Origin of the sequence: Lactobacillus sp. UCMA15818 (genome assembly GCF_030400225.1) — a bacterium.
Taxonomy (GTDB): domain Bacteria; phylum Bacillota; class Bacilli; order Lactobacillales; family Lactobacillaceae; genus Liquorilactobacillus.
Window position 1 is genome coordinate 1 of sequence record NZ_VJYB01000010.1, and the last position, 57,671, is coordinate 57,671.

47 protein-coding genes (1 of these 47 running past the window's edge) are annotated in these 57,671 nt (G+C 36.3%); 21 read left to right on the plus strand and 26 right to left on the minus strand.

Annotated elements, in window-relative coordinates; all coding sequences use genetic code 11:
• Positions 1 to 211 precede the first annotated feature (211 nt).
• The 3 genes from FFX44_RS09870 to FFX44_RS09880 all read right to left on the minus strand — a co-directional run bounded on the left by FFX44_RS09870 (position 212) and on the right by FFX44_RS09880 (position 3,652).
• Complete coding sequence (locus tag FFX44_RS09870) at positions 212 to 454, minus strand: GlsB/YeaQ/YmgE family stress response membrane protein (RefSeq protein ID WP_289980512.1); 243 nt, start codon at positions 452 to 454, stop codon at positions 212 to 214.
• Between the two features lie 36 nt (positions 455 to 490).
• Positions 491 to 697, minus strand: coding sequence for a CsbD family protein (locus FFX44_RS09875; protein WP_289980515.1), 207 nt, complete (start codon positions 695 to 697; stop codon positions 491 to 493).
• Positions 698 to 907: 210 nt separating this feature from the next.
• Positions 908 to 3,652 (minus strand): HAD-IC family P-type ATPase, encoded by a 2,745-nt coding sequence (locus tag FFX44_RS09880; protein ID WP_289980518.1) that lies wholly within the window; start codon positions 3,650 to 3,652, stop codon positions 908 to 910.
• Between the two features lie 208 nt (positions 3,653 to 3,860).
• On the opposite strand from FFX44_RS09880, the gene FFX44_RS09885 reads away from it, so the two are divergent.
• Together FFX44_RS09885 and FFX44_RS09890 are read left to right on the plus strand one after the other, a co-directional pair.
• Positions 3,861 to 5,300: an MFS transporter gene (locus FFX44_RS09885; RefSeq protein WP_289980520.1), complete on the plus strand. Its 1,440-nt coding sequence runs from the start codon at positions 3,861 to 3,863 to the stop codon at positions 5,298 to 5,300.
• A gap of 127 nt (positions 5,301 to 5,427) precedes the next feature.
• Entirely contained in the window at positions 5,428 to 6,114 is a 687-nt protein-coding gene (locus tag FFX44_RS09890) for a glycerophosphodiester phosphodiesterase family protein (RefSeq protein WP_289980608.1), read from the plus strand.
• A gap of 167 nt (positions 6,115 to 6,281) precedes the next feature.
• Here the strand turns inward: FFX44_RS09890 and FFX44_RS09895 are convergent, their stop codons facing one another.
• On the minus strand, positions 6,282 to 8,243 hold the full coding sequence (locus FFX44_RS09895) for a sucrose-specific PTS transporter subunit IIBC (RefSeq protein ID WP_289980521.1): 1,962 nt from the start codon (positions 8,241 to 8,243) through the stop codon (positions 6,282 to 6,284).
• 205 nt (positions 8,244 to 8,448) lie between these two features.
• On the opposite strand from FFX44_RS09895, the gene FFX44_RS09900 reads away from it, so the two are divergent.
• The 3 genes from FFX44_RS09900 to scrK are packed head-to-tail and all read left to right on the plus strand — an operon-like array spanning position 8,449 to position 11,851.
• Positions 8,449 to 9,939 carry a sucrose-6-phosphate hydrolase gene (locus FFX44_RS09900; RefSeq protein WP_289980522.1) on the plus strand — a complete coding sequence of 497 codons (1,491 nt, stop codon included), beginning with the start codon at positions 8,449 to 8,451 and terminating at the stop codon, positions 9,937 to 9,939.
• A 14-nt stretch (positions 9,940 to 9,953) separates the two neighbouring features.
• Positions 9,954 to 10,946, plus strand: a complete 993-nt coding sequence (locus FFX44_RS09905) for a LacI family DNA-binding transcriptional regulator (RefSeq protein ID WP_289980523.1) — start codon at positions 9,954 to 9,956, stop codon at positions 10,944 to 10,946.
• Positions 10,947 to 10,978: 32 nt separating this feature from the next.
• A complete protein-coding gene (gene scrK / locus FFX44_RS09910) occupies positions 10,979 to 11,851 on the plus strand; it encodes a fructokinase ScrK (protein ID WP_289980525.1) in 873 nt (290 codons plus the stop codon).
• A gap of 57 nt (positions 11,852 to 11,908) precedes the next feature.
• Here the strand turns inward: scrK and FFX44_RS09915 are convergent, their stop codons facing one another.
• Both FFX44_RS09915 and yidA read right to left on the minus strand, forming a co-directional pair.
• Positions 11,909 to 13,336 (minus strand): MFS transporter, encoded by a 1,428-nt coding sequence (locus tag FFX44_RS09915; protein ID WP_289980528.1) that lies wholly within the window; start codon positions 13,334 to 13,336, stop codon positions 11,909 to 11,911.
• Positions 13,337 to 13,527: 191 nt separating this feature from the next.
• Positions 13,528 to 14,325, minus strand: coding sequence for a sugar-phosphatase (gene yidA, locus FFX44_RS09920; protein ID WP_289980529.1), 798 nt, complete (start codon positions 14,323 to 14,325; stop codon positions 13,528 to 13,530).
• Positions 14,326 to 14,586: 261 nt separating this feature from the next.
• On the opposite strand from yidA, the gene FFX44_RS09925 reads away from it, so the two are divergent.
• From FFX44_RS09925 to FFX44_RS09940, 4 genes are all read left to right on the plus strand, one after another.
• Positions 14,587 to 15,042, plus strand: coding sequence for an Rrf2 family transcriptional regulator (locus FFX44_RS09925; protein WP_289980530.1), 456 nt, complete (start codon positions 14,587 to 14,589; stop codon positions 15,040 to 15,042).
• 326 nt (positions 15,043 to 15,368) lie between these two features.
• Complete coding sequence (gene trpX, locus FFX44_RS09930) at positions 15,369 to 16,376, plus strand: tryptophan ABC transporter substrate-binding protein (RefSeq protein WP_289980532.1); 1,008 nt, start codon at positions 15,369 to 15,371, stop codon at positions 16,374 to 16,376.
• The gene (locus FFX44_RS09935; protein WP_289980535.1) at positions 16,373 to 17,275 is read left to right on the plus strand and encodes an ABC transporter permease; all 903 of its coding nucleotides are present in this window, start codon (positions 16,373 to 16,375) and stop codon (positions 17,273 to 17,275) included. Before trpX ends, FFX44_RS09935 begins: the two co-directional genes overlap by 4 nt.
• A complete protein-coding gene (locus FFX44_RS09940) occupies positions 17,265 to 18,044 on the plus strand; it encodes an ATP-binding cassette domain-containing protein (protein ID WP_289980536.1) in 780 nt (259 codons plus the stop codon). The genes FFX44_RS09935 and FFX44_RS09940 overlap by 11 nt, the downstream gene beginning before the upstream one ends.
• A gap of 135 nt (positions 18,045 to 18,179) precedes the next feature.
• Here FFX44_RS09940 and menC read toward each other — a convergent pair whose 3' ends face one another.
• The 3 genes from menC to FFX44_RS09955 are packed head-to-tail and all read right to left on the minus strand — an operon-like array spanning position 18,180 to position 21,901.
• Positions 18,180 to 19,286: an o-succinylbenzoate synthase gene (gene menC / locus FFX44_RS09945; RefSeq protein WP_289980538.1), complete on the minus strand. Its 1,107-nt coding sequence runs from the start codon at positions 19,284 to 19,286 to the stop codon at positions 18,180 to 18,182.
• Between the two features lie 23 nt (positions 19,287 to 19,309).
• Positions 19,310 to 20,539, minus strand: coding sequence for an MFS transporter (locus FFX44_RS09950; RefSeq protein WP_289980541.1), 1,230 nt, complete (start codon positions 20,537 to 20,539; stop codon positions 19,310 to 19,312).
• 24 nt (positions 20,540 to 20,563) lie between these two features.
• Positions 20,564 to 21,901 carry a M20/M25/M40 family metallo-hydrolase gene (locus FFX44_RS09955; RefSeq protein ID WP_289980543.1) on the minus strand — a complete coding sequence of 446 codons (1,338 nt, stop codon included), beginning with the start codon at positions 21,899 to 21,901 and terminating at the stop codon, positions 20,564 to 20,566.
• Between the two features lie 127 nt (positions 21,902 to 22,028).
• Between FFX44_RS09955 and FFX44_RS09960 the strand changes: the two genes are divergently transcribed.
• Positions 22,029 to 22,898 (plus strand): LysR family transcriptional regulator, encoded by an 870-nt coding sequence (locus tag FFX44_RS09960; RefSeq protein ID WP_289980546.1) that lies wholly within the window; start codon positions 22,029 to 22,031, stop codon positions 22,896 to 22,898.
• Between the two features lie 302 nt (positions 22,899 to 23,200).
• On the opposite strand, the gene FFX44_RS09965 is transcribed toward FFX44_RS09960, so the two are convergent.
• The gene (locus FFX44_RS09965; RefSeq protein ID WP_289980549.1) at positions 23,201 to 23,464 is read right to left on the minus strand and encodes a hypothetical protein; all 264 of its coding nucleotides are present in this window, start codon (positions 23,462 to 23,464) and stop codon (positions 23,201 to 23,203) included.
• A gap of 106 nt (positions 23,465 to 23,570) precedes the next feature.
• The gene (locus FFX44_RS09970) at positions 23,571 to 24,527 is read right to left on the minus strand and encodes a 2-dehydropantoate 2-reductase (protein WP_289980550.1); all 957 of its coding nucleotides are present in this window, start codon (positions 24,525 to 24,527) and stop codon (positions 23,571 to 23,573) included.
• A 751-nt stretch (positions 24,528 to 25,278) separates the two neighbouring features.
• Between FFX44_RS09970 and FFX44_RS09975 the strand changes: the two genes are divergently transcribed.
• Positions 25,279 to 26,223, plus strand: coding sequence for a ketopantoate reductase family protein (locus FFX44_RS09975; protein ID WP_289980552.1), 945 nt, complete (start codon positions 25,279 to 25,281; stop codon positions 26,221 to 26,223).
• 163 nt (positions 26,224 to 26,386) lie between these two features.
• On the opposite strand, the gene FFX44_RS09980 is transcribed toward FFX44_RS09975, so the two are convergent.
• The 6 genes from FFX44_RS09980 to FFX44_RS10005 all read right to left on the minus strand — a co-directional run bounded on the left by FFX44_RS09980 (position 26,387) and on the right by FFX44_RS10005 (position 35,048).
• Positions 26,387 to 28,918 carry a M1 family metallopeptidase gene (locus tag FFX44_RS09980; RefSeq protein WP_289980554.1) on the minus strand — a complete coding sequence of 844 codons (2,532 nt, stop codon included), beginning with the start codon at positions 28,916 to 28,918 and terminating at the stop codon, positions 26,387 to 26,389.
• Between the two features lie 217 nt (positions 28,919 to 29,135).
• Positions 29,136 to 30,614, minus strand: a complete 1,479-nt coding sequence (locus tag FFX44_RS09985) for a family 1 glycosylhydrolase (RefSeq protein WP_289980555.1) — start codon at positions 30,612 to 30,614, stop codon at positions 29,136 to 29,138.
• A 36-nt stretch (positions 30,615 to 30,650) separates the two neighbouring features.
• On the minus strand, positions 30,651 to 30,968 hold the full coding sequence (locus FFX44_RS09990; RefSeq protein ID WP_289980556.1) for a PTS sugar transporter subunit IIB: 318 nt from the start codon (positions 30,966 to 30,968) through the stop codon (positions 30,651 to 30,653).
• Positions 30,969 to 31,128: 160 nt separating this feature from the next.
• On the minus strand, positions 31,129 to 32,520 hold the full coding sequence (locus FFX44_RS09995) for a flavocytochrome c (protein WP_289980558.1): 1,392 nt from the start codon (positions 32,518 to 32,520) through the stop codon (positions 31,129 to 31,131).
• Positions 32,521 to 32,584: 64 nt separating this feature from the next.
• On the minus strand, positions 32,585 to 33,967 hold the full coding sequence (locus FFX44_RS10000; protein ID WP_289980560.1) for a class II fumarate hydratase: 1,383 nt from the start codon (positions 33,965 to 33,967) through the stop codon (positions 32,585 to 32,587).
• Positions 33,968 to 34,208: 241 nt separating this feature from the next.
• Positions 34,209 to 35,048: an aldo/keto reductase gene (locus tag FFX44_RS10005; protein WP_289980562.1), complete on the minus strand. Its 840-nt coding sequence runs from the start codon at positions 35,046 to 35,048 to the stop codon at positions 34,209 to 34,211.
• A 186-nt stretch (positions 35,049 to 35,234) separates the two neighbouring features.
• On the opposite strand from FFX44_RS10005, the gene FFX44_RS10010 reads away from it, so the two are divergent.
• On the plus strand, positions 35,235 to 36,146 hold the full coding sequence (locus FFX44_RS10010) for a cation diffusion facilitator family transporter (RefSeq protein WP_289980563.1): 912 nt from the start codon (positions 35,235 to 35,237) through the stop codon (positions 36,144 to 36,146).
• A gap of 229 nt (positions 36,147 to 36,375) precedes the next feature.
• Here FFX44_RS10010 and FFX44_RS10015 read toward each other — a convergent pair whose 3' ends face one another.
• Complete coding sequence (locus FFX44_RS10015; RefSeq protein WP_289980566.1) at positions 36,376 to 36,870, minus strand: peroxiredoxin; 495 nt, start codon at positions 36,868 to 36,870, stop codon at positions 36,376 to 36,378.
• A gap of 188 nt (positions 36,871 to 37,058) precedes the next feature.
• Here FFX44_RS10015 and FFX44_RS10020 point away from each other — a divergent pair, with 188 nt between their 5' ends.
• Together FFX44_RS10020 and FFX44_RS10025 are read left to right on the plus strand one after the other, a co-directional pair.
• Positions 37,059 to 37,889 (plus strand): YitT family protein, encoded by an 831-nt coding sequence (locus tag FFX44_RS10020; RefSeq protein WP_289980610.1) that lies wholly within the window; start codon positions 37,059 to 37,061, stop codon positions 37,887 to 37,889.
• A gap of 136 nt (positions 37,890 to 38,025) precedes the next feature.
• The gene (locus tag FFX44_RS10025; RefSeq protein WP_289980568.1) at positions 38,026 to 40,254 is read left to right on the plus strand and encodes a LysM peptidoglycan-binding domain-containing protein; all 2,229 of its coding nucleotides are present in this window, start codon (positions 38,026 to 38,028) and stop codon (positions 40,252 to 40,254) included.
• A 115-nt stretch (positions 40,255 to 40,369) separates the two neighbouring features.
• Here FFX44_RS10025 and FFX44_RS10030 read toward each other — a convergent pair whose 3' ends face one another.
• Entirely contained in the window at positions 40,370 to 42,046 is a 1,677-nt protein-coding gene (locus FFX44_RS10030) for an FAD-dependent oxidoreductase (RefSeq protein WP_289980570.1), read from the minus strand.
• Positions 42,047 to 42,061: 15 nt separating this feature from the next.
• On the minus strand, positions 42,062 to 43,570 hold the full coding sequence (gene glpK, locus FFX44_RS10035; protein ID WP_289980571.1) for a glycerol kinase GlpK: 1,509 nt from the start codon (positions 43,568 to 43,570) through the stop codon (positions 42,062 to 42,064).
• Between the two features lie 257 nt (positions 43,571 to 43,827).
• Here glpK and FFX44_RS10040 point away from each other — a divergent pair, with 257 nt between their 5' ends.
• Positions 43,828 to 44,520 carry an amino acid racemase gene (locus FFX44_RS10040; RefSeq protein WP_289980576.1) on the plus strand — a complete coding sequence of 231 codons (693 nt, stop codon included), beginning with the start codon at positions 43,828 to 43,830 and terminating at the stop codon, positions 44,518 to 44,520.
• A 1-nt stretch (position 44,521) separates the two neighbouring features.
• Here FFX44_RS10040 and FFX44_RS10045 read toward each other — a convergent pair whose 3' ends face one another.
• On the minus strand, positions 44,522 to 45,079 hold the full coding sequence (locus FFX44_RS10045) for a TetR/AcrR family transcriptional regulator (protein WP_289980578.1): 558 nt from the start codon (positions 45,077 to 45,079) through the stop codon (positions 44,522 to 44,524).
• Positions 45,080 to 45,264: 185 nt separating this feature from the next.
• Here FFX44_RS10045 and FFX44_RS10050 point away from each other — a divergent pair, with 185 nt between their 5' ends.
• On the plus strand, positions 45,265 to 46,023 hold the full coding sequence (locus tag FFX44_RS10050) for a tyrosine-protein phosphatase (protein WP_289980581.1): 759 nt from the start codon (positions 45,265 to 45,267) through the stop codon (positions 46,021 to 46,023).
• A 235-nt stretch (positions 46,024 to 46,258) separates the two neighbouring features.
• Here the strand turns inward: FFX44_RS10050 and FFX44_RS10055 are convergent, their stop codons facing one another.
• Positions 46,259 to 46,864: a nitroreductase family protein gene (locus FFX44_RS10055; RefSeq protein WP_289980585.1), complete on the minus strand. Its 606-nt coding sequence runs from the start codon at positions 46,862 to 46,864 to the stop codon at positions 46,259 to 46,261.
• Positions 46,865 to 47,039: 175 nt separating this feature from the next.
• On the opposite strand from FFX44_RS10055, the gene FFX44_RS10060 reads away from it, so the two are divergent.
• Both FFX44_RS10060 and FFX44_RS10065 read left to right on the plus strand, forming a co-directional pair.
• Entirely contained in the window at positions 47,040 to 47,531 is a 492-nt protein-coding gene (locus FFX44_RS10060) for a PH domain-containing protein (protein WP_289980589.1), read from the plus strand.
• A complete protein-coding gene (locus FFX44_RS10065; RefSeq protein WP_289980590.1) occupies positions 47,524 to 49,029 on the plus strand; it encodes a PH domain-containing protein in 1,506 nt (501 codons plus the stop codon). Before FFX44_RS10060 ends, FFX44_RS10065 begins: the two co-directional genes overlap by 8 nt.
• A gap of 191 nt (positions 49,030 to 49,220) precedes the next feature.
• On the opposite strand, the gene FFX44_RS10070 is transcribed toward FFX44_RS10065, so the two are convergent.
• On the minus strand, positions 49,221 to 49,922 hold the full coding sequence (locus FFX44_RS10070) for an NAD(P)-binding domain-containing protein (RefSeq protein ID WP_289980592.1): 702 nt from the start codon (positions 49,920 to 49,922) through the stop codon (positions 49,221 to 49,223).
• Between the two features lie 2 nt (positions 49,923 to 49,924).
• On the minus strand, positions 49,925 to 50,968 hold the full coding sequence (locus FFX44_RS10075) for an Atu2307/SP_0267 family LLM class monooxygenase (RefSeq protein ID WP_289980593.1): 1,044 nt from the start codon (positions 50,966 to 50,968) through the stop codon (positions 49,925 to 49,927).
• A 564-nt stretch (positions 50,969 to 51,532) separates the two neighbouring features.
• On the opposite strand from FFX44_RS10075, the gene FFX44_RS10080 reads away from it, so the two are divergent.
• From FFX44_RS10080 to FFX44_RS10090, 3 genes are all read left to right on the plus strand, one after another.
• Positions 51,533 to 52,087, plus strand: a complete 555-nt coding sequence (locus FFX44_RS10080; protein ID WP_289980594.1) for an NAD(P)H-dependent oxidoreductase — start codon at positions 51,533 to 51,535, stop codon at positions 52,085 to 52,087.
• Positions 52,088 to 52,321: 234 nt separating this feature from the next.
• Positions 52,322 to 52,798 (plus strand): DNA starvation/stationary phase protection protein, encoded by a 477-nt coding sequence (locus FFX44_RS10085; protein WP_289980597.1) that lies wholly within the window; start codon positions 52,322 to 52,324, stop codon positions 52,796 to 52,798.
• A gap of 399 nt (positions 52,799 to 53,197) precedes the next feature.
• On the plus strand, positions 53,198 to 54,346 hold the full coding sequence (locus tag FFX44_RS10090; protein ID WP_289980599.1) for a cation:proton antiporter: 1,149 nt from the start codon (positions 53,198 to 53,200) through the stop codon (positions 54,344 to 54,346).
• Positions 54,347 to 54,679: 333 nt separating this feature from the next.
• On the opposite strand, the gene FFX44_RS10095 is transcribed toward FFX44_RS10090, so the two are convergent.
• Together FFX44_RS10095 and FFX44_RS10100 are read right to left on the minus strand one after the other, a co-directional pair.
• Positions 54,680 to 56,695, minus strand: a complete 2,016-nt coding sequence (locus FFX44_RS10095; RefSeq protein ID WP_289980611.1) for an FAD-dependent oxidoreductase — start codon at positions 56,693 to 56,695, stop codon at positions 54,680 to 54,682.
• 610 nt (positions 56,696 to 57,305) lie between these two features.
• Positions 57,306 to 57,671: the 3' portion of an FAD-dependent oxidoreductase gene (locus FFX44_RS10100; RefSeq protein WP_289980603.1), read on the minus strand. It continues 1,344 nt past the right edge of the window; 366 of the gene's 1,710 nt are visible here — the last part of the coding sequence; the start codon falls outside the window, past its right edge; its stop codon occupies positions 57,306 to 57,308.

A 57,671-nucleotide genomic window follows, 5' to 3' on the forward strand; every position in this document is an offset into this window, starting at 1 on the left:
ATGAAGGTTAATTCCCGTGTGGTAAGATGTTTATAGGTCATTTGTGGTTACCTCTCTTTTGATTAGGGATATTCAAAAGTCTACCACAAATGGCTTTTTTATTTCTAACTTAATTTTACAAACGACGAATACAAAAAGAACCTCAATGAAATTATGTGTCTCACTAAGGTTCCTATTATTTTTTATACTTCTCAAATAAAAAGATACTACTTTAATGTCTAAACAAAATAAATGAGACTAACCATACAAGTACTACCGCTCCGATAATTGATGGTATAATCGCCATTCCAGCTACTTGCGGTCCCCAAGAACCAAGTACCGCTTCACCAATTGACGAACCAACTAACCCTGCAACAATATTACTAATCCATCCCATTGATTTACCTTTACTAGTAATTGCGCCTGCAATTGCACCAATAATCGCACCCACAATTAAGACCCATAACCAATGCATAACCTCTCCCCCTTAATACAACACTATTTACCAGAATTACTTATCAATTTTTGATTTCAAATCTGCAGCAGCATCTTTAACTGCATCCTTAGCATCGCCAAATTTTTCTTTGGCTTTACCTAAAAGGCCTTCTGCCTTTCCTTGTGCTTCGCGAGCCTTGTCACCAGTCGCTTTTCCTTCAACTTCTTTAGCCTTACCAGTAACTTTATCCTTTGTTCCTTCAACTTTGTCATTCAAACTCATAAGTTTAGCCCCCTTCAAAGATTTACTCTGTAATTAAGCTACACGGAACACTTAACCCTACTTAGATTCTAACAAAGGTTAATATTGTAATCAATTTTTTTGCTTTCACAAAATTAAAACAAATATCTTTTTAATTTCTCTCCAACAAAAAAATCTCCATCACTCAAAATATGACTTTGTACAACCATCCTAAGATTGTCGAAAGGTTCATTAAATTTTTGATTTGCTTGCTTTTTTTGAATACACGAGTCTTGCAATTTTCAATAATTCTGTGACTATCAGTACAATTAATCCCGTTATGCTTGGGATTACCCAGCCATAAAAGAAATTAATTGATCCAGTGTGGAATATTTCCTGCATAAATGGTAAGTAAATAATTCCCATCTGGAGCAACAACAATATACCTATAATATAAAAGGCGATTTTATTTTGGAAGAAATATTTCGAAAAAACAAGATGATTATTTCGGATATTGAACAAGTAAAATATCTTACCAAAGATAATAATATTCAATGTCATAGTACTCCCCATCACATGTGACATTCCCAGAGCAGTCATGCCATTGTACATAATCATACCTAAACTCGCTATCAGAATCGAGACATAGGCAATTTCGACAATATCAAACTTCGTCAAAATCCCACGGCTGATGTCCCTAGGTCCCCTAGTCATGATTCCATTTTCTGCGGGTTCGAAGATAAAAGCAAATTGAATTGTCAATGCTGAAACCATGTTAATCCACAGTAATTGTGTCGGATATAGCGGCATCGTCTGATCTAACAGGATACTGAAAACAACAATTAAGCCTTCCGCGAAACTCGTAGGCAGTAAGAAACGAATTGTCTTACGAATATTGTCAAAAACTAATCGTCCTTCTTTGACAGCAGAAAGAACAGTTGTAAAGTTATCATCAGCCAATACCATATCGGCTGAACCTTTGGCCACATCCGTGCCTTTAATCCCCATTGCAACACCTATATCAGCTTGTTTAAGTGCAGGCGCATCATTTACGCCATCCCCTGTCATTGAAACAACGTGCTTCCTTTGCTGCTGTGCCTTCACAATTTTTAACTTATCACTTGGAGTTGTTCGCGCAAATACCGTATACTTATCGATTTTGTCAATCAATTCCTGGTCAGACATCTTATCCAGTTCTGGCCCCGTAACGGCTTTTAAATTCTCACCCATATCAAGCTGATTTGCAATAGCCAACGCAGTATTAGGATCATCGCCAGTAATCATCTTAACTTTAACGCCAGCATATCTGAGTTGCCTGATAGCAGCTTTGACTTCTTCTCTTGGAGGATCAATTATTCCAACTATCCCAACAAATTCAAACTGCTCCCCTATTTTTGCCGGATTGACAAGTTCTTCAGTCTCGTTAACTTTCTGTAGTCCCAGTCCAACCACACGTTTTCCTTGTTTAGAAAGTTTTACGACTTTATCTAGCCATTGTTGTTCTCCTGCAAACTCAGGATTAAACTTCTTGATTTTATTTAATAAAGTCTGTGGAGCTCCTTTGACCATTAAATAACGCTGACGTTCATCTTGTACAAGTCTTGCAGAATACCTAAATTCCGAATCAAAAGGAAGTGAATCAATCTCAGTTACATCTGGTTCTTTCCCAGTGATCTTATGATAGAGTCCCGTTAATGCCCCATCTGTCGGTTCACCTGTCAGCACCCAAGCACCATCTTCCAAATGAAATGAGGCATCAGTCGTCTGTCCAGCAATCTTAATAAGCTTACGCAACTTATCATCATTTTCCCAAGTTGCAACTCTATTATTAGTGTCAAGAATTTGACCAGAAGCATCATAACCAACACCAGACACCGTATATTCACCATTGAGAGTCACTATGTCAGTTACAGTCATTTCTTCATTCTTAGTAAGTGTTCCTGTCTTATCAGTATTGACAATATCAACAGCCCCAAGGGTTTCTACAGCCGGTAAAGTCTTAACAATTGCATTTTTACCAGTTAGTTTTCTAGTACCCATGGCCAACACTACTGAAACACTCGCTGGCATCCCCTCTGGCATTGAACCCACAACCAAGGTAATAATCGCAACTGTCAAGGTAGGCAGACTATAGATTTCAAGATGCATTCCTAAGAAAAAGAGTAATACCGCAATTGCCAAAATAGCTAGTGATAATGTAATTCCCAACCTATTCAAGTTTTTCATCAGTGGTGTTGCTTTACTTTTGACTTTAATTACATCAGACTGAATCTTACCAATTTGTGACTGCATCCCTGTTGCCACTACAATTCCTGTACCAGAGCCACTTGTTACTGCTGTAGCGGCAAATGCCATATTTGCTCTTTCGGCCAATGGGACATTTTCTTTGGCAATTACCTCTTCAATTTTATCAACAGAATTAGTTTCGCCCGTTAGTGTCGACTCTTGTATCTTCAAGTTATCAGCCGTTAACAAACGCATATCAGCTGGAACAGAATCTCCTGCCTCAAGACTAACAATGTCTCCAATCACAATTTCTTTAGCTTCCATCAGCTTACGTTGCCCATCGCGAATAACAAAACTCTCAGCTACCAACAATTCTTGAATCTTGTTCAAAGCATTGTCAGCAGAAACCTCTTGAAAAAAGCCTACAAAAGCATTCGCGATGATTACAGAACCGATAACAATCGAATCTGGATAGTGTCGCATTAGCAGTGTAACAATTGCAGTTATTGCCAAAATATAGACAATACTGTTATTAAATTGCTTGAAAAAAAGAATCCAGTTAGATTTTTTCTTAACTTCAAGTTCATTTTTTCCGAATTTTTTCAATCTTTGTTCTGCCGCTTCAGTGCTTAATCCAGTAATTGCATCCGTCTGATACCTGTTCTCTAACTGTGCAGAACTTTTCTGCCAATTTTGCTTCTGACTGGGGGCGCCATCGTCTCCTGTGTCCTCATCTTGTTCAATTAAATGTGTTTGTTGATCATCTTGCATTAATAAAATCATCCTTTTCTATTCGTATTTTATCGATCTGGTATATGAAGCCCTAGTAATCCCTTTCTGATAGTCATCACCTCCACTTATTATTACTATTCATTATAAAGGATAGTGCCCTAAAAATAAAATTTCAAAGTTTTAAGATTGCAAAAAAACTTGTTATATTCAATAATTAACTGATGCTAATAAAAAGGACGTTTGAATATTGAAAAAAAGTAATCGGATCTTGATTTTATGTGCTATTTTCATAGCAACATTTATGACTTCAGTAGAAGTTACCATTGTTACCACCGCTTTACCTTCCATCATCAGTCAGCTTCATGGTCTCTCATTTCAAAGTTGGATAATGAGTTCTTATCTCTTAACAACTGCCATCACTACTCCTATTTATGGAAAACTAGCAGACATTTGGGGAAGAAAATCATTATTTCAATTTGGCATTGTACTATTTACCCTTGGATCTTTACTGAGCGGTCTAGCTCCCAATATTTTCTTTCTAATTATCGCACGCTGTCTCCAAGGAATTGGTGCTGGTTCTGTAATTCCACTTACATTCACTATTATCGCGGATCTTTATTCGTTCAAGGAACGTGCAAAAGTCATGGCATTCACTAATACCGCGTGGGGGCTGTCTGCACTTATCGGTCCACTCTTAGGGGGATTCCTCGTGGATCAATTAAGCTGGCATTGGGTCTTTTTCGTCAATGTTCCCTTGGGAGTATTAGTATTTGCAGTAATTGCAGCTGGTTACCACGAAACTTATACGAAACAAAAAATTACTGACATTGATAAGGCGGGAGTATTCTTTCTATCACTTACCTTATTGCTATTACTGCTAGGCATTCAGCTGTTAAACACCCAACTTATTTTTGGAATCATCGTCCTTATAATCTCAAGCGCTTGTTTGCTATTCTTTTCCCTAGCAGAAAGAAGGGCAAAAGATCCAATAATTCCAATCTCAATGTTTGCTAATCGTACATTCTCAAATCAAGTTATTACAGCCACTTTGTTAAGTGGGATTTTGATTTGCTACGAAATATATTTTCCTATATGGTTGCAGTCGCTTTACCATGTCCCAGCAACAGTCTCTGGACTTGTTGTAACTTCAAGTTCTGTTATGTGGCTGCTTTCGTCCTTTTTTGTTGGCCCTTTGCTACAAAGGTTCTCCCCTAAAAAAATTATATTAGTTGTCGTTGTCATCCAATGCATAAGTTATTTGCCTCTACTGGGAGCTAGTATGGCTTTCCCCGACTGGGCATTCTATATAATTGCCGCAATTAGTGGTGCTGGTATGGGAGTCGTTATCAGCATGAATATCATGCTATGTCAACACTTGGTCACACCGGAACAAGTTGGGTCAGCAACAGCCATAATCACCTTGGGCAGGTCGCTTGGACCAACTATAATGACTGGGATATATGGAGCTGCCTTAAATATTATTATTAAAAACAATCTTGACGGGATTTCACTTACTCAAGTTAACAACACTATCAGTTCTGCTAGTAAAAAGACGGCTGAAAATCAACTTAGTATTGAAAATATTATTTTACAAGCACTGCATGGTGTCTTTGGAATTGCGATTCTTCTTTTTATTGTTATCCTTATTGCTAACGTACTTGATCCAAATAAGAAAATCATTGACTAATTTGACAGTTGCGGGAGTATTCTTTACACATTAATTACAATATTTATAACAGTTTCTTACCCTACCGGATTATAATAATCGTTAGATAATAATCTTTTTGATTGAACTTCTAAAAGGGTGGTAAAAAATAATGGAACAAACTTTGATTTTTGGTCATCGTGGCTTCCCTGCAAAATACGCTGAGAATTCACTTGAAGGCTTCCGCTACGCAATTGAACATCACATAGATAGATTAGAATTTGATATTCATTTGACCAAAGACAGCATACCTGTCGTGCTTCATGATGAAACTGTTGATCGAACAACCGGTGAAAAGGGAGAAATTCGCTCCTTTTCTCTCTCAGAATTGCGTGAATTCAAATTAGATAATGGTGAACCAATTCCAACTTTAGCTGAAATACTTGAATTAGTTGGTACCTCTCCAGTTCAGTTGAATATTGAGTTAAAAACTGACAAAATAAACTATCCTGGAATTGAAAAAATCGTTCTTGATACCGTTAAGGGTTATAATTTGGACAAACCTGTTATCTATTCATCTTTCAATTTGGATACATTAAAGAGATGCAAAAAAATTGATGCTTCGCAGCTATATTGCTGGTTAACTATGCACAAAGTACCTGAAGCTGCACTATTTATTAAAAAATTGGGTTTATCAGGGCTGCACCTGCACCATTACCAAAAAGGTGATATTCTCCAAAGAATTTGGACAGTGAACGACTCATTTAAAATCAAAAAATTATTTAATCAACAAGTAGCAGGAATCATTACCGATAATTTTGAAAAAGCCTTTAAAATCAGAGAAAAAATGTTGTAAAAAAAGAGGATATGCCAGGAGTCAGATAAATTTGAGGACTAAACCGAAATTATGTGGAAAATTTTGACTTATGAAACGCATTTATTCGTGATCAATAGAGGACTAGATCAAAAGTTAACTTTTGATCTAGTCCTCTATTGATTCCAGAAAACACAAACCTATGCTTCCTAACGTCTCGTAACCGCCACTAACTTATCACCAACAGTCACCCTTTCTGTCTTGATTCTATCCACACTTGCATAATCAACAGTATTTGTCACCACAACCATCACCGTTGTATCATATCCAGCAGATTTGACAGCTACTACATCGAAATTCCCTAACTTCTGGCCTTTTTCTACGTGCTGTCCTTGAACAACTTCAGAAGTGAAATGCTTTCCCTTAAGCTCAACAGTATCAATTCCAAGGTGTAATAGGACTTCTGCACCATTGTCCGACTTTATTCCATATGCATGTTTTGTTTCATATGCAACAGTGATTTCACCAGAAACTGGGGCAAAAACATCTCCATTATTTGGAATAATTGCAGCGCCATCACCCATTAACTTGGCTGAAAATACCTTATCATTCACAGTAGTTAAAGATTCTGCTTCTCCGGCAACTGGAGCGACGATAATCTCATCTTTGAGATTTATTTGTCGTTGTGCAACTTCAGTAGCCTCTTGTTCAACCTCAACTTGTTCAGTACCGCTTGCAACTGGTAATGGATCAATTAATTGCTGATGACTCTTTCCATATAGATAAGTTAACGTAAATGCCATTGCGAAACTAATTAATTCTCCAACTGCATACATTGGAATTGACTTAACATCAACCGACAAGAACCCAATAAAGCCAGCTGAGCCAAGCGAACGTGCCAAAACATGGAAGAAGCCTGCAAAAGCAGATGAAATTCCTGCAGCAATGATCGCACAAAAGAATGGAAACTTGAGTTTCAAATTAACTCCAAACATCGCTGGTTCTGTAATTCCTAAAAGAGCAGATGCACTCGCTGAAGATGCAAGGCCACGTAGTTTTTGGTTTTTTGAAAGTAAGTATACCGCAAGACAGGCCGCACCTTGAGCAACATTAGCCATTGACGCGATTACAAAAATAAAATCACCACCGGTTTTTCCAATGTTTGAAATAAGCTGAGTCTCAATTGCTGGGAAGCTCTGATGCAATCCTGTAAGAACAATTGGGGAATACAATAATCCAAAGACCCCAGTCCCAACAAAACCACCAGTGTTATATAACCAAACAATTCCACTTGTGATACCATCACTGACCGTTCTCATCACTGGACCTACAACTGTAAAGGTCAATAACCCAGTTATAATAATTGCTAATAGTGGTGTAAAAGTAAAATCAAGGGCACTCGGCAATTTTTTGTGAAAGAATTTTTCTAGATTGGCTAAAATATAAACCGCTGCCAAAGTTGGAATTACTGAATTTTGATAACCTGCTTGGGCAACATTCAAGCCGAATATATGCCAATATGTCATCTTCCCCGCCGCCAAAGCTGTAGCAACATCACCAGAAGTTATTAATGATGGCGCACACATTATCATTCCCATTGCGGCTCCGAGATATTGATTCCCACCGAAGCGCTTCGCAGCTGAAACACCCACTAAAATTGGCATAAAAGTAAATGGTGCACCTGCCATCAAATTAATAATTTCATCTAGCCCTGTAAATTGTGGATACATCTGAATAATTGATTTAGCACCAAACAACCCTTGTGCAGTTAAAATATTATTAAGGGCCATCAATAAACCACCGGCAACTAAGGCTGGAATAATTGGAACAAAAATATCAGATAATAACTTTATGAATGCCATTACTGGATTAAATTTTTTGTCTTTTTCTACAACTTTTTTCAATTCTTCTGTGGTCGCTTCTGAAAGACCGGTCTGTTTTATTAATTCTTCATAAACATTGTTTACATCACCTGGGCCGATAATAATTTGAAACTGACCATTGGTTTTAAATGTCCCCTTGACTCCTGGATTATTTTCCAATGCATTTTGATCAATTTTTTCATCATCTTTTAACACTAGTCTTAAACGTGTAGCACAATGAGCTGCTGCCACAATATTATCTTGATTAAGAGCTTTTATAATATCTGTAGCTACTTTTTTGTGATTCATGATAATACACTCCTTTTTGAAAACGTTTTATTTACACTTCTATCATACCTAATAATTTCAATATGTCAATCGTTTATCACAAAACTTTTTTTTATTTATTTGTTGTTGTTATATATAGGATTAAAATGGCATTCGTTTGACATATTAACTTAAACACGATAAAATCAGCTCATATAAGATAACGGTTTCAAGGAGGAATATCTTTATGAAGTGGACACGGAAAAACTTATATTCACAATATGGTGAATGGTCAGCTGATTATTTATTAACGTTGCAGGCACAAGCAGCTAAGTCAAGCTTCCGACCAACATATCACATTGCACCAACCTCTGGATTACTAAACGATCCAAATGGCTTTTCCTTTTTTAATAACCAATGGCATTTGTTTTACCAATCTTTCCCCTTTGGACCCGTTCATGGTTTAAAATCATGGGTCCATTTAGTTTCAGATGACTTAGTTGACTGGCGCAATTTAGGAACTGCCCTAACTGCAGATACAGTTCACGACTCGCATGGTGTTTATTCTGGTTCCGCAACAGTCATTGATGAACAGTTGTTCTTAATGTACACAGGAAATGTCCGCGACAAGAATTGGGTTCGCCACCCATTCCAAAATGGAGCTTATTTGACAACAGATAATCAGCTTACAAAGTTAGCTCACCCATTAATTGAACAACCAAAACATGTAACCGATCATTTTAGGGACCCACAAATTTTAAAGAAAGATGATACTTATTTCACATTACTTGGAGCACAAGACGCAGCTACCAAACGTGGAAAGATTTCTATTTTCAAATCGAAGAATTTAACTACCTGGGAAGATTTAGGTTATCTTAATTTCACGCAACAAGATATGGGATATATGATTGAATGCCCCAATCTTGTTGCCATTGATGGAAAACCAGTTCTTATTTTTTGTCCGCAAGGTCTCAACAAGAATATTATTAATTACAACAATATTTATCCAAATACCTATCTTGTCGGGGATACTTGTCAATTAGAAAAAGGTAAATTCAATAGTAGCCATCGTCTTGAACTGCTTGATCATGGTTTTGATATCTACGCTAGTCAGGCATTCAACACACCCGATGGGAATGCTTATTTAGTTAGTTGGTTGGGATTGCCTGAAATTGATTACCCAACTGATTCTGAAAACTGGGCACATTGTATGAGTGTGGTGAAGAAGCTGACTATCAGAGACGATAAACTTTATCAAGAACCTGTCGCTGCTATCAAAAATTATCGTGAGGAACATGCAGTATTACATGGGTCACTAGACAGTCGGCAAAGAAAAGTAATCGTGGAAAAAGCTACGTTATCGTATGAGTTGGAACTATCTTTTCCCAAAAATCAGCAAGGAACCCTATCCTTATTGAATGGGCCTGATTCAGAGGGGTTAAAATTGCATTTTTCAACTTCTTCAGCTGCATTTTTTGAAATTGATCGTAAAAATTGTGGTCAAACTTTTGCAACAACTTATGGCACTAAACGCCGTGTATCTCTACAAAATAACGCACCTATTAAATTGCATATTCTTGTTGATCACTCTACATGTGAAGTTTTTATAAACGATGGAGAACTTGTTTTTAGTCAGCGCATTTTCCCAAACAACAATGATTTGCAAATCGTACTAGCTAGTGAAAGCGAAGTCATTTATAATGGTGATTGGTGGAAGATTTCAAATACAATCCACTAAAAGGGGGCTTTTGCGTGCGTCCAAAATTAATTGACGTTGCAAAAAAAGCAGGTGTCTCAGTTACAACAGTTTCTAGAGTAATCAATAACTATGGATATCTTAGTCAAGCAACTAAGGATAAGGTCCATGCAGCAATGGACTCTCTTAACTATCAACCAAATTCACTAGCACGTTCACTGCATGGTAAGAAAACACAGCTAGTTGGTGTGATTTTTCCTTCAATCATTAATCCCTTCTTTGCAGAACTAATTGAGCAGATTGAAAATAAATTATTCTCAAATAACTACAAAATAATTCTTTGCAATAGTGCTGATAATAGAGAAAAAGAACGCGACTACCTAAAAATGCTGATTGCTAATCAAGTTGACGGCATAATCGCAGGAACTCATAATTTAGGCATTAATGAATACAATAAAGTCGGGCTTCCAATCGTTTCTTTTGACCGGTTGCTATCCCCGAACATCCCGATTGTCAGTAGTGACAACTTCAAAGGGACTTCAATGGCAACTAGTGAACTTTATCAAGCTGGAGCTAGACATATTTATTTTCTAGGGAATCCACGAAAAGCAGGAAATCCCACTGATTATAGGCTTCAAGGCTATCAATCGACAATCAAAAAATTAAAGCTGACTTCACATGTTCACGCTATCAACTTTGCTGAGTCGCCTACTCTAAAGTTGCTTTCAATTAAGAAATTGCTGATGCAACACAATATAGATGGAATTGTTTGTTCTGATGACCTAACTGCGATTCTTGTTCTAAAGACCGCAAATGAATTGGATATTGCTGTTCCCGAGCAACTAAAAATTGTCGGTTTTGATGGAACATCATTCATTCAAGAGTATCATCCTGAATTATCGACAATTGTTCAGCCGATTTCTGATATTGCTTCTTTATTAGTAAGTATTCTACTTCAAAGAATTGATGAACCAGATTCTAAGCTTGAACAAACACAGTACATTTTACCTGTAAAGTTACTCCGTAGTCATTCAACATTTGGCTACTAAATAAAAACATAAAATTATCGGAGGTTAGTTTAATGCTCGTAGGAAGTATTGAAGCTGGCGGAACAAAATTTGTCTGTGCCGTTGGTGATGAAGAATATAATGTTAAAGAAAGTATTAGTTTCCCGACCGTTAAACCCGGAGAAACACTAAAAAAAGCTGTTGATTTTTTTAAAAAGTTTCCTGAATTAAAATCAATTGGAATTGCCTCTTTTGGGCCAATTGAAATCCGTCCATCCGCAGCGAACTACGGTTATGTGACTTCTACTCCTAAGCCTGGTTGGAAAGATACCGATTTTGTTGGTGTAATCAAGGATGCCCTTGATATCCCAATATTTTGGACAACCGATGTCAATGGTTCTGCTTATGGAGAATACATGGCTTATAAAAATAAAAAAGAAGAGCTTAATTCTCTGGTCTACTATACAGTGGAAACTGGGATAGGTGCCGGTGTTATTATTGATGGGAAGTTCATTGGCAGCCAAGGTCACCCTGAATTGGGCCACGTCTTTGTCAAACGTCATCCAGCGGATTTAGACTTTAAGGGAACTTGCCCTTATCATGGCGATTGCCTTGAGGGATTAGCTTCTGGTCCGACGTTCAAAGCCCGATTGGGAGTCCCCGGTCAAGAGGTTCCTTTGACTGATCCAACGTGGGATATCATTGCCTACTATATTGCACAGGCAGCAGTGCAGACGACACTTACTTTCAGACCACAAAAAATTATAATTGGCGGCGGTGTTTCAAGCGAAGAATTTCTAGTAAAAGTCCGAAAGCAGTTCAAAGAATTATTAAACGACTACATTGACGTAGCAAATCTAAATGACTATATTGTGACACCACTTGTCCCTAAGAATGGATCAGCAACTCAAGGTGATTTTGCATTAGCAATTAAGGCCATGAAGTAAAAAAACTTCCTTTGAGATCTTTTAACTAAAGACTCTCAAAGGAAGTTTTTATATACTTTATTGTTTCCTTGCCCTCATCCAGACACGATACAGTGTCAATAACCAGGTAAATGAAATAATATATGTTGCACTTGTGAAAGCAATATGCATGCCATACACAAAAACACTGGCATCATGAGCTGGGTAACTAGTAATTGTATAGCCTATCTTTTGACTCATAGCAAAATACAAAATTGTGGTCACAAGACTTGTCCCAGAAATCATCCCTAGATTTCTAGCCAGTGCATTCATCGCTCCAGCTACACCTAGCTTTGCTTTAGGTGCATTGGTCATAATCAAAGCATTGTTAGGTGTTTGGAAAAACGACATACCTACCCCGCCAAGTACCAAGAGACCTCCTACAAATAATAAAGAGGACTCACCATTAACGACCCTCCAGCCGAAAAATGAAAGTACCAAGACTGTTAGTCCTAATAGTGTGACATACTCCTGGTCAAATTTATCTGCGATATAGCCCGCGATTGGTGTTCCAATCAGCATCGTTACTGGCCAAATCATCATATAAATCCCCGCAGTTCCTGACGAAATCCCTCTTAAATTTTCAAAATAAAATGGTAATAACACATTGATAAAAAAATTACTTGTAAATATTAGAAAGGCAGCAATCAGGCTAATCGTAAACAACGAAGATTTAAAAATCGTTAAGTCTAACAACGGCTTGGTCGTGTGTAATTCATGAACTATAAAATAAGCTAATAATGCGATTGAAACGACAAATGCTCCCATTGGGATAGCTTCTACAAAGCCTTGCTCTTGCCCAATATTTACTCCTAAAAAGAAGACACTGATTGTCAAGAACAAACTGATAATCCCTAAGTAATCAAAAGTAACCTTTGCAACAGATTTCGTTTCTTGCGGTAATACTTTTATTCCAATAATAATTGCTATAATGCCGACAGGTACATTTACCCAGAAAATATACGACCATTTAAAATGTTCCAATATTAGTCCGCCAAGACCTGGTCCAGTAATTGTACCTAACGACACAAACATTGCATTTAAAGCCATTGCACGCGCACGCATCTTCAAAGGAGCCGCACCTGTAATGATCCCAAAGCTATTACTCATTGTCATCGCAGCTCCCACCGCTTGAATAATCCGTGCAAAGAGCAGAAACCATAAACCTAGATTAATCCCAGCAAGTAGCGAACCAATCGTAAAAACATAAGTTCCAACTTTAAAAACCCTGATTTTCCCTATCTGATCACCCAAGCCTCCAAAAAAAGTTACTAATCCTGAGATAAATATTAAATAAATTGCTACAGTCCACGTTGCTTTATTCATAGGAATTGCTAAATCTTTAGAGATTACGGGTAAGGCAATATTAATAATTGATGAATCTAAAGTTGACATAAAAGTAAATATTCCTACCGCTGCAATCATCAACCAAATATTTTGCCGCGCTTTACTGTCCCCATTCTTCATTTCAAAGCCTCCATCATCCTCTTTTATAATAAAGCAAATTTTCATTTTGAAACTTCATTATACAAATGAGTTATCTTCACTTATGCTAACCAAATAAAAAGAGTTGCTTAAAATTGCTACAACTCTAACACTATTTATATTTATCTCACATAGAAAAAAATAGAATCCACTAAAGATACTCTCAACCGTGACTATAAAACATATTTTTCAATTGCTTCTGCTACTCCATCATGATCGTTATCAGCAGTAGTTACACTCGCTGCCTCTTTAATCTGTGGAATAGCATTCTCCATCGCAACGCCCAACCCTGCAAATTTAATCATACTTAAATCATTTTGCTCGTCGCCAATTGCCATGATTTCATCTGGTTTTATTCCAAGAACTGTTCCTAACTTAGACAAAGCATTCCCCTTGTTAACTCCTTTTGCATTGGCTTCTAGATAAAAAGGTGCACTTTTAGTAAAAACAAGATTAGCTTCCATCTTTGAAAATGGTTCCCAATTACTTAAAGCCTGATCTAAAATAGCTTGATCATCAATAAACATTGCCTTGATTAGGTTGACATGGCTCATCTCATCCGGTGTACGGTATGATATTCCCAGTGAAACTAATGTACTCTCATAAACCGTATAATATCCGATATCTTTATTTGCTGTGTAGATTCTGTCCTCACTAATTGCATGAAAGTGCAAATTCAGCTTTCGGGCCAACTTTTCAAGTTTAAGATAATCTTGGTAGGTGATTGGCTGTGAGCTGATTATCTTGCCTGAAGTAGTCTGAACCACTGCACCACCGAAGCAAACTACATATTGCTCTGCTTGATCATCCAATTCCAATTCTTTCAATAATTCTCTGACCCCTGAGATTGGTCTGCCCGTACATATCACAACCTTGATATTCCTTTTTTTGGCCTGTGTAATTGCCTGCTTGACCCGCTCAGTTAATTTCTTTTGTGAGTTTACTAATGTTCCATCTATGTCAATTGCCACTAATCTAATTGAAATTGTAATTCCCTCATTTCTTATTCACTTTAATTTATATTTTAGACTAACTTTAAATTAATTTTTTGTAAAGCGTTCCCAATTCCAAAAGCCTTTCTAAACCTTATTAACCCATTTCATGTTACTTTTTATATTCTATGTAATTTTAACACATATCAGCTTGAAACTAACAAACTTCTTTATTTATTTTTTTAATATTTTGTGTTATATTACTTTTAAAGTAACAACAGAGGAAAGGAGTGCCTTCTAATGGCTAATAATCGTTTAAGTGACCTGATTCATATTCTAGTGTACATTGAGATGCATGATAAACAAAAACTCACAAGCGAATTGATTGCAAGTAGTCTTAATACTAATCCTAGTTTGACGCGCAGAATGATGGGACAACTGCGAAAAGCAAACTTACTTGAAACAACCCAAGGAGCTGCTTGTCCTAAATTGACAAAAGATCCAAGCAAGATTACTATCTTTGATGTATATATGGCAACTTGTCCTGATTCTCCGCTTTTAAAAGTTGATCAAAATACTTCAAAAGAGTGCCAAGTTGGGCATATTATCCCAACGATTTTAAACAAATACTACTTAGAAATTCAAAGTACTACAGAAGCTAAAATGCGGAAAGTAACCATCGCAGATATTGCTGATGATGTTAGGATGGATATTGAGCATCATCAAGAAAACAAGAGCACTTTTGCAAAAACTTAATAATTATTCTTGACACTTTGGATAATTAACAATATACTAACATCAACAATTATTGAAGGGACGAGTTTGATTATGAGAAAGTCTAATTTATTCAAAATGAATAGTTCATGGCAAAGCCGGCATAGCGGATTGTAATTCGTAATTACACGGATACAATCTGGCAAACAGTTTGTATCTGTGCCGACTAACTTTCTTGTATTCTAGAAGAAGTCTGAAGTCTGCATGGGTCTACACAGCAGGCTTTGGTTCGAGGGCGACCAAGCATGCTGGTTTGCCCTTTTTATTTGCTCTCATTATTTATAATAAAAAATGGGGAGATTTTAATTATGAAAAGACTTTATGGATTTATTGCCGCACTAGTTATATTTTTGGGAGTCGCCTTTTTTATGACACAAAACAACTCGTCAAATACTGCCGCAGCGAAGAAAAAAATACCTACTGTTGGAATCTTACAGTTAATGACTCATCCTGCACTCAATCAGATTCATAAGGGCTTTGTAGCTGGTTTAAAGGAATACGGCTATATCCCTGGCAAAAATATTAAGATTGACTTTCAAAACGCACAAGGTGATCAGAGCAACTTAAAAACCATGAGTACTAAATTTGCAAATGAGAAAGTTTCACTAATGGCAGGTATTGCCACTCCTGCAGCACAAGCTCTGGCTAATGTCGCTGGTAACAAAACGCCTGTCATTCTTGCAGGCATAACTAATCCATCTGGGGCTGGTCTAGTTAAAACTGATAAGCATCCTGGTGCTAACATCACTGGTACTTCAGGCGAATCACCATTAAAGAAGCAACTGGCATTGCTAAAGGCAGTGATGCCCAATGCCAAAACAGTCGGTATTATCTACACATCATCCGATCATGGTGGTACCTATAATGCAAAAAAATTCGCTGCACTTTGTAAAAAAGAAGGTATAAACTATAAGCTCTACACTATTTCAGGCACAAATGACATGCAGCAAGTTGCCGAACAAATGGTTTCACAAGTTGATGCAGTTTATGCTCCGCAAGACAACGAGGTAGCTTCGGCTATGAAAACCTTGGTTGAAGTTGCAAACACATCCAAGATTCCCGTATTTGCAGCTGCTGACACAATGGTTAAAGATGGCGGTATTGCATCATATGCAATCAGTCAATACAAATTAGGCAAAGTCGCTGGCGAAATGGCTGCACAAGTTCTTCGCGGCAGAAAAACTAAAAATTTCCCAGTTGAATATGTAACTAAGGGCGAATATGTAATCAACACAAAAGAAGCTAAGTTATTAGGAATTACGTTACCTGATGATATTGTCAAACAAGCACAAAACAAAGGAGAGGTTTTCAAATGAGTATGGTTGTCTCAAGTATTGGTCAAGGTCTCTTATGGGCTATATTGGGAGTTGCTTTATTTTTAACATTCCGTATCTTGAATTTTCCAGATATGACTGTTGAAGGAACCTTCCCGCTAGGTGCTGCTGTAACAACTGCTGCAATCACTCGTGGGGTTTCTCCTTTCCTCGCGTGCCTTCTTGGTTTTATCGCTGGCGCACTTGCAGGATTACTAACCGGATTGCTATACACAAAAGGCAAGATTCCTATCTTGCTAGCTGGAATTCTTGTAATGACAGCGTGTTTGTCCATCAACCTGCGAATCATGGGTGGCTCAAATATCTCTTTATTAGGGAAGCAGACTATTTTCTCAAATCATTTTCTTGAGTCACTTCCTAAATATTTTGATAGTGTTTTCGTTGGCTTAGTCACAGTAGCGATAATCACCATTTTATTAATGCTCTTTCTCCAGACCGAGTTGGGGCAGGCATTCATCGCAACCGGTGACAACCCAACGATGGCCCGTTCACTGGGGATTAACACAGACTCCATGACCATTATGGGACTAATGCTTTCTAACGGAATTATCGGTCTTGGTGGGGCTTTAATCTCCCAAAGCAATGGTTATGCAGATGTTAACATGGGAATTGGAATCATTGTGATTGCCCTTGCATCAATTATTATTGGGGAAGTTGTCTTTGGTGAGTTAACACTTAATCAAAGACTAATTGCTGTAACCCTAGGAAGTATTATCTACCGTTTTGTCATTTTGATTGTGTTACAGCTTGGCTTCAGTACAAACGATCTCAATTTACTGTCAGCAATAATCTTGGCTCTTTGCCTAATGTCGCCTGTATTAGGTAAAAAACTAAAATTGACTAAGATTCTCACTCAAGGAGGGAGTAGAAATGCAAAATAAACCCATTCTTTCTCTAAAAAACATCGTTACAACTGTAAATTCAGGAACTCCTTCTGAGAATATTATTTTAAGTAATCTAAATCTTGATATCTTTTCTGGAGATTTCATTACAGTTTTAGGTTCAAATGGTGCTGGTAAATCCACACTTTTCAATACAATTGCCGGTAATCTTGCAATAACTAGTGGTCATATTCTATTAAATGGAAAAGAGATTGCAAAGGAAACAGTTGAAAAAAGAGCACAATACTTAGGAAGGGTCTTCCAAGATCCAAAAATGGGTACAGCTCCCCGAATGACTGTTGCTGAAAACTTGAATTTAGCCCTGCGTCGAGGAAACTCGCGCAACTTAACACTTCGTCACTTAACTAGTCACAAATCGCATTTTAAAGAATTGACTAGTTCTATGAGCAATGGATTAAACACCAAGCTAGATGTTGCAACCGAGAGCCTTTCTGGTGGTCAAAGGCAAGCACTTAGTTTTTTGATGGCCATTATCAAGAAACCTGAACTACTATTACTTGATGAACACACGGCTGCATTAGATCCTAAAACAAGCTTTCAATTAATGGAAGAAACAAACAAGACCATCTCCGAGCAGCGCCTGACTTGCTTGATGATTACACATCACTTGGATGATGCGCTAAAATACGGCAATCGCCTAATTGTGTTAGATAAGGGTAAAGTTGTTTTTGATGTTGCTGGCCCTGAAAAAGAACAGTTAACCAAGGAACGACTCTTAAGCTTCTTTAACGACTTAATTGAAGCTTAGTATACAATTTAATTTTAAATAAATAAGGAGATAAGGCCAAAATATTGGCCCTACCTCCTTATTTATATCAGATGATTATATTCTATAAGTCAAAACTTTCCGTTTAATCAATCTACCTTGTAACTTTTTTAGACTTCAGTGTATTTCTTTTTCCGCTACTGTAAATCTAGCTAAATTTTCGAAATCAGGTTGATACCCCAACCCATTTTCTTTAGAGACATTTACAAATGTTCCATCAAGTTCAATTTCTGGCTTGATAATATCCGCATCATAATATCGATGTGAAGCAGCAATATCATTGGGTAATGTATATCCCGGTAGCGTTGCAATCGCAACATTTGCGGCACGAGCAATTCCAGAATCAAGCATTCCACCACACCAACACTCAATTCCGTTTTCAATAGCAAATTTTTGTATCTTTTTTGCCATACCTAGGCCACCAACACGTGCAACTTTAATATTAATAATCCTTCCACTTTTTAGTTTCAACATTTTTTCAGCATCGTCAAGACTCACAATGCTCTCATCCAAACAGATGCTTGTCTTCAATTGCGCTTGAAGGGTTGCATGGTCAATCAAGTCACCAGGTTCTAATGGTTGTTCAATCATTATTAAGTTTAAGTCATCTAATTTTTTCAGTAGCTCAATATCCTTTAGACGATATGCTGAATTTGCATCTGCCATTAACATAGCATTCGGGAACTGCTTTCTTACCGCAGCAATATATTCATAATCTTTACCTGGTTTAATCTTCATCTTAATCCGACGATAGCCATCTGCAATATATCCTGATACTGCTTTGACCAATGCTTCCGGTGACTCTTGTATCCCAATGCTTACACCCGTTTCAACTTTTACTTTGTTTCCGCCAAGTGCTTCTGCCAAAGTTTTATTATTTTGTTTTGCATAGATATCCCATAGTGCACAATTGATTGCAGATTTTGACATATTATTCATTCTTATATATGCAAAAATTTTATAAATATCATCTGGATGATTAATTTGTACATTCATTATTTTGGGAATCATTTGCTTTTCTAATAATTTCCAACTACCCTCCCTAAATTCCTCATTATAAAAAGGTATTTCCAGTGCTGAAGATTCTCCGTAACCCAATGTTCCATCTCGATCCTTTAATTCCAGAATTACACACTTTTTGTACTTCATTGCAGCAAAGCTTGTCTCGAAGGGTTTATTTAAGGGTAAATCAACTTTATACATCTTGACACTTTTAATAAACATTACACAAATCTCCTATCATTTCATTAGTTAATTTCTGCATCTTTTTTTGATTCTGCCATCTTCTTAGTATTGAATGTTAATGCAACAATGAATGATACTGCTGCAGCAGCTACCAAGAACAAAAATGCCACACTATATGAACCACCAAATTGTTCTACCAAAATACCAATTAAAATAGGTGCTAAAAATCCAGCTAATTGTCCACCAAAGTTAACAATGCCCACGGATGAACCATATGATTCCCTTGAAGCTAACTGTGCAAACAATGCAAAGCAACCACTAAACGCCATTGATTTAAAGAAATATGTCAATATTTCAAATGAAATAACCCAAGTTAGTTCTGTGGAATGGTACATACCAAACATGAATACAGTAGTCAACAGACTTGCTAAAGCAATAAACCATTTTTCTCTTCCTACAAAAAAATGAACCATTAAATAGCCGCTCAAAATAGCACCTACACCTGCCGCAACAGATGGTAAAGGAACCATCCAAGCAATCCCAGCTAGATTGATATGTCTTACCTGCAATAAATATGTCGGCATCCATGAGTCTAAGCCTTTTGTGATAACACTTAGACCAAAAACAACAATAACAAATTGCCAAATCATTTTGTCGAAAATAACCGCTCTTAATGGTACCTTCTGTGTAGTTTCAGCTAAGGTCTGATTCTGTTTTCTGATTGGTCTTAAGAGACAGAAGTAGACTACTACAAAAACCAGCCCTAAAATACCCATTAAATGAAAAGCATTCTTCCACCCAAAGGTTGCGATGATTGGTGCGATTAGAACAGGAGCAATCGCCGCACCAGCATAATTTGATGAAACAATTGCTGATGTTGCTTGTGACCGTGACTTATAGGTAAATTCTTCTGCTATTTGCTTCAAACTAGCCGAAGGAAATGCACCCTCACCTATTCCAAACAAAACTCTAATAACTAATAATGATGCAAGTGACCATGCAAAACCTGTTGTGATAGTAAAAATTGACCACATAGTAATTGCAATAATAACTGTCAACTTTGAACCAAATTTATCAGTAAGCCAGCCTCCAGGTATCTGCATAAAAGCATAACTGAAGAAAAATGCACTTGAAACAATACCTAGTTGTGTTGTACTTAAATGAAATTCTGTTCCAATATATGAAAGAGCAATATTTATTGCTGAACGATCAATAAAACAAATTATAAAGGCAATATAAATTAAAATAAAAGTTACTTTTGGTTTCTTTTTCTGATCCATTATTTGATCCATAATCATTTCTCCCCTACGTTTGACTTAAGCCAAATTTTGTATTAATTCATAAACTAAAGTAATACCCTCAATAAATGCCTTTTGGCTAATATTCTCATTCGTTGAATGATTAGCCTGATCAAAATTTGCAAGCGGCAATGTATATGCAGGTACTTTCAATACATCTGTCCAAATATAGTTTGGTACCGTTCCTGGCATAACGGGCTCTACTAAAGCCTTGCCATCTATTTTTTTCAATGCTTTACATATTTTTTTAATATCCGGTGCGTTACTTGCAGTATTACTTGTTGGAACTTCAACTAAATAATCAACTACAAATTCTTCTGAAAGAAGATCTTCCTTTAGTAATTGCTGTAATCCCTTTTTTATCTCAGTAATATTTTGTCTTCCTACCAACCTACAATCTATTTTTAGAATAGCTTGGTGTGGAATAATTGTCTTTATACCTTTTTCGCTATACCCTGCATTTATACCTGAAATATTAAAAGTAGGTTCAAACATTAACTTGTGATAATATTCTTTAGCATTACATGGTAATTTTTTTACACCGGTCTGTTCCTCAATTACTTCTTTTTCATAGGGTAATTCAGCCAACCAATTTTCTTCTTGCTGGTTTGGTTCCTTGACACCTTCATAGAAATTCGGAATCAATACTCTTTCCTGTGAAAAATCATATATCTTATTCAATATGTTAATAAGCTTTGCAGCTGCATTATCCATGACATTTCCCATATTGCCAGAATGATTATCATTTAGAGCGGTCTTAGCTCTGATTTCGAATCCAAATGCACCACGATTACCCAATCTCAAAATATGTTGTCCAAATTGATTAATTGAGCCATCAACCACAAAAGCTGAATCAACATTATTTAACGTCTTACTAGCTAGCTTAACAATTGTATCTTTTAAATGGGGACTGCCCTGTTCCTCTTCACCTTCAATTACCAATTGAATATTAAATGGAAAATTCCCATGAACCTCTTTGTACATATATAATCCAAAAATTACTGCCAATAGCTGCCCTTTGTTATCACCTGTTCCTCTGCCCCAATACCTATCGTTAGCTTTCTTCAAGGTAAAAGGTTCACTATTCCATTCATTAATATTTCCTGGAGGCATCACATCATAATGTCCATAGAATAATTTAGTTGTATCTGACTTACCAGTGACTGTTGCTACAATCAAAGGTGCACCATCCGTATTAATTATTTTTACCTTTGCAGCAAATAATCGGGTCAATAATCTATCTAGGAAAAAAACAGCAGCTTCTTGATCTTCATTGCCACTAGTACTTCTCAATCGTATAAACTTATCCAAAATATCTTCAAAGTATCCGATATGTGTCTCAATGAACTTTCTCATACTAAAACTCACCTCTTTTTAATTTAATTTTAATTTTAATAAAAATTATATTGCTATAGATTAATGTTGTAAAATACAATAAATGCAATAGACTATATCAGAAATGTTATATTAGGGAGGATTCAAAATGCGCCTTTTACAATTACATTACTTTATCGAAGTTGCTGAAACTCAAAATATCTCACAAACGGCTAAAAAGCTTCATATTTCTCAACCTGCCCTTAGCCGTAGTATTAAAGAGCTTGAACAAGATCTTGGTATCGAACTTTTTTCTCGTAATAAGCATTCGTTGGAATTAAACCCACAAGGAAAATCGTTTCACCATAATATCCGACAAGCACTTGAACTAATTGATGATGCTGTTGTAATCGCACAACGACTAAATGATTTGAAAGCACACAGTATTATTTTACGTGTACAGCGAACCTCACCTCTCATTCCAGAAATAATTCATCATATTAAAAAAATAGTTCCCGAGGTGGATATTCAGCTTGCCCAACATGGTTTGGAGAGTGACTGGTTGGACCGCTATGACTTTGAGTTTTCTACTTATCCAATTAAAGGCAATGAAAATATTTTGTTGCTTGATGAAGAAATACTAATTGCCACAAGTACTAATTCTGAACTCGCTTCTTTTAACACAGTTAATTTGAATCAATTGAAAAACAGAAAAATTATTATGACCAATCCCTCTCCATTAAGAGGGATTATTGAAAATTATTTTAGAGAATCCAAGTTTGCAATTAAGCCTGAATTTGTAACGAGTGATCTAAACACCTTGTTTGGTTTGATTTCAGAAAATATTGGAATTGGTTTTATTCCCGAAAAATCTTGGAATATGCCAGTTAAACCTAAAATTCATCTAGCACATTTTGAACCAGATATTTTAAAAAGAAAGCTTTATTTAAGTTATTTACCCTCACTAGAAGAACGAAAATATCATGTTAACGTAAAGAATGCTATTTTGAAATATTTTGAAGAATTGGGAAAATCATAATTCTTTATTTTACACTGAAAAGAGTGTGTCATAAGTTGGGAAAATTTGAGTCCCAACTAGAAATTACGAACATAGCGAGTACTTTGCTATGAGTAATTCGAAGTTAAAGGGAGTTTTGACTTATGAAACATGTTTACTCGTAATAAATAAAGGAACTGAATCAAAAATTAACTTTTGACTCAGTCCCTATCTATTTTAAGAAATATTAAATTTACAATTTACGAAAATTTTTTTAAAAAAAAGATACTTCCAAAATTGGTAGCATCTTTTTTCATCAATTTAATCTGCTCAATCATACTAAATCATTTTGTTTTTTCAATACTAAACACTGGTCGTACCAAAATACCCAACAGTACTACACCTAATGCTGCAACCACTATGCCAGCAAGAAAACTTCCAGCTAAGAAAATTCCTAATGCAGTTGTTGCAACTAACCCAAAGATAGTCAAAAAGATTCCTAGTTTCTGAATCATATTTAGACGATTAAATTCTCGATAAAAACCTACTTCCAAGAGTAAAACACCAATAACTGCGATAGTTCCGAATAACACGTGTCCAAATACCATAATTATTTCCTCCTCTTTTTTAACTCTTTGAGTTTAAAACATTGATATATCCTTGAGTATATCAATCATTTTAGTATCCCGTCAAGTAGATTGTGTAAAATATTTTTTAGTGATATTTTCTCATCAACTCAGCCAGGTGAACTTGTTGTGTAACAAATTCATGAGTACGACAAATATAATCATGTTCACGACCGATTTTTGCAATATAGCCATTGATATAGTCAACTTCTGTTGGCCTTCCTTTAGAAAAGTCTTGATACATAGACGGATAATGATACTTAAGTGCATGGCTTGTAGTTGTAACTGAATCAATCTCCTCTTGTCTAGTTTCAATCAGATAAATTCCAGCCCGTTCGCACGCATCATATGCTTCATCAAATAATTGACGTGCCATCTGAGGAACACCTTCATACTCAATAAACTGACCCATTTGGACTTCAAACATCGTACACAACGTATTTACAACAGCATTAAAAACCACTTTTGACATGCACATTCCAAGATAATCTGCAACAACAATTGGCCCTAAGTATGCTTTTTTCAAATCCGCAACAAAATCTGTAATCTCTCCTGGAACACTCTTGCTTGCATACATGGCAAGATGCATAACTTCTGCACCTTTTGCTCCCATAAAATCAACATCTGCTGGTCCATCTAACCTTGTGGCAATCATTGCAGTCCCGCAAATTATTTTCTCAGGTGAAAAATATTGAGCGATTTTTTCAAAATGACCCATTCCATTCATCGCAGAAAAAACATATTGATCATCATGAAAAAGTCCTGCTTTGGCATCACGTGCGAGTTCTTCTTCCAGCTGCATTTGTTTTTTAAAAACTATCCATACATCGGGATGACCTTGATATTCTTCTGGATAATAAATATTAATTGGAACAACCCTCCGATTTTCATGGTCTCTGGCTACTGAAACTCCACCCAACTCACGAACTTTCTCTACATTTGGTTCCCAAGTATCAATGAAGTCAACCTCAACACCTGCATTCTCCTGTAACATAACACCATAACGATAACCCATTGCGCCTGCACCAATAACTCCATACTTCATACTATCAACATCTCCTTTTTTTTAATACAAAAAACGCCCTTAGATTGATTGTATCATCAATCCAAGGGCGTTCGTAAACGCGGTACCACCTTTTTTGAACTAAAAAGTTCATCTTACAGGAAATAACAAAATTGTTATTCCAACTTTATAATGGAAGTATCCATCTTACCTCTGAAAGCAAGCTCTCAAATACAACTTTCGTAAAATAGTTTTGATATGTTTGCACCACCACATACTCTCTAAGCAAAACTAAGTCATTAATCTTTGTAGTTGAATAAACTAGTCTATTAATATTGGTATTAGTTTATTCCAAGAAGTTTAAGATGTCAATCTTTTTTTAATAAAAAACTAATTTTAAATTCATTTTACATATAATCATCTTTTCTTTCAAAAGCTATTGACTACAGCAAAAAAAAGTATTAGACTTCAAACATATTAAAAAAAGATGAGATAGCGTGTTGATGAGAAGCTTTATTAATTAGATGGATTTAGCGAACCTAATCTTGGTGAAAGTAGGTATCCTAGATTAATAAAAATCATCTCTGAGCGTAGTGGTCGAAATTTGCAGCAAATAAGTAAATCACTTTGGGGGCACCCATTATAGTGCTGACGAATTGATTTTTAGTTCGAATAAAGGCTCACATCGTGAGTGAACAAAAGGTGGTACCACGCGAGGGCGTCCTTTAGACATTTGTCTATTGGACGTCCTTTTTTTCATCTTCATCATAAAATATTACTAGGAGGAGTCTTCATGAAATTTACAGTATTAGGTTCAGGCGCTATGGGTTATCGCTATGGTGTTTTACTTCAAGAAGCGGGCAATGAGGTTGAATTTGTTGATACTTGGAAACCAAATGTTGAAGCAGTCAAAAAACAAAACGGTGTCTTTGTATCACGTGATCATAAGAATAGGCAGCTCACTCCTATCAAGATGTTTTATCCTGAAGAATATACGGGTAATCCTGACGTATGGGTAGTTTTCGCAAAACAAATGCAACTTGAAAGTCTGCTCCAACGAACAGCACCTAAATTCAACGAAAATCAATATGTCTTAACATGTATGAATGGAATGGGACACGTTGAAAAGCTGTTAAATTATTTTAAACCCGAAAAATTAATTGCTGGAACTGCCCTTGTCGCTACAGTCTTGAATGGACCTGGAGATGTCGATTTTATTGGTGCACGTGGAGCCGGAACAATGAATTTGGCAAATTATACTGAAAAGCCGGATGAGCTGACACATAAAATTGTAACAGAACTTGAAAAAGCACAATTCAATCCGACCTTAACCACTAATTTCTTAGGGACCTTAATGGCCAAAGTTGTTTTCAATTCTGTTGTCAACACATTATGCACACTCTTTGAAATCACCATGGGAGAGTTTGCAAGCTATCCCGGTGCCGATGAACTGAGTCGCCAATTGATTAATGAAGCCTACGACATCTGCGAACGTGCAAACATTACCATGATTAACTCACGTCAAGAAGAATTAAATAGTGTTAATTATGTGTCAAAAGTTGCTAATCCGCTACATTACCCTTCAATGTATCAAGACATGTCACACAATCGTCCAACTGAAGTTGATTACATCAATGGCTATCTCGTTGATCTTGGTAGAAAATACCGTTATGAAGCCTCAACACATGCATTCCTGACTCATTTGGTTCACTTAGCAGAACACACACGCCATCATTAAAGAGACTCAAACAAACATAGGAAAAAGATGTATGACACAAACTGATAATTTCGAATTAAACGGAAATTTTTGACTTAGAGTATCCGCTTATCCAGAATCAAAAAAAGCTGAAGCAAAATTCAAAATTTGCCTCAGCTTTTTTCTGCCTTATATTACTATATTTTTATAATGCTTCTTTAATTGCTTTATTTACACTCTCTCCTTGTTCAGCAATTAACTTAACACGGCTTTCAATTACACTTGTATCCATCTTAATTTCACGTGTCAGTCCAGGAACCTCCAGCTTAGGTTCAAAGAAGTCTTTAAACTCAAACAGTCTTTTCTCGGTACGCAAAACGCGGGCAATTACTGTGATAAAAGTCGTAAACTCCATGTCGCCACCAACAGTAGCTTCCAACCATTGCCAATCATTTCTAATCCAGTCCCAGGCTAGCTGCTCACCTTCATCATTTGATAATACCCCTGCAAACCAAGCACGCAAATCTTGTGGCTTAATTGTTTCTGAATCTTCAAATTTGTCAACAAGTTCCCTAAGAATTACTAAATCTTTGGTACTTGTTAATGCTCCACAAATATCTGCTTTATAGCTTCCATCTGCTGATTGACGGTACTCTGCCAATAACTTTTCGAATAATTCATGGCTACCGAAACTTTTGACTTCATTTATTAATACTGCCGCGCGGACATCCGCCTGTAAACCTGATAATTGGGTTTGATTTGCAGTAAACAACTTATGAGCTTGAGCAACGGCTGTCTCATTGTCACCATAGATTGCTGCACCAACAACATAAGGCCTCGTTAATTGATCATCAACCGATTCATTTGTTTTTTGAATCCAACCTAAGCGTTCAACTTGGTGTGCACTTAATTTAACATACAGCATCTTTAAATTTTGTTCTTCTGGAGTATGTGGTGCCGCAAATTTACGCAGATTTCTCGCTACACTGTACAAAGAAGTGTTGACTAATGCATATTTACTATCTGCAAACTTGCCAAGTAATGGCACAATTGTTTCATATGAAACCTGATTACCCTCAGCCAGCAAACGCAAGTCTTGAAGAATTTGCAATTGTGTGATCGAATCAAATTCCGTAACATCCTGTAAGATATCATTCAACAACGTATCATCATATCTGATAATAAAGTGTGAGCTATTACCAACATTGATTCGCAGCGGTTCACCCTTTTGTTCCCGCAAATGCTGGTACCCAGCAATTGTAACTTCATTTTTCGACATAATTGTAGGAACTTCTTCGTAGTTACTGTTCAGTGGAATTTGCCATTGACGTCCCTCATCATGGCCTTCACCAATAAAAAACTGTTTCTGTGACAGGACAATATTGTCATCTACAACTTTTGCAGTTACTACAGGATAACCCGGTTGCTCTAGCCAAGAGTTAATAATCTTTAACACATCTATTCCTGATGCTTTGCCTAGTGCTTTCCATAAATCAGCACCGGTTGCATTGCCGTATTGATGTTCTTCAAAATAGTCTTTCAAACCAGCCCGCAATGCAGTATCGCCGATTAGTGCTCTAACCATCACTAACATTCTGGCTCCCTTAGCATAGACAATTGCACCATCAAATAATGCATCAATCTCAGCAGGATTTTCAACTTGAACATGCACCGATTGAACACCATCAGTTGCATCTCTTTGCAATGCTGCAGGAACTTCCGCCGCTTGGAAAGTCTCCCAGATTCCCCAATCTGGCTCTAATGCATCAATTGCCACATACTCCATCATGTTAGCGAAACTCTCATTCAACCATAAATCATCCCACCACTTCATGGTTACTAAATCGCCAAACCATTGATGAGCTAGCTCATGAGCGATTACAGTAGCAACAAGTTGCTTCATGTCTAGTGAAGTATTATCTGGGTCAAGTGTCAGATAGGCTTCACGATAAGTCACCAAGCCCCAGTTTTCCATTGCTCCTGCCGAAAAGTCAGGTAACGCCAATTGCCATGAATGTGGCAGTGGATATGGTGTTTCATAGAAATCTTCATAAAATTCAATTGAACGTTTTGCAATATCCAAGCCAAAATCTAATTCATTAGCCTTATGTGCTTTTGTTGCAAAAACCCCAATCTTAACCCCACTTTTAGTCTCAGCATACTTGCCTTGCAAGTCCCCAAACGCAAATGCCACCAGATATGTTGACATCCGAACAGTCGTATCAAAATAGTGTACACCAGCTTTAACATGATTTTCAGGCATATTAGCCAGTGTCAATTCTCCTGGATGTTCATCATATTTCAAAGCTAAATCAAATGTTGCTTTCGCCTCAGGTTCGTCAATACAAGGAAATGCTTGGCGCGCAAAATTTGTCTCGAACTGGGTCCCAATAATCTGTTTTTTGACACCATCAACTTCATAGTAAGAAGGATAAATACCCATCATCGAATCAGTTAATTTCGTCTCATAATCAATCTTGATTTCAATTTCACCCGGTTTATCTACAGTCAGACGAAGAGCCTCACTAGCCGTATCAATCTCAAATTTACTTTGTTTCCCATTTACCTCAACAAGACTAACCTTCAGATTTTTTTGATGAATTGCAATATTTGTGCTGGTTGCGATTCCCGTAATCTTGGTTGTCCCATTTATTTTCTTAGTCTTACGATCTATCTCAATGTAGATATCATAATGTGCTGGTTGGAAATCATTGTAGAATTGTGCTATTTCAGTCATATTTTCTCCCCGCTTTATCAGAATATAATTATTATACATCCTTATAGTACTAACTTGAAACAGACAAGTTTCATATCCTTTACTTTTGAAGCCCTAAATTGTCGATAACTTAAATAAGCAACAAATCCACAATGAAATAGTTACTTTCTGCAGTTTTATTGCCAATAAAGTTAAATTTTTGACCTTTATTCAAGGACTGCTACTTTTATCGTATCTTCTAGATTTCTGAACCATTATTCTGTATTACTTCTTTATACCAGTAAAACGAGTCTTTTGGAATTCGTTTCAGAGTCCCGTTTCCTTGATCATCACGATCAACATAGACAAAGCCGTATCGTTTCCTCATTTCGCCGGTTCCCGCCGATACCAAATCAATGCATCCCCACATTGTATACCCTAATAAATCAACACCATCAATCTCAATTGCGTCTTTCATTGATTTAATATTCGCCTTTAAATATTTAATTCGATAATCGTCATGTACTTCTCCATCTTCAAGAACATCAGCCCAACCTATCCCATTCTCGACGATCCAAAGAGGTTTATGGTATCTATCCCACAATGTGTTTAACACTATCCGCAGACATTCTTGATCAGTAGCCCATCCCCAAGCATTAGTCTCCAAATAGGGATTCTTTATTCCATTAATTCCCATGTTTCCACTTGCCTTTGCTTCTTCTTGATGTGTTGTGAACACAGAAGAACCATAACATGAAAAGCTTAAAAAATCGGCAGTGTATTTCGCAAGCAGCTTATAATCTTCGGGACTATCATCAAGTACAATTCCTTCTCGTTCATATTTTTTCCAGCGATACTCAGGGTACTTTCCGCCAGTTTGTACATCCGAGTAAAATAACATTTTCTGATTCATTTCCATAATTTTAACTTGGTCAACTGGGTCACATGTATAGGAATATAGGGGTTGATAAGCCAACATTTGTCCTACTTTAATTTCCCGATCAATTCTATGCGCAAGTTTAACTACTTTTGCACTAGCAACAAATTGATTATGTGCGGCTTGAGCTCGGTTTTGTGGTGTGGGATTAAGCACACCTCCTGCAATATAAGGGGCCAAGTCCATCGCATTAATCTCGTTAAATGTTAACCAGTACTTCACTCGATCATGATAACGTTCAATTACAATAGACGAATATTTTTCAAAATAGTCAATTAATTTACGGTTAATCCAACCACCATATTTGACAGATAAATTAAGCGGTGTCTCATAATGGGACAAAGTTACTAATGGTTCGATTCCATATTTCTCTAATTCATCAAATACCTGATCATAAAACTCTAGACCTAACTCATTAGGCTGCTCATCATCCCCGTTTGGGAAAATTCTTGCCCAATTAATTGATAATCGATATACTTTAAATCCCATTTCGGCCATTAAAGCAATATCTTCTTTGTAGTGATGATAAAAGTCAGTCGCTGTATGACTCGGGTAGTATTCATCTTCAAGTACTGTAGGAGTTGCATCCATCGGTAGCTCGAATTTCTTACCCCACATTACCGGGGTATGCCCTTTTTTATTTGTTTTCTTGTCAATCCATGTAACCTTTCGTGCTTCAGTATGTGAGCCATTAGTTAATACATCTGCGGTATTTAAGCCTTTGCCATCCTCTAAGTACGCTCCCTCATACTGGTTAGCAGCAGTAGCTCCACCCCACAAAAAATTTTCTGGAAAGCCCATTCTTTGTCACCTCTCGCTGATTAAAATTATGGTCCATTAAGCCATTAATTCTTCTGCTTGTTTCAAAACTTTTGCACCATTCATCATCCCATATGCCTGCATATCAATTACATCCAGTGGAATTTTTTTATCAAGTAACTTCTTACTAACATCATTCTTCATGTATCTAATCTGCGGCCCTAATAAAACAACATCAATTTCTTTTTCTATTAACTTTTGACTAATTTCGGACGCCGAGATTGCAAAAATATCATATTCTTTGCCTTGTTCCTTTGCTGCACCTTGCATCTTAGCGACAAGCATACTAGTACTCATACCTGCTGCACAACATAACATAATAGTTTTTTCACTCATAATAAACATATCCTCTCTTCATCATTTTTAAATATCTATTTACACACTTATTTTACATTATTTAGATAGCGCTTTCAACCTTTCTAAGATTTATAAAAAAATAGAGCTGTCTTTTAAACAACTCTAGCAAAGAAGAACTCTTATCTAGTTTTCAACCCAACTATTGCTTCAAATACACATATGCTTGCTGTGCAGCCTGTCTTCCAAAAACAACTGTTTCTGCAATGGAGTTGCCTCCGATTCGATTATTACCATGTAATCCACCTGCAACCTCTCCAGCAGCGAAAATTCCTGGAATCACATATCCATTTCCATCTAATACTCTGGTCTTCTCATCAACATGGACCCCACCCATTGTATAATGGACTGCTGGTGCAACATGAATTGCATAATATGGCCCTGCATCTAATTTGATGTTCATTCCTGTTTTTCTGCCAAATTCGGTATCCACTGTGGTTTCAACTGCCTTATTCCATTCTGATAAAGTTGAAACTAAGTTCTTACTATCAATTTTTAAGATTTCAGCCAATTCAGCAATTGTTGGTGCACTCTTTATCAATCCTATATGATTATAGAATTCAATTGCCTTAACACGTTTTCTGACTTTTTCATCAAAGATTAGGTACGCACTCTTTTCTGGTAAAGCAGTAATTGCATGTGAAACAATTTTTCTTGTATCCAATTCATCAACAAATCGTTTTCCTTTTGCAGATACAAGAATGGCCCCTTCACCACGAACCGTTTCGCCTATCAGATATGCATGCGGTGTGTCTTGTTGCACTGTCGGATGAATTTGAATCATTTCCATCTGAATCAATTCCGCGCCTATTTCTTGTGCCAGCAACAATCCATCCCCCGTTGCACCACTTTGGTTGGTCGTCTTATAATTCATCAATTCTGGACGATATTTCTTGATCCATTCACTGCCAGCCCCAAAGCCACCGGTTGCAATGACAATCGACTTCCCCGTAATCGTCTTTTGCGTCTTATCATCCAGACTGATAACTACTTGCATATCAGCCGTATTCTTCTTTATATGTTCAACCTTAACTTGTGTAAATAGAGGAATTTTCTCTCTCTGAACAACACCTAACAGCCCTTTAATTAAATATGCTCCAACTGGTGCAGTTGAAGCTGGCCGATGTGCTCTTTTTTTGCTCATTCCACCTGTAATCGTTAGATCCGTCAACTCTATATTGTGCGAAGAAAGCCATTCAATCGCCAATGCAGCATGCGTAGTAAAATATTCCAACATTTCTTGGTTATTCAGCTTTCCTCCACCTTGATATGTCTCATTATAGAATTCAGCAAAACTGTCAACTACTCCATGTGTTAATTGTACTTCCGTTTCGGCAGCATTCATGCCAGATGATGCACGATTAGTATTACCTCCAATCTTATCCATTTTTTCTAGAATAACTGGTTTGAGTCCAAGTTCATTTGCTTGGATTGCGCAAGTTAGGCCCGTACTGCCGGAGCCTATTATTATTACATCGTAATCTGCTTTAAGTTGCTCAATTGGGCTAGATGTGAAAACGAACTTTTCAGGCATTCTTTTTTCTCCTCTCATTTTTAGCACTATTTACATTTAAACTTTCTATTCCTACACACACTCTTTACTTTGAGTTAATTTGTGTCATCTTCTTAGGATCTACCCATTTATCAAAATCACTTTCTGAAATCTCTCCCGAGTCTAATGCCACTTCTTTCAATGAAAGGCCTTGCTTTTGTGCCTTTTGTGCGATCTCAGCACTTTTATGATATCCCAAATGCGGTGACAAAGCTGTAACAGTCATTAGTGAATTATCTACTAAAGCTGCCATTTTCTTTTCATTAACTGTCATTCCAGCAATCATTTTTTCATTAAAGCCATTGACGGTAAGCGCCAGCAAGTTCGCTGATTCCAGAAAAGCCTCAATAATCACAGGTTTATAAACATTCATTTCAAAGTTTCCTTGTGATGCTGCCACTGAAATTACTGTGTCGTTGCCAATCACACGCACAGCTGCCATCGTTAGTGCCTCGGCCTGCGTAGGATTAACTTTACCTGGCATGATTGATGATCCAGGCTCATTTGCCGGAATATTCAATTCACCATACCCAGCACGAGGACCGCTTGCTAAAAACCTAACATCATTTGCAATTTTAAGCAAATCTGCCGCCAACGTTTTTAGTGTCCCATGTACAGCGTTTATCGCTGAGTGTGCAGCTAATCCATAAAACTTATTATTTTTCACATTGAATTTGCCTTGATAATATTTACTAAGCTCATCATTTACAATTTCAGTAAATTCTTTTGTTGTGTTCAGCCCTGTTCCTACCGCAGTTCCTCCTAGCGGCAATTCATACAAACTCTCCTTTGTACCATTGATAAACCCTAAATCATGCTCCAACATGCTTACCCAACCGCTAATTTCTTGACCAAAAGTCAATGGCGTTGCATCCTGCAGGTGTGTTCTCCCTATCTTTACAGTCTCCCAATAAAGATCTTGTTTATTCTTTAACGTGATAGTTAGTTTCTGAACTTCTGTAATGACATTCTTCAAAGCCTGAGTCGCTGCAATATTCATCGCGGTAGGGAAAACGTCATTAGAACTTTGACCCATATTAACATCATCATTTGGTAAAATTTCTAGACTGGAATTAAGCTGCTTCGCCATATGGGCGATAACTTCATTAACATTCATATTCGTTTGTGTCCCGGAACCGGTTTGATAAACGCGCAATGGAAAGTCACGCCTTAATTCTGCATCTTCAAGCTGTAATAAGGCATCAGCCGACTTGATAATTAAATCACTTTTTTCTTCAGTCAGCTTTCTTAGTTGCCCATTAGCCACTGCGGCGGACCTTTTAATTACTAATAATACTCTAATTACATCCAAAGGCATCTTGTTGCCCGCTTTGAAATTTTGCCTACTTCTCTCAGTTTGTGCCCCCCACAGGACATTTACAGGAATATTAACAGGCCCAATTGTATCGCTCTCAACTCTAAAATCCACTTTGTTGCAACTCCTTTTATATGATAGTTTGTTAAGTTTTACACAATAAATTTTACAAGGGAGCTGAGTCAAAAGTTATATTTTGATTCGGTTCCTCTTTTATCTATTAAGAATAAACGTGTTTCATAAGTCAAAACTCTCCGTCTAACTTAGAATCATTCATAGCAAAGTTTTCACTATGTTCATAATTTTGAGTTAGTTTTCAAATTCCCCCGACTTTGTACTGCCTTCATATTTTCTACTATTTTAAATTTTCAAGTTCTTTAAATTCAGCATCCGTTAGTTCAATCTTAGCTGCTTTTAAATTCTGCACTGCATGTTCCTTTGACTTAGTACCAGGAATTGGCATTACGACTGCACTCTTTTTCAATAGCCAAGCCAGCGCAATCTGCGAAGAGCTTGCATCGTATTTATCTGCAATCTTCAGCAATCTTTTATCTTTACTTAACTTTCCTGTTGCAAGTGGGAACCATGGAATAAACGCCAAATGATTTTTTTCAGCAAACTCCAATACATCTTCATCAGCACGGTCAATCAAATTATATCTATTTTGAACAGATACGATTGGAACAATCTTTTGTACTGCCTCAATTTCAGGAATTGAAACTTGACTCAACCCAATATGCTTAATCTTTCCTTCACTTTGCAATTCCTTTAGAACATTGATCTGATCTTCAAGAGGGACCGTCTTGTCAATTCTATGAAGCTGTAGAAGATCAATTTGCTTCAATCCCAATGAAAACAAATTTAATTCAACCTGTTGCCTTAGATAATCCGGACGGCCATTAGGGGTCCATTGCCCTGGCCCTTGTCTTGTAAATCCAACTTTTGTTGCTACCATTACATTGCTATCCGGCCGCTGTTTCAATGCTTCTTTCAAATAAAGATTGGCGAAAAAAGGCCCATACGAATCTGCAGTATCAATAAAGTTAACACCATTATCAATTACAGTTGTGATTACCTCCACAGCATTTTCAACGTCTTTAGCAGGTCCCCAAACACCCTCACCAGGCAATTGCATTGTCCCATATCCTAAACGATTGACCTTCGAACCACTGCCAAAATCAAAGAATTGTTCCATGTGCAGTTCCTCCTTTTTATTTATATATTGATGATACATCAGATATCTTCAAGAATTGTTACAGAAGCGTTTCTTTTTTATTTTTTTAAATTTCTGATAGATTCTCATTGTTTTTCCTAACCCCCAGTGCTATATTTAAGACAATATGAACATATACTCATATCATCATAGAGGGGAAGTAGGAGTATGGAACAATCTAATAACACTAACTTAAGATTCTTATCAGTCACGACTCTAAATATTTTAATTACTTTTTTTGAATTAGTTGGCGGCCTACTTTCAGGCAGCCTTTCACTGATTTCTGATGCATTTCATAATTTTAGTGATACTTTTTCAATTGTTTTAAGCTATTTTGCTAATGCTATCGGCCACAAAAAGGCTACTCCTAAAAACTCCTATGGTTATCGCCGTGCAGAAATTCTAACTGCTCTGCTCAACTCAATCATATTAGTATTAATCTCTTTATTCTTATTATTCGAAGGAATTAATCGTATTCAGCATCCTGAAGCCGTCAAGGGTGCAATCATGTTTTGGGTGGCAGTCGTTAGTTTTATTGCTAATTTAGGTGCTGCTCTCTTGTTACATGGCGGAGCAAACAATAATCTTAATATTAAAGCTACTTACTTACACCTGTTAAGTGACTCCCTTGCCTCAATTGGAGTAATAATTGGTTCCATTTTTATTTACTTTTTTAATCTCACTTGGATTGATCCTGTTATTACTATTTTAGTATCACTCTATATTGCTTATGAATCTCTCCCAATTATCCAGCAAACATTCAGAATCCTTATGGAAGGATCACCCGATATTAATGTCGAACACGTTAAGAATGATTTGTTAGCTATTCCTGAAATAAAGGATGTTCATCACTTTCATTCTTGGTCAATTAATGAAAATGAGCTAATGGCATCTGTACACGTCAATCTGCCCGATTTGCCACTGAGTGAAACCGAGAAGATATATAGCAGTATTGAAAGCATATTAAAAGATAAGTACAATATTAGTCATGTTACAATTCAAGCTGAATGTACCCGTGGCCTAAAAAAGGCGATGTGCCTATCCAGTGAGGATGAGAATAGCAGCGTAAACAACAAATAGAAACACGTTTCAATGGAGGTTGTATTTATACGGAAAATGAGGCTAGGTCAAAAGTTAATGTTTGGCCTAACCTCTCTATTTATTCCGTATAAACGTGCGCCATAAGTCAAAATCCTCCGTCTAACTTCGATTTCCCGTATGGCACACTCCCCGCTTATTCATAACAAAACTATTATATACAATGTTTCAAATCTAATTTTTACTTAAAAACTAAGAACTACTGAATGGCTCATTTATTTTCATTCAAAAACTCTAAAGCAGCTTGGTAATCCGGCTCATTTGACTGTTCAACAATCAACTCGCGGTATGCTACTTCACCATTAGGATTGAGAATCCAGATACTACGGGCATCAATCTTTCCATCCTCTACGAAAATTCCTACTTTTTTCCCAAGAGAACCTTCTGAGTCCGAGAGTAATTTCATCTTTGCAACACCTTCAGCAGCACACCAATTTTGTTGTTGTTCACTAGTGTTAGTTGAAATAGTCAAAAAGTTAATATTTGGAAAATTATCTATATCTCCATTGAATTTTTTTGTCGAAAGACTGCACACACGGGTATTAATATCTGGAACAACACTGATTAGCGTATAGTTTCCGCTGAGATCTGCTTTTGTAACAGTCTCACCTTGTGTACTTCTTAATTCGAATTCTGGAAAACTACTTGCAATGCTTGTTGGTTCTCCATTAGTAGTTGCTGGTTTTTCATGTCTGGTTATCTTCATTTTGACCATTCCTTCCATAACTTAATTGTCTCAATTGTATGCTAGAAACTCCCTGATAGGCAAAATATTTGTTCTGCTAAAAATTACATTTATACAAAAAAATATCTCTACCCATCTTGTCTTATAAAACCGTTATATTTATACTTAGATTGCACTAAATAATTATCTTCTGAAGGGAGTCATTACTCATAAAAACAACTCGCAAATTATTTTATATCACTTTGGGTTCATTATTATATGCAATTTCAATAAATTATTTTCTTATTCCCACAAGATTGGGTGAGGGTGGAGTTACTGGCCTGACAACCATTGCTTTTTATACATTACAAATTCCTGCATACATAACGAATCTTGTTCTTAACAGCATCTTATTATTGATTGGATTGAAATATCTCAAGCGAAAAACAATTTTATTATCACTTTGGGCAATTATTTGGCTTTCTATTTTTCTAAAGCTTCCCGTTATCTATATTTATCATACACAACAAACTATCATTCCAACTATTGTCGGTGGTGCTTTAACCGGAATTTCTATGGGACTGATTTTAAACTCAGAAGGATCTATTGCAGGTAGTACTATTTTGGGAAGAATTCTTAATCAATATCTTGGAATACCTATAGGTTCAGCCACACTTTTCTTTGACTTGATTGTTGCGATTCCATCCGTATTCATTATCGGATTTGAAAACATGTTGCTAACAGTTCTTGAGCTATACATCTCTGCCAAAATAACAAACCTTGCTCTAGAAAGATTTGGTTCAAAAAAAGTAATTCAGATTATTTCATCTCACAACAATAGTATTGCCCAAGCTATCTCCGATTCACTAGGGCAAGGTGTCACTTTATTGCAAGCTACTGGCTTTTACAGTCAATCAGAAAAACCCATTATATATTTTGTCTGTACTTCTAAAAGTCTTGTAAGAATTATCCCTCTCATAGCAGCCACTGACCCCTCTGCCCTAATCATCACTGAAAATGTTCGCAGTGTGCGTGCAGTTGACATATATCGTCTACTTTAGTTGTAATCTTATTGTAATAATTTATCTTAGTAATTATAGTTCATATTATAATATTCTTTTGCTATACTGTAATTATTCTTATATGTCAATATTGAAATTAAATTTTAAAAAAGAATTTATTTAAGGGGGGAATTTTTTGAAAAAACGTAGGGAACGAATTGCTCATCAAAAATATTTACAGCAAATCAAGCATATCAAAGGCATCAGCCGAACTGCTTCATACGTTGGAACGGGGTTTTTGCTTGGCTCAGCCGCTCTGCCAATTTTTAAAGTAAAAGCCAACACCACAACTTCTCAAAATGCTGTCACTTCTGCTGCTGGATCCATAAGCACTGATGCATCAAGCAGCACTCTGACTTCGAATACAAGTTCTGCCAGTTCAACTAATTCAGTCGCTTCAAGCACTGAAAGTACATCTAGTTCTGCAGCAGAAAGCACTGCTAATTCAAGTAGTAGTGCTCAGAAGTCTTCCGTTGTATCTTCTAGCAGCTCAAGTTCGCAAGATTCTGCGGCCTCATCTTCTAGCAGTTCAGCTAATACGGCGATTTCATCTGCAAGTGCCATTACTTTAAATACGTCCTCTTTGACATCTGCTCCCGTAAAAGTATCTGCTTTTATCAATAGTATTGCTAGTGCGGCACAACAGGTTGCACAGCAGTATAATCTCTATGCATCTCTAATGATTGCGCAAGCTGCAACTGAGAGTGCTTGGGGTACTAGTTCTTTATCTACCAGAGCTCATAATCTCTTTGGTATTAAGTATTCTGGATCTGGCAGTTATATCACTATGAATACATCGGAATATTATAGTGGTACCTACCATACGGTTTCTGCCAAGTTTCAGTCATATAGCAGTTACAGTGACTCGTTAGTTGCATATGCAAAGCTAATATCTAATAATTTCAGCAATTCGACCAAAGCTAATGCAGCTTCAGTTTCAATTGCCGCATCTAACCTTGCCAAGGGTAAGTATGGTACATATGCAACTGACCCTACTTATGCTACGAAACTTTTGTCTATTATTAGCCAGTACAACTTAACAAAATACGATACTACTAATTCGAACAGTTCTAATACTAGTTCTTCTAATTCTTCATCAAGTTCTAGTAGCTCCAATGATAATAGCAGTTCCGGTTCCTCTACTTCAGATAGTTCGACCACCTCATATATCGTTAAGTCTGGTGATTCTCTCTGGGCTATTGCTAACAAGTACGGGATTTCTGTTGCTAACTTGAAAAGTTGGAATAGTCTTTCTTCAGACACTATCTACATTGGACAAGCTTTGAAAGTTTCAGCTTCTTCACAATCCAGCAGTAGCAGTTCTAGTTCAAGCAGTTCTAATTCAGATAATTCAAGTAGCTCTGCATCCTCTACTGCATCTACTTATACTGTTAAGTCTGGTGACTCGCTCTGGGCTATTGCTAACAAATATGGTGTTTCTGTTGCTAACTTGAAGAGCTGGAATAGTCTTTCGTCAAGCATCATCTATATTGGACAAGCTTTGAAAGTCTCTAATTCTTCACAGTCCAACAATAGCAGCTCTAGTTCAAGCAGTTCTAGCACGAATAATTCAAGTAATTCTACATCTTCTTCTACGTCTAATTATACTGTTAAGTCTGGTGACTCACTTTGGGTCATCGCTAACAAATATGGGATTTCTGTTGCTAACTTGAAGAGCTGGAATAGCCTTTCTTCAGACACTATCTACATCGGACAAGCTTTGAAGGTTTCAGCTCCTTCACAATCCAGCAGTAGTAGTTCTAGTTCAGGTACTTCGAATTCAGGAAATTTCTCGGCCTCCACAACAGCTAGTTACACTGTTAAGTCCGGTGACTCGCTCTGGGCTATCGCTAACAAATATGGTATTTCTGTTGCTGACTTGAAGAGCTGGAATAGTCTTTCTTCAGACATTGTCTATATTGGACAAGCCTTAAAAGTTTCAAATACTGCTTCACAGTCCAGCAGTAACAGTTCTAGTTCGAACAACTCAAATAATTCAAATAAGTCGAGCTCAGAAACTTCTGCTACTTCGTCAACTTCTGCTTATACTGTTAAGTCTGGTGACTCACTCTGGGCTATCGCTAATAAGTATGGGCTCACAGTAACTAAGTTAAAAGAATTAAATTCTCTGAACACTAACACTATTTATATTGGACAAGCCTTAAAAGTCTCAAATACAGCCGCAACAACTAATAGCAGTTCTAGTTCATCTACTTCTGCAATGGAAAAAACTTATACAGTTAAATCTGGCGATTCCTTATGGCAGTTGGCTGTTAAATACAACACAACTGTTACACAAATCAAGTCCACGAATCACTTGAGTTCCGATACTATTTACGTTGGGCAATCATTAACAATAAAGTAACTGCTAAATACATGCGGGGCTGGGTCAAAGTTAAATTTAAACTTTGACCCAGCCCCGTTATTGATTTTCCATATAAACAAACATGTGCTATAAAATTGGTAAAATTTAATAATCTCTAACTCGTAACCTCCGCTTTCTTGAAGGCCTGCCTAATTTCAATCTGTTTTTCAACTTCAGCCAACATCTTACCCTTTGTTTCATCTGACCAGTTGTAGTAATTAGCCATTTCATCAATTATTCCTCTATAAACCAACTTCATGTGTTCAAATCCAAATAGCATTTGACTACTTCTACGTAAAAGATAATCAATTGGATGAACTACCATTTCATCTTCTAACCCATAATGCAGTTGAGCATAATCAAGCGGATCCAATTCTGTAGCTGCTTCCTTAGCTTCTGCTAAAAACTTGTAGACCTCATCAACATTTAGACCATAGCGATGAACTAGAGCTTCTGCTTGTGCTTCCTCTAAACCGTCATCAATACCTCGTTCAACTGCTTCTGGTAAGAACTCTTTAAATCCCTTACTCCCCTTATTATCTGCCCCTGACAATGGTAAATTTTCTGTTTGTGTCTCTACATAGTGATAGTCGCCATATTCTTGTACAAAATCTTTAGCCAATTTATCAATAATCTTCTCTGCCATCTTGCGATATCCGGTTAACTTACCCCCTGCAATTGAATATAGACCCGAATCCGAATGAAAAATTTCATCTTTACGCGAAATTTCGGAAGGACTCTTGCCTTCTTCTTGAATTAATGGTCTAACACCTGACCAAGCAGACTCAACATCTGCGAAAACCAGTGGTTCAATTGCAAACATCTGATTAACGGCACTCAAAATATAATGTACATCTTTACTTGTAATTGATGGCTCACTTGCATCTTTATCCCAACTAGTATCAGTTGTACCAAAATATGTCTTGCCTTCACGTGGAATGACAAACATCATCCTTTTATCATTGAACGGTGTATCAAAGAAAATCGCATTTTTAACTGGGAATTTTGCATTATCAACAACTAAATGAACACCCTTAGTAAGATGCAAATGCTTGCCTACATCACCATCCATTTGTCTAATATTATCTACCCATGGTCCCGCTGCGTTAACAACACGTTTTGCATAAATTGTCCCTGTTTCACCGGAGACTTGGTCAACATATCTTGCCCCATTCACTTTTCCTTGGCCATTGTATGTCAGGTCGGTAACTTTTGTGTAATTTGCCAACAAAACTCCTTGTTCATTTGCCCTTTTAGCTACCTCTAAAACAAGCCGTGCGTCATCTGTTCGATACTCAACATATACTCCGGTTCCTTTTAATCCATCAGCCTTTAGATATGGCTCGCGCTTAAGAGAGTCACTAGGATCAAGCATGAATTTTCGCTCATTTTTTTTCACTTTTGCTAAATAATCGTAAACGTCTAGAGCAAGTGCTGTTGTGAACTTACCAAAAGTTCCACCTGCATAAAATGGAAGCATCATCTTCACCGGTGTTGTCACATGTGGTGCGTTCTCGTAGACAATTGCCCGCTCAGATCCAACCTCTGCCACTTCATGAATCGCAAGTTGTTTAAGATAGCGCAACCCACCATGAACAAGTTTAGTTGATCTGCTGGAAGTTCCAGAAGCAAAGTCCCGCATTTCTATTAGACCAGTCTTCAAGCCTCTCGTCTCAGCATCTAGGGCAATTCCGACACCCGTTATCCCACCACCGATTACTAGCACATCAAGTTCTTCATCTTGCATTTTCTGTAAATTATTTTCTCTTGTCTGCATATTAAAAGTCGTCATCAATACCCCTCCTTATCATTGATGCTTGTTATACTTGAACTCCATCGTTGCTTTAACCGCATGCTTCCATCCTGTATATAAATCATTCCGTCTTTCTTCATCCATATTCGGTTCAAATTTCTTTCCTACAGCAAAGATTTTCTTCAAATCGTCAACACTATCCCAGAATCCAACTGCCAAGCCTGCCAAAAAAGCAGCTCCCATTGCTGTTGTTTCAACATTTGCAGCTCTTTCAATCGGAATATTCAAAATATCAGATTGAAATTGCATTAAGTAATTATTATTTGATGCCCCACCATCTACTCTTAAAACTGGTATTTTGATTTTTGTATCTTCATACATTGTGTCAACCACATCTTTTGATTGATATGCTAATGACTGTAGAACAGCCTTAATAAAGTCCTTGCGTGTCGTCCCACGGGTAATACCAAAAACTGCTCCACGAGCATCAGAATCCCAATATGGTGCGCCTAATCCTGTAAATGCTGGAACAACATAAACTTCATCCTGGCTTTCAGACTCGAGTGCAGCCTTTTCCGAATCTGGAGCACTGTCAACTAACTGCATTGAATCTCTTAACCACTGGATAGCTGAACCTGAAACGAAAACCGACCCTTCTAAAGCATAATTAACCTTGCCGTCAATTCCATATGCAATTGTTGTCAATAAATTATTTGCTGACATTATTGGCTCGGTTCCCGTATTCATCACAATAAATGATCCAGTACCATAAGTATTTTTAACCATCCCTGATTCTAGAGCTAGCTGCCCAAATAATGCACTTTGTTGGTCACCTGCCATTCCAGCAATTGGAACTGCACTCCCATAAAAATGATAGTTAGCAGTTGTTCCATACACCTCTGAATTACTTTTAACCTCTGGCAATATTGCTTCTGGAATATTTAATAATTGCAATATATCCTTGTCCCATTTAAGATCATGAATATTAAACAACATAGTACGGCTAGCATTGCTGTAGTCTGTAACATGAATTTTTCCACCCGATAGTTTCCACGCAATCCATGTATCAATAGTTCCAAAAAGAAGCTCACCGTTTTCTGCCCTTTCTTGTGACCCTTCAACATGATCGAGTATCCAACGGACTTTTGTAGCAGAAAAGTACGGATCAATTACTAATCCAGTTTTCTCATGAATCATCTTTGCATATTTTTTCTTTTTTAAGTCCTGTGCAATCTCATTTGTCTGCCTAGATTGCCACACAATCGCGTTATAAATTGGTAACCCTGTCTCTTTATCCCAGATGACAGTCGTTTCACGCTGATTTGTAATTCCAACAGCCTTAATTTGTTTTGGCTGTATTCCTGAATTGATAAATGCATTCGCTATTGTTGAAAGAACCGCATTCCAAATCTCATTGGCATTATGTTCAACCCACCCAGGATGCGGAAAATATTGCGGAAATTCACGTTGAGCATCGGATACAATCTTACCTTTATGGTCAATAATCAAAGCTCTTGTGCTTGTTGTGCCTTCATCAATTGTTAAAATATAATTCTCTGTCATTTTATTCAGCCTCCATCTTTTGGTAGCGCTTTCTATAAAATTAGCATATACCATTTATATAAAATTGCAAGAAATTGAGCTTTTACTTTCTTAGTGAATAGCCTTTCCCCAGCTGCTCATCTTATCACAAAAATATCGTGTAAAATATCTTATTACATATTTCACAATCTTTTTAGATATACCAATTGTTTTTTCTATCTCCAAATATTAGTTGTATAATATCATTAATTAATCAATTTCCGAGAAAGGGGATTTTTATGAAAAAAATAGGTTTGATTGGCGGTATGGGACCAGTCTCAACCGTTGACTATTATCAACAACTGGTAACTAAATTCCAGCAAAGCCATCCCAATGCTTGTCCACCAATTGTGATCGACAGTCTAGATGTTTTCAAGCTTCTGACATTAGAGGAAATGAGAGATAGACACAGTCTTATACAGATATTATTAGCTAGTCTCAATAATCTGAAAAAAGCGGGGGCCAGTTTCGCCGCCTTAACTGCAAACACACCTCATATGGTTTTCGATGAATTAACTGCTGTTTCTCCCTTGCCTCTGATAAGCATTATTGACTCAACACTTGCAGCTATCAAAAAAAATAGACAAAGAAATATTGGTCTCATTGGTACAAAAATGACGATGGAACTTGGATTTTACCAAAAAAAATTACAATCTGCCGGCATAAATCTTGTAACTCCTTCTGCAGAACAAATCGATACTATTCACCAAATAATATCTGAAGAGTTAGAAGTTGGAATTGTAACTGCCCAAAGCAAACAAAAATTACTTGAAATAATTAAAAAAATGAGCTCAAAAAGCAATCTAGAGGGAATAATTCTAGGTTGCACTGAGCTTCCTTTAATACTAGGTCAAAAAGATATCTCTATAACTGTATACGATACTGTTTCAATTCATGTAAATGATATTCTCAACACTGCACTACAGGACTAAGTTAATACTTTATTCCAAATAAAATCATCCGAAAAAGGGACATTACCGTTTCTTTGAAGTTCAGTCTGTTTTCTTCAAGATAGTTTTCTCCTAGCAGGTGTACGAGCGTTTGTTGTATGAGCATTTGTAAAACTTTTTTCTCGGTATTAGTTAACTCCTTGATATTCTCATTCTCAACTAAAACCTTATATATTAATTCACTTAACTCATCTAGATTCGCTTGTAATTTGTTCCATTGTTCTGGATAATCAGTCCTTATTTTTACCGCAAACTTAATAAGCTTGTCTATATCATATGTATCCGGAAAAATATTCCATTGGCACTTCAATAACTCTGAGGGCGATATCCTCCTTCCCAGTGCCGCTTGCCAGCTATCTCTGAATTCGTAAAAAAAGAAATCAATTGTTTCATTTATAATAGCAACTTTGCTTGGGAAGAGTGTATACAAGGTTCTTTTACTAATCTTAAGTTCACTAGCAAGTTCCGCTGTAGTAAATTTTGTACCTTTTTTCTCCATTAGATCTATAATTTTTTCATATATTTCCCTTTTTTTATCCATAAACTTTTGCTCCTAAATCTTACTGAATAATATGTCATCCTCAATAGTAATTTTTTCACAAAGCTTGCAAAAAGTAGATAATTATTTTTTTCTCAAGATATTTACCTACCTTTTTACATTTTTTCTCTCCATAGTGTACAATCAGTATTGTGCTTTAAAACAAATATACCATGGGAGTGATTCGTTTGACTGTCGACTATACCAAAAAAACCACCATTGTAAATATTAGAGATATCGGTGGTATCCCTGTTACACATGGTCAATTAAAAGAAAAAACTTTTTTCAGAAGTGGTGAACTATGCAACATTTCTACCTATGATATCTCTTTTCTTGAAGATAAACTACATCTTAAAAAAATATATGATTTTAGACGACCAGAAGAAATAGAAAATCGCCCAGATTCTCTATTTGAAAAAATTAAATATGAAAACATCAATTTGATGTCCACCGCTGGTCAAGCCAATCCCAGCCTAAAAAATATGACTATTTCTGATAACATCGAGTCACACATGCTTGATGCATATACAGAACTTGTCTTGGGCAACTCCGCCCAAACCGGCTATCATACTTTTCTTATGGAGTTGGTTAAAACACCCCAGCCCGTAATCTTTCACTGCTTTGCTGGCAAAGATCGGACTGGTTTTGCTGCAGCTTTGATTCTAAAAATTGCAGGTGCTACTTCAAATGAAATCTATAAAGATTACTTGCAGACAAATGAAGCCCGTAAGAATGCTAACAAAGAAATTTTAGCCACTTTCTCCAATAGACTGTCTCCTAAAAAATTGGCAGGACTAGAGGTATCATTAAATGTCAAAAGTGACTACTTAGCACATGCATTTGATTTAATAGACCACCATTTTGGAAACTTTAACAGCTACCTTCTTGATGGACTTGGTCTTCCAGAAAATTATACTTCAGCTTTCCAAAAAATTTATGTTGACTAGTACTATAGACATAAATCGGTATTATTCAAAGTTAGATGAAAAATTTTGACTTATGAAACATGTCTATCCTGAATGCATAGTAAAATCGAATTAAAAAACTGTAATCTTTTTTTTAGATTGCAAAGAGGCTAGTGAAAATTATTTAAAAATTTTCACTAGCCTCTTTCTGTTAATTATCTTGTTCATCTGCAAGATTATCCATCTTTTACAAATAACTGACTTCTTAAAATAAAAATTAGTCTCCGATTACAAGGACACGTTCTTCATCATCCATGTAAACTTTTTCTTCACGTGTTGCTTCGATTGATCCAAATGGCATCTCTGCACGTAAAACCCAACCTTCAGGAACATTGAACGCTTCTTTGAAAGCATCATCTATAAGTGGGTTATAGTGTTGTAAACTTGCTCCCAGTTTATTTTCTGCAAAGGCAACCCAAACATTCTGCTGAGCTCCACCAAGACCTTGTTCTGACCAATCTTGGAAGTTATCAGCATACAAAGTAAACTGTGCTTTATTATCATCAATTGTTGTTTGATTTGTAAAGAACAAGACCGTTCCAAACCCAGCTTTGAATGAATTTATTTTTTCTTTTGTCTTAGCATATGCTTCCTCTGTTGGTACTTCAGACTTCAATCTTTCAATTACCAAGTCCCAAGCCTTATCCGATGCATCTCCAAAAAGGACGATTGCACGGGTTGATTGGTTATTAAAAGCTGTGGGTGACTCTTTGATAGCATTTTTTACTAATTTAACAATTTCCTCTTTTGATTCAGTAACATTTTTACCTAAAGCATAAATTGAGCGTCTATTTTTTAATAATTCGATTAGTTTTTGTTCCATTAAAAATTCTCCTGACATGAATTTATTTGTTATCTTTTATATAACAACTATAATTGTAGTGACTTTTTTATCATTTGTCAACACTTACTTTTTAAAAGCTTATCTTTTATTGCATGTCTTATCACAATTTGCTATCATTTGTTAATACTACCTGGAAAGTTGGTACATTACATTCATGAATACATATAGTTTATTAAAAAATAAAATGCCACCATCCATCAAGAAGGCTTGGATCATAAAAGATTTGATATCTTTTTTTGTTTCAATTATTGTCATTGAAGCAGTTGGCTTTCTTGCTAATCATTTTTGGCATTCTACCTGGATAAATCAATCTATAATAATACTTATAAGCATTGCAACATTGATAACTCTGTTTTCTTTAATTTCAATTCCATACAGATATTTTTTTCATCGTTATGAAATCAATCAAACAGAGGTTACAATTCAAACTGGTTTTTTCTTCCGAAAAACAACATATATCCCGCTTATTCGGATACAGCACATTGAAACTTCTCAAGGCCCAATTCTTCGTTTTGTACATCTGACTGAGCTATCTATTCATACCGCTGCCAATACACATTCCTTGAGTGGACTGGATATTAAAATAGCTGCTGACTTGCGGACACAAATATTAGAGTTAGTTGAGGTGATTCGTGAAGATGTCTAATTATCAGCGACTTCATCCACTTGTAATATTGAAGAAAAGCATTTCATGGGCATTTTCTTTCGTACTCATACTCATATTTGATACTTTACGTAATACTAGCAACAAATCTGATTGGGTTTTTAGTATCACAATTTTTGGGGGATTAATTGTGCTGGCAGTCATCTTCAATACTTACCACTGGTTTACCTTTAAGTACGCAATCAATCCTACAACCTTATCAATTAAATCTGGTATTTTTTTTAAACATGAACAAACTATTCCTTTTTCGAGAATCCAGTCAGTTCATCAAGAATCATGGCTTTTATTTCGACCTTTTAGAGTCGTTAAACTTACTATTGAAACTGCTAGCTCAAGCAGCAAAGTCGAAAGTACCATATTAGAAGTCGTGTCCCAATCAACGTACGCTTTGCTTGAGAAGTTACGGCTTGGAAAGAATGTCCCCGCTGATATAGAGCTCAAGCCAATTAATAAACAACATTACAAGTCGCAATACTCGGTCTCAATGAATGATATCATTGTCTTTTCATTAGTTGATTTCAATATTATTTCCGGAATCTTAGGATTAACCGCAGTATTTTATCATTTTAGCGACTTTGCAGATAAATATCTAAATCCATTTTTGAATAAGATAGTTGCTAGTGGATTATTGCTGCTGATTTCTTTTGTAATCATAATTGTTATACTCGCTATTTTAGGATCTATTACAAAAAATATTTTCAAATATTACAAGTTTAACGCACAGAGGGAACTCAACCATATAATTATAGAACGAGGTTTCTTTACACGTACAACTCTAAGTATTCCAATTGAACGAATTCAAGCTATTCGCATAAAAGGTTCTTTATTGCAAATACTCCTGCACATTAAGACAGTTGAGCTTTTATTAGCATCAGGTAAAGAAAGCGAAGACAAAGAAAATGCTGAAGACACTACTTTCTTTCTTTTTCCCATCATAAATAGCCGCTTATTGTCTGAAAAACTTGCACAAATTCTGCCTGAATTTACTGAAACGATTGCCCCAAAAACCTCCCAATCATTCCCATGTCTGCCACACTATTTTTTGTTCAGTCGTTTCCAGTTTTTAGGCCTCTTATTACTGGTTCCATTATTTTTTTGGAATAACAACTGGAGCTTCTTACTTGGCATAGCGATACTTCTTTTTACCTTATTGTTTGTTATTAATTCTCTTTGGAAAACTAAAAGTCAATCTAGCACATACTACGAAAAACAGTTGCTCATAATTAGAACCGTTCATTTTTTCACACTGACTGAATATCTCTGCCCTTTGAATAAGATTCAGTCAATTTCAATATCCACCACACCTTTTCTCTATCAGCAGCAGCTCGGACATACGACTTTCTCACTTAAAACAGGAGAAACTGCTCTAGAGATAAAATTAAAATATCTATCATGGTCAATCTGTAAGGATATCAAAGAAGCTTGTAGTCCTAAAATCAGAAAATATACTTTTAAAAAAACAAAGAAGTATATACCATAATGATGATAAAAACTTGTGTGATAACACGAACTGTAATTATAATTTATCCTTTATTATAAATAACTTACGATTAAACCAAAATTTTGGATTACAAAGTCAAGAGCTTGACTAACCGTAAAAAATGGGGCAGGGTCAAAAGTTAAATTTTGACCCTGCCCTCATACTTATTACTAATAAGCGTATTTCATAAGTCAAAATTTTCCGCCTAATTTCACAGCAGGATTACCAGCCTTTTTCGCCGCTGCTCCTCTCTTTGTTGTCTCAAAAGAGAGTAATCTTTCTTTTAATTCATTATATTTTAAGTTTGCACCAAACACTGGGCTTCCAGGTTCCATCCGAATTCCTTGCATAAGACTGCCCTCATCCAGAGGATCAAACCCAAAATCATCGACTATGACAGCAACTTTTTGAACAGCATCCTTATTATCACCAACTATTGCAATTGCCTTTCGATTGTTTTGCCCTTTAGGCTTAGCTTCATCATACAAATCATGATATCCCATGTGATTGAAAGCCTTTATAACAACACTTTTTTTTAGATAGTTCTGAACTAGTTCACTTGATGAACTACTGACATCAGTTAGTTCTGGACGCTGACCATCTACTTCCCACCAATAATTCATCGCATCTATTACAAGCTTTCCGGCTAGTTGCTCAACTGAAAGTGACTTATACTTTCCTAATGGAAGGGCTAAAATAACAGTATCTGTTTTTGCCAGAACTTCTTTTGCAGTGAGCGCTTGGGCTTCTGGTAACAATATTTCAGTTGTTAATGCAATTTTTTCAGCACTGCCTGAACCAGCAATATATACTTGGTATCCAGCCTTTAGCGCAAGTTGTCCCAATACTGTTCCTAACTTCCCAGCTCCTAAGATTCCAATTTTTTTTGCCATTTTTATTCCTCTCTTAATAACTCGCGCACTCTTGGAATCACCTTGGTAGCATACAGCTCAATTGTTCGTTCTCGAGCACTTGCCGAAAGTTCGCCAGCACCATACACTAGTTCAAATCTTCCTGCATCCAAAGTCTTAAGCATTCTAGCAATTCTTTTTGCTACAGTTTCAGGCGAACCAACATAGAATGAACCATTTTGGACTTCACTTTCATACTGTTCCCGAGACATCGGTGTCCAACCACGATCTTGTCCAATTCTCACAAAACTTGCTCTGATATGATTCCATCCTAATTCAATTGCTTCTTCATCCGTATCAGCAATCACCCCGTGTGAATGAACTGCAACTGGATATGTCTGCTGCTCAAATTTTGCCGCAGCTTTTTTATACAACTCAATATATGCTTTAAACCTCTCAGGTGAACCTCCGATAATGGCCAGTGTCAATGGAAAACCATATCTCGCTGTCCTCACAACAGATTCAGGCGAACCTCCAACTGCAATTCTTGTTGCTATCTTACCATTATCTGTTTTTGGAAAAACATCGGCATCTTTTAATGCAGCCCTAGTTGATCCCTTCCATGTCACTGGCCTCTCTTCTAATAACTTAGAATACAGGTCGAGCTTCTCTTCAAAGAGAACATCATAATCTTGTAAATCATATCCAAACAATGGGAATGATTCCGTAAATGAACCTCTACCTAACACTGCTTCTGCACGCCCATTCGAGATTGCTTCAAGTGTTGCAAAGCGCTCATATACTCTCACCGGATCATCCGAACTCAACACTGTAACTCCAGTGGCTAACGTAATTTTCTTCGTAATAGATGCTATGGCAGCTAAAACTGTATCTGGACTTGAAATAGCGTAATCCGCGCGATGATGTTCGCCCAGAGCAATGACATCAATTCCCAACTCATCAGCCATTTTTGCTTCCTTGATTACTTGCCTGATAGCCTCTGCCTGTGTGAAGACTTTATCCGCATTTTCACGCGGAATATCTCCAAATGAATCAAGACCAAATATTATTTTTCCTGGGTTTATCATTTCATTACCGCCTTTTTTTAAATTATATTCTTATTTTTTGTAAGCATATTAAAATACTAGTATGCCTTGCCTTGAGTGTCAAGAAAAATAACTATTATCTCAAATCCTTCTTTATCTTAATATTAGCTTAACAAAAAGCACTATTATTCATTAACTATTATTCATAGTTTTTTCAAAATTTCACCCTATACTATGAATATAGTCTTGATACAAAAACATCCCGCTCCCCCAAAACGAGATGCTACAGACTACTAAAATTCGTTTTTTCTCTACTCCCTTTCTCCGTGGTTAACCCCAAGACCACGGAGTTTTTTTATACACTAAATAACTTATGATATCAGTTTTGTTGGCAAAGTAACTAGCATTCATAGAGGCTGTACTTACTAATTTTCAAAATAATATTTTATCATCGAATTTTCTTTACTTATCATGTTAAATTTATGCTTATAAATAATCTCTCAAATATTATTATCTTTATTCAAATTAAAAGTTGTTGCTTTTTTTATTACAGGTTGTTATAGTTAGCTTGTTAACAACATTATAAAAATTAAGGAGTGGTTTTTAATGACAAAAAAAGTTGGTTTAATCGTTGGTAGTTTAAGAAAGGGTTCTTTCACTCGGGCTGTCGCTGAACAAATGGCCGCACAATTACCTAGCGGATTTGAAATTAAGAATATTGATATTAGTAAGCTTGATTTATACAATCAAGATTTGGACGATGAGGATAGGGTTCCTGCCAGCTGGACTAAATTCCGTGAAGAAATGAAAACTGTTGATGCAGTAATTTTCGCAACACCCGAATTTAACCGTTCGGTTCCTGGAGCATTAAAAAATGCACTTGATGTTGGGTCACGTCCCTATGGAGCAAGTATTTGGGATAAGAAGCCTGCAATTATCTTGAGTGTATCGCCAGGTGCAATTAGTGGATTTGGTGCTAATCATCACCTTCGTCAATCATTAGTATTCCTCAACATGCCTACTATTCAACAACCTGAATTATATATTGGAAATGTTACAGAATTACTTAATGAAGATTTGAAGATTACTAATGAAGGTACGCTTAAGTTTCTCGGTAATGCAATGACTATTTTTGCCGATTTTATCAATCGCCTAGCTTAAGGGCTTCTAATTAATTTTATTTAAATAATCAAAAAGTCATCTTAATTCATAGCTATCGCCTTTTTGAAAGTTATTTTCTTGATACTCACAATTATTTTCAAGGAATAGTTTTATTAATTTAAAAAAAGGCGGAGACCATCTTTTTTAATACAGTAATGCTCTTTCCTTGATTGTGAATAACGTTCAATATAGAATTAAGTTGTGTTAAAATTAATGAAAGGCGGTAAATCAAGAATGACTAAAACTATTGCTTCTTCCAAAACACAGTTGCAGTTAAACCAACTACTAGCTGATTTAACTCAACTGCAAAATAATATCCAACAAACTCACTGGTATATGCGTGGTAAGAACTTCTTCCATCTGCATCCTCTGATGGATGAGTACAAGGATCAATTAGGTGAACAACTTGATGAGTTAGCGGAACGACTTATTGCATTAGGCGGAAGCCCCTATGCTACGGTTAAAGAGTTCATTTCTAACACTGGATTACCTGACGAAAAAATAGAGTTTGATCAGTTTACCTTACCAGAATTAATGGACAGATTACTAACCGAATTTAAATATCTACGTGATCAATATCAGATTGGGATAGAAGTTACTGATGAAGAGAAAGATTTCCCAACTCAGGATATTTTGAATGGCTACAAAAGTGATACTGAAAAAACAATTTGGATGATCAGTGCGTATTTAGATGAAAGTCCAACTGACTAATATTGGCGAACAGCATTTTGAAACAATCTATAGTGCCCCCAAAAATTGGATTAAAAGCTAATTTTTAGGAGTGCTATTTTTATGACAAAATACAATAATAACCGTTATGATGAACTTAATTCCCTAAGTTGAAAGAAAAATGGCTCAACAGCATTTACAGTACAGTTTCCAAATAAACATTTATAACTTTAAGCATAATTTTGATAATACGATGATAGACATCTCTTTATAGTTTTAAAATATTTGGTCTCTAGTTACACCTTAGGCCTAATAAGCAATTCAAACCACTTTCTTATTTTTCACATGCAATACCTTAGGAGTAGATTCTGATTGTTCAGAATGATAGTATTAATTAATAATATTAATTTTTGGTGGAGACTGTCAGAGTGGAGTTTTGTTATGTCTTTTATTGGAACACTTGCCGTTATCTTGGTAGCTACTACAGTTTTTGGTCATTTATCTGTTAGATTGGGAATGCCCGCCGTCATTGGTCAATTAATTAGTGGCATCATTATTGGCCCAGCCATTTTGGGAATTATCCAACCTGACGAGTTGGTTGTTAACTTTGCAGAAATCGGTATTATCTTATTGATGTTTATCGCTGGAATAGAGAGTGATCTGCAGCAGCTTCGTAAATTTTTAAAACCCGCTCTTTTAGTTGCAACTTGTGGAGTAATATTTCCTATCTTTGTAATGGGGACTTTTAGCCTTTTTTTTAGCTATCATTTTCAAGAAGCTCTCTTTATTGGCGCTGTTTTCTCTGCAACATCAGTGAGTATTTCAATTGTTGGCTTGCGCGAATTTAGATCACTCAATACCAAGGAAGGAACAACGATTTTAGGGGCAGCCGTTGCAGATGACATTATGGGTGTCATCATTCTCAGTCTCTTAATCTCATTAGAAAATAGTTCTGCTGTAGATATTAATAATCTAATTATTCAACTAACATTCCAATGTGTGTTTTTTATCGGTGTATTCTTCCTTGTTCGCTGGATAGCCCCAATACTAATGCATTTCAGTGAGAAGTTATTAATTCCTACCAACCGAACTATCTCTGCTATGATTATCTGTTTATTAATGGCATATATTGCCGAAACGGTTGGTTTATCAGGGGCGATTGGTGCTTTCTTTGCTGGAATTGCTGTTGGTCAAACAAATAGCAAAAAAGTTGTTGTTATGTATATCGAACCAATCGGCAATGCCATCTTTATTCCTGTTTTTTTCGTGAATATTGGACTTGGTATCTCATTTAGTAATTCTCTCACCTCACTAATATTTATTGTTACAATGACACTTCTTGCAATCTTAACTAAATGGTTTGGCGGCTACTTGGGTTCAATACTATCTGGATTCACTAAACAAAGTAGTAACATTGTAGGTGCAGGTATGGTTGCACGTGGCGAAATGGCCTTGATTACTGCACAAATAGGATATAATGCTCACTTTATTCAAAAAGAGCTTTATATCGATCTTATTTTTATCATTGTACTTGCTACAATTATTGCTCCCTTATTACTACGCTGGAGTTTACGACAAAAAGTTGATTAAACAATAGACATGCTGGATTTAAAAATATTTTCTCTACTGCAAACCAATTTAACTTTGAATTCACATGTATATTTGGTCATAAAAAAGTGCTCTATAATAATTAGACTTTTGTCTAACTATTATAGAGCACTTCAGTTTGGCGTAACCTCTCTATTTATTCCGGATAAACGTGTTTCATAAGTCAAAATTCTCCGTCCAACTTGTGTAACACTGCCTTGACTCCAATTTGTCTACCTATTATGAGGCACTTTAGTCCCTTATTTAACTAATATTCACCCAAGAATTAAGAACCAAATTTTTTGAAGCTTTAATATCACTGCTTATCAATTATTTTTAACCAACTACTACATGTTTCTTGTACTTATCAACCAAATGAACTTCATTCAAAATCCCCCTAGCTTCTTGTGTTCCTTCATAGATTCGACGAGCACGCTTGGAGTCTCCAATATTCAACAATGTTATTCCTTCATTTTGTGCAAATTGTTGTAAATCGTTAAAACCTGGAATATAACTTCTCATCCCTAAGCATACAAAAGCTTTATCGAATTGTAATGTTCTCTCTTCGTCCGCACAGCTCACAACTGCTGCTGTATTTGAAATTGATAACAACTTAGTACCGACAAACTGTTCAACATTATATTTATTTAATAACTCTTTCATACCAAGTTTAGTAATTATATCCAAGTCTTTGCCTATTTCAGGTAACATCTCTACCATTGCTACTTTAGAATTCTGATGTTCCGTAAAGTATTCCATTACGTCTAGCCCAACAGCACCTCCACCAATGACTAAGATCTTTTCTTCTTTTTGATTAAAGCGCTCTAAGTCATTTAATAAATCAAAAATATCAAACACATGAGAATCATTCTCCATACGTGCTTCTTGTAATCCTTCGATTGGTGGTAAAAACGGATGAGCACCAGTTGCATTAATAATGATATCTGGTTTCTGCTTCTTAATTATATCCAAGTCTGCATATTCATTTAGATGGATCTCAAGATTACTCAACTTTTCTGCTCTTACTCGCAAATAATTTACATAATCATCTATTCTTCGCTTGTCAGGTAAACGTGCAATCTCATGGGCCAATCCACCTAAATAACTTTTTTTCTCATAAAGGCATACTTCCGCGCCTATTTCTGCAGCAGAACAAGCTGCTTCAAGAGCTGTCGTCCCTCCACCAATTACAACTATTTTAATTTTGTTTTTTAATTTATCCAGTTTAAAATCATCTTCACCAATTACGTCAGGATTTACTGTGCAACGGATTGGAAGCCCCTTCCCGATTCGATGATCTGCACACCCAATATTACATGAAATACATTTTCTCAGCAGCTCTTTATTTCCGAATTTCACCTTATTGACCCAATTAGGCTCTGCAATCAAACCTCGGCCCATTGCAATCAGATCTGCTTGCCCTGATTCCAATACTCTTTCAGTTACTTGAGGGGATCTAAAATTCCCAGAAGTAACAGTAATCTTATTAAATTTATTTTTTACTTTCTGTGCCATGAACGAACGCCAACCATCTGGTAGATTCATCTTATCAATCTGATATTGTAAATTATCATTGATTCCGGCAGAAACATTCAGAATATCAGCTTCTTTACTGAAGTAACTTAATAATTCTAGAACGTCATCAATCGTATTTCCATCCTTAACAAATTCGTCAGCACTAACTCTTACAGAAATTGGGAAACGCGGCCCGACAGCTTTTCGAACAGCTCCCAAAACCTCATTTGCAAATCTTGCTCGGTTTTTCGCAGAACCACCATATTGATCAGTCCTATGATTATAATGTGGTGAAAGAAATTGATCAAGTAAGTAGCTATGTCCAGCATGAATTTCAATACAATCAAACCCTGCTCTTTTTGCACGATCTGCGGCAATTGCATACTTACTGACTATCATCCTTATCTCCTCGATTGTTAAAGGCCGAGGGGAATTCATTCCTTTTTTAGAAGCAACATCTGATGCAGATACTGGCTGAAGACCATTTAACCTCAATGTAGTTGCAGATGCTCCAGCATGGTTAATCTGAACAGAAGTACATGCACCATAGGCATGCATCCTTTCGTTAAACTTCCAAAGACCTGGTAAAAATTGATCATTATCCATCCTTAATTGAGTCGTTCCATTAGTCCCCATTGGATAATCAAAACATACATTTTCCAAAGTAATTAAGGCTGTGCCACCTTTTGCCCTTTGTTCATAGTATTTAATATGATCATCATTAATTGTACCATCATAGTTAGCAAAATTAGATCCCATTGGTGGCATAACAATCCTGTTCTTTAATGTCATCCCGTTAATTGTAATAGGCTCAAAAATATACGGATATCTATTCATTATCATTATTCTCCTTCTTAAAAATTTTATTTCATCTTCTGTAAAACTTTAATTGAGGTTGGGTCAAAAGTTAAATTTTGATTCATTCTCTATTTATTACAAATAAACGAACTTCATAAGCCAAAACTTTCCGTCTAACTTCGAATTACTCATAGCAGAGTTTTCACTATGTTCGTAATTTCTAGTTGTTACTCAAATTTCCTCGAATTATGGCACACTCCCAAAGTTTTCTCGTTGCTTGTGATATCAAAATCAATCTTTAAAATGCTAATATATTTTACAACTCGGCAAATATTTTTTTGAATCACTAAAAAGTCTGTTAAATTAGTAATCCAAGCTCAAAAAAGCCAAAACTTATACTATCTAAAATAGAATAAAGGTATATCCTATTCTCATTCTTTATTTTTTGTTACCTTATTCACATATTATAATCAAAAAATTCAATATAATAAATAAATAAAATTTCAATAATTCATAAAGAAAATCTATTGAATTGCCTTTATGAAACTTATTTCATACTTAAACAAGTTATAAAAAGCTGTAACTAACTCTCTCGATTCAAACTAATTCGAGAAAGCCCGTTACAGCTGTTCTTTATTTAATATTATTTTTATATCTGATGCTCGTAGTCAACTGCTGCTTTTCCTGCCGCAAAGCCAGAAGAAAAACTCCAACTATTCATCATACTTGGCATTGAATCACGTCCGTTCGCTCCACCAATAATTTCCCCTGTACCAAATAAGTTCTTAACTGGGCGATTCATGCTATTAAGCAAGTTCATTTTGTCGTCAACCATATATCCACCTAAAGTAGTGGCAAATCTATCTCTTTGTTCTATTGCATAGAATGTATTTCCTTCGAATAGATGCATACAATCATTAGTTCTACCAAATTCAAGATCTTCTCCATTCACTACATATTCGCGATATTTCTTCAGTGTTGTAATTAGCTCATTCCCGTCTATCTTTGCTTTAGT

What these genes read in the sequence shown, in the direction of transcription:
- FFX44_RS09870 (WP_289980512.1), bottom strand. Translation starts at nt 454, where the DNA reads ATGCATTGGTTATGGGTCTTAATTGTGGGTGCGATTATTGGTGCAATT.
- FFX44_RS09875 (WP_289980515.1), bottom strand. Translation starts at nt 697, where the DNA reads ATGAGTTTGAATGACAAAGTTGAAGGAACAAAGGATAAAGTTACTGGT.
- FFX44_RS09880 (WP_289980518.1), bottom strand. Translation starts at nt 3,652, where the DNA reads ATGCAAGATGATCAACAAACACATTTAATTGAACAAGATGAGGACACA.
- FFX44_RS09895 (WP_289980521.1), bottom strand. Translation starts at nt 8,243, where the DNA reads ATGAATCACAAAAAAGTAGCTACAGATATTATAAAAGCTCTTAATCAA.
- FFX44_RS09900 (WP_289980522.1), top strand. Translation starts at nt 8,449, where the DNA reads ATGAAGTGGACACGGAAAAACTTATATTCACAATATGGTGAATGGTCA.
- scrK (WP_289980525.1), top strand. Translation starts at nt 10,979, where the DNA reads ATGCTCGTAGGAAGTATTGAAGCTGGCGGAACAAAATTTGTCTGTGCC.
- FFX44_RS09915 (WP_289980528.1), bottom strand. Translation starts at nt 13,336, where the DNA reads ATGAAGAATGGGGACAGTAAAGCGCGGCAAAATATTTGGTTGATGATT.
- FFX44_RS09925 (WP_289980530.1), top strand. Translation starts at nt 14,587, where the DNA reads ATGGCTAATAATCGTTTAAGTGACCTGATTCATATTCTAGTGTACATT.
- trpX (WP_289980532.1), top strand. Translation starts at nt 15,369, where the DNA reads ATGAAAAGACTTTATGGATTTATTGCCGCACTAGTTATATTTTTGGGA.
- FFX44_RS09935 (WP_289980535.1), top strand. Translation starts at nt 16,373, where the DNA reads ATGAGTATGGTTGTCTCAAGTATTGGTCAAGGTCTCTTATGGGCTATA.
- FFX44_RS09940 (WP_289980536.1), top strand. Translation starts at nt 17,265, where the DNA reads ATGCAAAATAAACCCATTCTTTCTCTAAAAAACATCGTTACAACTGTA.
- menC (WP_289980538.1), bottom strand. Translation starts at nt 19,286, where the DNA reads ATGTTTATTAAAAGTGTCAAGATGTATAAAGTTGATTTACCCTTAAAT.
- FFX44_RS09950 (WP_289980541.1), bottom strand. Translation starts at nt 20,539, where the DNA reads ATGGATCAAATAATGGATCAGAAAAAGAAACCAAAAGTAACTTTTATT.
- FFX44_RS09955 (WP_289980543.1), bottom strand. Translation starts at nt 21,901, where the DNA reads ATGAGAAAGTTCATTGAGACACATATCGGATACTTTGAAGATATTTTG.
- FFX44_RS09960 (WP_289980546.1), top strand. Translation starts at nt 22,029, where the DNA reads ATGCGCCTTTTACAATTACATTACTTTATCGAAGTTGCTGAAACTCAA.
- FFX44_RS09965 (WP_289980549.1), bottom strand. Translation starts at nt 23,464, where the DNA reads ATGGTATTTGGACACGTGTTATTCGGAACTATCGCAGTTATTGGTGTT.
- FFX44_RS09970 (WP_289980550.1), bottom strand. Translation starts at nt 24,527, where the DNA reads ATGAAGTATGGAGTTATTGGTGCAGGCGCAATGGGTTATCGTTATGGT.
- FFX44_RS09975 (WP_289980552.1), top strand. Translation starts at nt 25,279, where the DNA reads ATGAAATTTACAGTATTAGGTTCAGGCGCTATGGGTTATCGCTATGGT.
- FFX44_RS09980 (WP_289980554.1), bottom strand. Translation starts at nt 28,918, where the DNA reads ATGACTGAAATAGCACAATTCTACAATGATTTCCAACCAGCACATTAT.
- FFX44_RS09985 (WP_289980555.1), bottom strand. Translation starts at nt 30,614, where the DNA reads ATGGGCTTTCCAGAAAATTTTTTGTGGGGTGGAGCTACTGCTGCTAAC.
- FFX44_RS09990 (WP_289980556.1), bottom strand. Translation starts at nt 30,968, where the DNA reads ATGAGTGAAAAAACTATTATGTTATGTTGTGCAGCAGGTATGAGTACT.
- FFX44_RS09995 (WP_289980558.1), bottom strand. Translation starts at nt 32,520, where the DNA reads ATGCCTGAAAAGTTCGTTTTCACATCTAGCCCAATTGAGCAACTTAAA.
- FFX44_RS10005 (WP_289980562.1), bottom strand. Translation starts at nt 35,048, where the DNA reads ATGGAACAATTCTTTGATTTTGGCAGTGGTTCGAAGGTCAATCGTTTA.
- FFX44_RS10010 (WP_289980563.1), top strand. Translation starts at nt 35,235, where the DNA reads ATGGAACAATCTAATAACACTAACTTAAGATTCTTATCAGTCACGACT.
- FFX44_RS10015 (WP_289980566.1), bottom strand. Translation starts at nt 36,870, where the DNA reads ATGAAGATAACCAGACATGAAAAACCAGCAACTACTAATGGAGAACCA.
- FFX44_RS10030 (WP_289980570.1), bottom strand. Translation starts at nt 42,046, where the DNA reads ATGACGACTTTTAATATGCAGACAAGAGAAAATAATTTACAGAAAATG.
- glpK (WP_289980571.1), bottom strand. Translation starts at nt 43,570, where the DNA reads ATGACAGAGAATTATATTTTAACAATTGATGAAGGCACAACAAGCACA.
- FFX44_RS10040 (WP_289980576.1), top strand. Translation starts at nt 43,828, where the DNA reads ATGAAAAAAATAGGTTTGATTGGCGGTATGGGACCAGTCTCAACCGTT.
- FFX44_RS10045 (WP_289980578.1), bottom strand. Translation starts at nt 45,079, where the DNA reads ATGGATAAAAAAAGGGAAATATATGAAAAAATTATAGATCTAATGGAG.
- FFX44_RS10055 (WP_289980585.1), bottom strand. Translation starts at nt 46,864, where the DNA reads ATGGAACAAAAACTAATCGAATTATTAAAAAATAGACGCTCAATTTAT.
- FFX44_RS10060 (WP_289980589.1), top strand. Translation starts at nt 47,040, where the DNA reads ATGAATACATATAGTTTATTAAAAAATAAAATGCCACCATCCATCAAG.
- FFX44_RS10065 (WP_289980590.1), top strand. Translation starts at nt 47,524, where the DNA reads ATGTCTAATTATCAGCGACTTCATCCACTTGTAATATTGAAGAAAAGC.
- FFX44_RS10070 (WP_289980592.1), bottom strand. Translation starts at nt 49,922, where the DNA reads ATGGCAAAAAAAATTGGAATCTTAGGAGCTGGGAAGTTAGGAACAGTA.
- FFX44_RS10075 (WP_289980593.1), bottom strand. Translation starts at nt 50,968, where the DNA reads ATGATAAACCCAGGAAAAATAATATTTGGTCTTGATTCATTTGGAGAT.
- FFX44_RS10080 (WP_289980594.1), top strand. Translation starts at nt 51,533, where the DNA reads ATGACAAAAAAAGTTGGTTTAATCGTTGGTAGTTTAAGAAAGGGTTCT.
- FFX44_RS10085 (WP_289980597.1), top strand. Translation starts at nt 52,322, where the DNA reads ATGACTAAAACTATTGCTTCTTCCAAAACACAGTTGCAGTTAAACCAA.
- FFX44_RS10090 (WP_289980599.1), top strand. Translation starts at nt 53,198, where the DNA reads ATGTCTTTTATTGGAACACTTGCCGTTATCTTGGTAGCTACTACAGTT.
- FFX44_RS10095 (WP_289980611.1), bottom strand. Translation starts at nt 56,695, where the DNA reads ATGAATAGATATCCGTATATTTTTGAGCCTATTACAATTAACGGGATG.